At 73.4% G+C, this 57671-nt stretch carries 48 protein-coding genes (2 of these 48 running past the window's edge); 21 read left to right on the top strand and 27 right to left on the bottom strand.

All coding sequences use genetic code 11. The annotated features are described in order from the left end of the window. The 4 genes from AB0A97_RS32960 to AB0A97_RS32975 all read right to left on the bottom strand — a co-directional run. Positions 1 to 140, bottom strand: the 5' end (the start) of a protein-coding gene (locus AB0A97_RS32960; protein ID WP_361156913.1) for a TetR/AcrR family transcriptional regulator. The gene continues 547 nt to the left of window position 1, outside the view; 140 of the gene's 687 nt are visible here — the first part of the coding sequence; it begins with the start codon at positions 138 to 140; its stop codon lies beyond the left edge, outside the window. Beyond that, positions 128 to 934: an enoyl-CoA hydratase family protein gene (locus tag AB0A97_RS32965; protein WP_361156915.1), complete on the bottom strand. Its 807-nt coding sequence runs from the start codon at positions 932 to 934 to the stop codon at positions 128 to 130. Before AB0A97_RS32965 ends, AB0A97_RS32960 begins: the two co-directional genes overlap by 13 nt. Further along, a complete protein-coding gene (locus tag AB0A97_RS32970) occupies positions 931 to 2523 on the bottom strand; it encodes a 4-coumarate--CoA ligase family protein (RefSeq protein WP_361156918.1) in 1593 nt (530 codons plus the stop codon). The genes AB0A97_RS32965 and AB0A97_RS32970 overlap by 4 nt, the downstream gene beginning before the upstream one ends. 162 nt (positions 2524 to 2685) lie before the next feature. Continuing rightward, positions 2686 to 3855 (bottom strand): acyl-CoA dehydrogenase family protein, encoded by a 1170-nt coding sequence (locus AB0A97_RS32975; protein WP_361156920.1) that lies wholly within the window; start codon positions 3853 to 3855, stop codon positions 2686 to 2688. Between the two features lie 205 nt (positions 3856 to 4060). On the opposite strand from AB0A97_RS32975, the gene AB0A97_RS32980 reads away from it, so the two are divergent. Further along, on the top strand, positions 4061 to 5263 hold the full coding sequence (locus AB0A97_RS32980; RefSeq protein WP_361156923.1) for an IS110 family transposase: 1203 nt from the start codon (positions 4061 to 4063) through the stop codon (positions 5261 to 5263). A 112-nt stretch (positions 5264 to 5375) separates the two neighbouring features. Here the strand turns inward: AB0A97_RS32980 and AB0A97_RS32985 are convergent, their stop codons facing one another. From AB0A97_RS32985 to AB0A97_RS33015, 7 genes are all read right to left on the bottom strand, one after another. After that, entirely contained in the window at positions 5376 to 7274 is a 1899-nt protein-coding gene (locus AB0A97_RS32985) for a biotin carboxylase N-terminal domain-containing protein (RefSeq protein ID WP_361156927.1), read from the bottom strand. Between the two features lie 7 nt (positions 7275 to 7281). Further along, entirely contained in the window at positions 7282 to 8880 is a 1599-nt protein-coding gene (locus AB0A97_RS32990; RefSeq protein ID WP_361156930.1) for a carboxyl transferase domain-containing protein, read from the bottom strand. Continuing rightward, positions 8877 to 10583 carry an acyclic terpene utilization AtuA family protein gene (locus AB0A97_RS32995; protein WP_361156932.1) on the bottom strand — a complete coding sequence of 569 codons (1707 nt, stop codon included), beginning with the start codon at positions 10581 to 10583 and terminating at the stop codon, positions 8877 to 8879. Before AB0A97_RS32995 ends, AB0A97_RS32990 begins: the two co-directional genes overlap by 4 nt. Continuing rightward, a complete protein-coding gene (locus AB0A97_RS33000) occupies positions 10580 to 11389 on the bottom strand; it encodes a TIGR03084 family metal-binding protein (protein ID WP_361156935.1) in 810 nt (269 codons plus the stop codon). Before AB0A97_RS33000 ends, AB0A97_RS32995 begins: the two co-directional genes overlap by 4 nt. A gap of 706 nt (positions 11390 to 12095) precedes the next feature. Then, positions 12096 to 12932 (bottom strand): EamA family transporter, encoded by an 837-nt coding sequence (locus tag AB0A97_RS33005; protein ID WP_361157149.1) that lies wholly within the window; start codon positions 12930 to 12932, stop codon positions 12096 to 12098. A 251-nt stretch (positions 12933 to 13183) separates the two neighbouring features. Continuing rightward, positions 13184 to 16159 (bottom strand): FAD-binding and (Fe-S)-binding domain-containing protein, encoded by a 2976-nt coding sequence (locus AB0A97_RS33010; RefSeq protein WP_361156938.1) that lies wholly within the window; start codon positions 16157 to 16159, stop codon positions 13184 to 13186. A 71-nt stretch (positions 16160 to 16230) separates the two neighbouring features. Then, complete coding sequence (locus tag AB0A97_RS33015; RefSeq protein WP_361156941.1) at positions 16231 to 17673, bottom strand: FAD-binding oxidoreductase; 1443 nt, start codon at positions 17671 to 17673, stop codon at positions 16231 to 16233. 73 nt (positions 17674 to 17746) lie between these two features. Here AB0A97_RS33015 and AB0A97_RS33020 point away from each other — a divergent pair, with 73 nt between their 5' ends. Continuing rightward, positions 17747 to 18781 (top strand): YafY family protein, encoded by a 1035-nt coding sequence (locus AB0A97_RS33020; RefSeq protein ID WP_361156943.1) that lies wholly within the window; start codon positions 17747 to 17749, stop codon positions 18779 to 18781. 17 nt (positions 18782 to 18798) lie between these two features. Further along, positions 18799 to 19917 (top strand): phosphoserine transaminase, encoded by a 1119-nt coding sequence (gene serC / locus AB0A97_RS33025; protein ID WP_361156945.1) that lies wholly within the window; start codon positions 18799 to 18801, stop codon positions 19915 to 19917. Between the two features lie 75 nt (positions 19918 to 19992). On the opposite strand, the gene AB0A97_RS33030 is transcribed toward serC, so the two are convergent. Together AB0A97_RS33030 and AB0A97_RS33035 are read right to left on the bottom strand one after the other, a co-directional pair. Then, positions 19993 to 20820, bottom strand: a complete 828-nt coding sequence (locus AB0A97_RS33030; protein ID WP_361156947.1) for an ABC transporter permease — start codon at positions 20818 to 20820, stop codon at positions 19993 to 19995. Further along, positions 20817 to 21824, bottom strand: coding sequence for an ATP-binding cassette domain-containing protein (locus tag AB0A97_RS33035; protein ID WP_361156949.1), 1008 nt, complete (start codon positions 21822 to 21824; stop codon positions 20817 to 20819). Before AB0A97_RS33035 ends, AB0A97_RS33030 begins: the two co-directional genes overlap by 4 nt. Positions 21825 to 21948: 124 nt before the next feature. Here AB0A97_RS33035 and AB0A97_RS33040 point away from each other — a divergent pair, with 124 nt between their 5' ends. Beyond that, positions 21949 to 22719 carry a TetR/AcrR family transcriptional regulator gene (locus AB0A97_RS33040; RefSeq protein WP_361156952.1) on the top strand — a complete coding sequence of 257 codons (771 nt, stop codon included), beginning with the start codon at positions 21949 to 21951 and terminating at the stop codon, positions 22717 to 22719. A 54-nt stretch (positions 22720 to 22773) separates the two neighbouring features. Here the strand turns inward: AB0A97_RS33040 and AB0A97_RS33045 are convergent, their stop codons facing one another. Continuing rightward, a complete protein-coding gene (locus AB0A97_RS33045; RefSeq protein ID WP_361156955.1) occupies positions 22774 to 23790 on the bottom strand; it encodes a hypothetical protein in 1017 nt (338 codons plus the stop codon). A 200-nt stretch (positions 23791 to 23990) separates the two neighbouring features. On the opposite strand from AB0A97_RS33045, the gene AB0A97_RS33050 reads away from it, so the two are divergent. After that, on the top strand, positions 23991 to 24680 hold the full coding sequence (locus AB0A97_RS33050) for a GDSL-type esterase/lipase family protein (protein ID WP_361156957.1): 690 nt from the start codon (positions 23991 to 23993) through the stop codon (positions 24678 to 24680). Positions 24681 to 24769: 89 nt separating this feature from the next. Next, on the top strand, positions 24770 to 25768 hold the full coding sequence (locus AB0A97_RS33055) for an aldo/keto reductase (RefSeq protein ID WP_361156960.1): 999 nt from the start codon (positions 24770 to 24772) through the stop codon (positions 25766 to 25768). A gap of 241 nt (positions 25769 to 26009) precedes the next feature. Here AB0A97_RS33055 and thpR read toward each other — a convergent pair whose 3' ends face one another. From thpR to AB0A97_RS33070, 3 genes are all read right to left on the bottom strand, one after another. Next, entirely contained in the window at positions 26010 to 26576 is a 567-nt protein-coding gene (gene thpR, locus AB0A97_RS33060; protein ID WP_361156962.1) for an RNA 2',3'-cyclic phosphodiesterase, read from the bottom strand. An 84-nt stretch (positions 26577 to 26660) separates the two neighbouring features. After that, positions 26661 to 28067, bottom strand: coding sequence for an MFS transporter (locus AB0A97_RS33065; RefSeq protein WP_361156964.1), 1407 nt, complete (start codon positions 28065 to 28067; stop codon positions 26661 to 26663). 29 nt (positions 28068 to 28096) lie between these two features. Next, a complete protein-coding gene (locus AB0A97_RS33070; protein ID WP_030669441.1) occupies positions 28097 to 28546 on the bottom strand; it encodes a MarR family transcriptional regulator in 450 nt (149 codons plus the stop codon). Positions 28547 to 28676: 130 nt separating this feature from the next. Between AB0A97_RS33070 and AB0A97_RS33075 the strand changes: the two genes are divergently transcribed. Next, positions 28677 to 28865 carry a ribbon-helix-helix protein, CopG family gene (locus tag AB0A97_RS33075; RefSeq protein ID WP_073759267.1) on the top strand — a complete coding sequence of 63 codons (189 nt, stop codon included), beginning with the start codon at positions 28677 to 28679 and terminating at the stop codon, positions 28863 to 28865. 24 nt (positions 28866 to 28889) lie between these two features. Here AB0A97_RS33075 and AB0A97_RS33080 read toward each other — a convergent pair whose 3' ends face one another. Then, entirely contained in the window at positions 28890 to 30359 is a 1470-nt protein-coding gene (locus AB0A97_RS33080) for an NCS2 family permease (protein ID WP_361156968.1), read from the bottom strand. A gap of 285 nt (positions 30360 to 30644) precedes the next feature. Between AB0A97_RS33080 and AB0A97_RS33085 the strand changes: the two genes are divergently transcribed. Together AB0A97_RS33085 and AB0A97_RS33090 are read left to right on the top strand one after the other, a co-directional pair. Then, on the top strand, positions 30645 to 30932 hold the full coding sequence (locus tag AB0A97_RS33085; RefSeq protein WP_361156970.1) for a DUF2530 domain-containing protein: 288 nt from the start codon (positions 30645 to 30647) through the stop codon (positions 30930 to 30932). Between the two features lie 188 nt (positions 30933 to 31120). Beyond that, positions 31121 to 33514 (top strand): HAD-IC family P-type ATPase, encoded by a 2394-nt coding sequence (locus AB0A97_RS33090; RefSeq protein ID WP_361156973.1) that lies wholly within the window; start codon positions 31121 to 31123, stop codon positions 33512 to 33514. Positions 33515 to 33596: 82 nt separating this feature from the next. Here AB0A97_RS33090 and AB0A97_RS33095 read toward each other — a convergent pair whose 3' ends face one another. From AB0A97_RS33095 to AB0A97_RS33105, 3 genes are all read right to left on the bottom strand, one after another. Beyond that, positions 33597 to 36863 (bottom strand): molecular chaperone Hsp90, encoded by a 3267-nt coding sequence (locus tag AB0A97_RS33095; protein WP_361156975.1) that lies wholly within the window; start codon positions 36861 to 36863, stop codon positions 33597 to 33599. A 485-nt stretch (positions 36864 to 37348) separates the two neighbouring features. Further along, positions 37349 to 38266, bottom strand: coding sequence for a DUF3027 domain-containing protein (locus tag AB0A97_RS33100; protein WP_361156977.1), 918 nt, complete (start codon positions 38264 to 38266; stop codon positions 37349 to 37351). Between the two features lie 279 nt (positions 38267 to 38545). Then, a complete protein-coding gene (locus tag AB0A97_RS33105; RefSeq protein ID WP_361157164.1) occupies positions 38546 to 38881 on the bottom strand; it encodes a hypothetical protein in 336 nt (111 codons plus the stop codon). Between AB0A97_RS33105 and AB0A97_RS33110 the strand changes: the two genes are divergently transcribed. Genes AB0A97_RS33110 through AB0A97_RS33125 form a run of 4 tightly spaced genes read left to right on the top strand, consistent with a single transcriptional unit; the run spans position 38841 to position 42450 of the window. Next, on the top strand, positions 38841 to 40232 hold the full coding sequence (locus tag AB0A97_RS33110) for an MFS transporter (RefSeq protein ID WP_361156979.1): 1392 nt from the start codon (positions 38841 to 38843) through the stop codon (positions 40230 to 40232). The two genes, AB0A97_RS33105 and AB0A97_RS33110, sit on opposite strands and share 41 nt — an antisense overlap. A gap of 26 nt (positions 40233 to 40258) precedes the next feature. Then, entirely contained in the window at positions 40259 to 40771 is a 513-nt protein-coding gene (locus AB0A97_RS33115) for a hypothetical protein (RefSeq protein WP_361156982.1), read from the top strand. A 36-nt stretch (positions 40772 to 40807) separates the two neighbouring features. Next, positions 40808 to 41602 carry a futalosine hydrolase gene (locus tag AB0A97_RS33120; RefSeq protein WP_361156985.1) on the top strand — a complete coding sequence of 265 codons (795 nt, stop codon included), beginning with the start codon at positions 40808 to 40810 and terminating at the stop codon, positions 41600 to 41602. Beyond that, positions 41599 to 42450, top strand: a complete 852-nt coding sequence (locus AB0A97_RS33125; protein WP_361156988.1) for a 1,4-dihydroxy-6-naphthoate synthase — start codon at positions 41599 to 41601, stop codon at positions 42448 to 42450. Before AB0A97_RS33120 ends, AB0A97_RS33125 begins: the two co-directional genes overlap by 4 nt. A 22-nt stretch (positions 42451 to 42472) precedes the next feature. On the opposite strand, the gene AB0A97_RS33130 is transcribed toward AB0A97_RS33125, so the two are convergent. Continuing rightward, on the bottom strand, positions 42473 to 42856 hold the full coding sequence (locus tag AB0A97_RS33130) for a cold-shock protein (RefSeq protein WP_031001692.1): 384 nt from the start codon (positions 42854 to 42856) through the stop codon (positions 42473 to 42475). A gap of 223 nt (positions 42857 to 43079) precedes the next feature. On the opposite strand from AB0A97_RS33130, the gene AB0A97_RS33135 reads away from it, so the two are divergent. Then, complete coding sequence (locus tag AB0A97_RS33135) at positions 43080 to 43319, top strand: hypothetical protein (RefSeq protein ID WP_030022254.1); 240 nt, start codon at positions 43080 to 43082, stop codon at positions 43317 to 43319. A 19-nt stretch (positions 43320 to 43338) separates the two neighbouring features. Here AB0A97_RS33135 and AB0A97_RS33140 read toward each other — a convergent pair whose 3' ends face one another. After that, positions 43339 to 44013: a haloacid dehalogenase-like hydrolase gene (locus tag AB0A97_RS33140; protein WP_361156992.1), complete on the bottom strand. Its 675-nt coding sequence runs from the start codon at positions 44011 to 44013 to the stop codon at positions 43339 to 43341. A 104-nt stretch (positions 44014 to 44117) separates the two neighbouring features. Here AB0A97_RS33140 and AB0A97_RS33145 point away from each other — a divergent pair, with 104 nt between their 5' ends. From AB0A97_RS33145 to AB0A97_RS33160, 4 genes are read left to right on the top strand one after another with little or no spacing between them, the layout of a single operon-like run. After that, a complete protein-coding gene (locus AB0A97_RS33145; protein WP_361156994.1) occupies positions 44118 to 45146 on the top strand; it encodes an iron ABC transporter permease in 1029 nt (342 codons plus the stop codon). After that, on the top strand, positions 45143 to 46231 hold the full coding sequence (locus AB0A97_RS33150; RefSeq protein ID WP_361156997.1) for an iron ABC transporter permease: 1089 nt from the start codon (positions 45143 to 45145) through the stop codon (positions 46229 to 46231). The genes AB0A97_RS33145 and AB0A97_RS33150 overlap by 4 nt, the downstream gene beginning before the upstream one ends. Further along, complete coding sequence (locus tag AB0A97_RS33155; RefSeq protein WP_361157000.1) at positions 46228 to 47082, top strand: ABC transporter ATP-binding protein; 855 nt, start codon at positions 46228 to 46230, stop codon at positions 47080 to 47082. Before AB0A97_RS33150 ends, AB0A97_RS33155 begins: the two co-directional genes overlap by 4 nt. Before the next feature lie 31 nt (positions 47083 to 47113). Beyond that, entirely contained in the window at positions 47114 to 48196 is a 1083-nt protein-coding gene (locus AB0A97_RS33160; protein ID WP_361157003.1) for an iron-siderophore ABC transporter substrate-binding protein, read from the top strand. A gap of 87 nt (positions 48197 to 48283) precedes the next feature. On the opposite strand, the gene AB0A97_RS33165 is transcribed toward AB0A97_RS33160, so the two are convergent. After that, complete coding sequence (locus AB0A97_RS33165) at positions 48284 to 49648, bottom strand: hypothetical protein (protein WP_361157005.1); 1365 nt, start codon at positions 49646 to 49648, stop codon at positions 48284 to 48286. A gap of 188 nt (positions 49649 to 49836) precedes the next feature. Here AB0A97_RS33165 and AB0A97_RS33170 point away from each other — a divergent pair, with 188 nt between their 5' ends. Then, positions 49837 to 52470: a helicase-associated domain-containing protein gene (locus tag AB0A97_RS33170; RefSeq protein WP_361157007.1), complete on the top strand. Its 2634-nt coding sequence runs from the start codon at positions 49837 to 49839 to the stop codon at positions 52468 to 52470. Positions 52471 to 52483: 13 nt separating this feature from the next. Here the strand turns inward: AB0A97_RS33170 and AB0A97_RS33175 are convergent, their stop codons facing one another. Then, entirely contained in the window at positions 52484 to 53086 is a 603-nt protein-coding gene (locus AB0A97_RS33175; RefSeq protein ID WP_361157010.1) for a TetR/AcrR family transcriptional regulator C-terminal ligand-binding domain-containing protein, read from the bottom strand. Between the two features lie 112 nt (positions 53087 to 53198). On the opposite strand from AB0A97_RS33175, the gene AB0A97_RS33180 reads away from it, so the two are divergent. Beyond that, a complete protein-coding gene (locus AB0A97_RS33180; RefSeq protein WP_361157012.1) occupies positions 53199 to 54299 on the top strand; it encodes an NADH:flavin oxidoreductase/NADH oxidase in 1101 nt (366 codons plus the stop codon). A gap of 221 nt (positions 54300 to 54520) precedes the next feature. Here the strand turns inward: AB0A97_RS33180 and AB0A97_RS33185 are convergent, their stop codons facing one another. Then, positions 54521 to 54919 (bottom strand): Uma2 family endonuclease, encoded by a 399-nt coding sequence (locus AB0A97_RS33185; protein WP_361157014.1) that lies wholly within the window; start codon positions 54917 to 54919, stop codon positions 54521 to 54523. A gap of 204 nt (positions 54920 to 55123) precedes the next feature. On the opposite strand from AB0A97_RS33185, the gene AB0A97_RS33190 reads away from it, so the two are divergent. After that, positions 55124 to 56767, top strand: coding sequence for a DNA repair helicase XPB (locus tag AB0A97_RS33190; RefSeq protein ID WP_361157017.1), 1644 nt, complete (start codon positions 55124 to 55126; stop codon positions 56765 to 56767). Between the two features lie 24 nt (positions 56768 to 56791). Here the strand turns inward: AB0A97_RS33190 and AB0A97_RS33195 are convergent, their stop codons facing one another. Next, on the bottom strand, positions 56792 to 57671 hold the 3' portion of the coding sequence (locus AB0A97_RS33195; protein WP_361157151.1) for a glycosyltransferase 87 family protein. The gene runs 305 nt beyond the window's last position; only the last 880 of its 1185 coding nucleotides appear in the window; the start codon falls outside the window, past its right edge — the gene reads right to left on this strand; it ends in the stop codon at positions 56792 to 56794.

Below are 57671 nucleotides of genomic sequence, written 5' to 3' on the forward strand. Positions count from 1 at the left end.
GCGACGACGGAGACCGTGCTGCCGCTCCAGCCGCGTTCGGCGAGGCAGGAGACGGCCGCCTCCAGGAGCGCGCGGCGGGTGGCGCGGCTGCGTTCCTGCTGCGGTTCCCTGGGGTTGCGCGCGGGCGTCACCGTGCCCATGACGGTTCCCTGCGCTGGAGGAAGGCGGTCATGCCCTCCCGGGCCTCGTCGGAGGCGAAGAGGCGGGCCGAGGCGGCGGCGAGCGCCGCCGTGTCCCGGTCGAAGACGCGCAGCACCTCCGCGGTGACCAGGGCCTTGGAGGCCGCCAGGCCCTGGGGCGAGCCCTTGCGGAGGCCGGCGAGGACCGGTTCCAGGGCGGCGTCCGGGTCGTCGGCGGCCAGCGTCACCAGGCCGGTACGGGCCGCCTCGGCGGCGTCGAAACGCTCGCCGGTGAGGTAGTAGCGGGCGGCGGCCCGCGGGTCCATACGGGGCAGCAGCGGCATGGAGATGACGGCGGGCGCGAGACCGAGGCGAGCCTCGGTGAAGGCGAAGCTGGCGCCGGGGCCCGCCACGGACAGGTCGCAGGCGCCGAGAAGGCCGAGGCCGCCGGCCCGTACATGGCCGGTGACCTTGGCGACGACCGGCTTGGGGAGTTCGATGACGGTGCGCAGGAGACGGACGAGGCCGAGCGGGCCGGAGGCGGAAGCGCCGGTTCCGGTGGCCGCCTCCTCCGTCGCCTCCGCGAGGTCGGCACCCGCGCAGAACGTCGTCCCCGTGTGCGTGAGCAGCACGGCCCGGGTGTCGTCACTGGCGGCCGCGGCCGCCAGCGCCGCGTGGAGTTCGGTCACCAGGCGCCGGGACAGCGCGTTGCGGTTGTGCGGGGAGTCGAGGGTGAGGGTGGTGACGCCCCGCTCATGGGCGTGCCGCACCAAAGGCGCGGCAGCCGGCGAGGCGTCCGGCGTGGCATCGGTCATGAGGCCGTGGAACTCCTTTCCCTGGCGCGCAGTTCGCGCCGCAGGATCTTGCCGGTGGCGGCGCGTGGCACGGTGTCCGTGAACTCCACCCGCCGTACTTTCTTGTACGGGGCGACCTGTCCGGCAACGTACGTGATGACGTCGTCCTCGGTGAGCCGGGCCCCCTGCTCGCCGTGCCGCCGCACGACGTACGCCTTGGGGATCTCGTTGCCGTCCGCGTCGGTGACGCCGATCACCGCGGCGTCCGCGATGCCCTCGTGGGCGAGCAGCACCGCTTCGAGGTCGGCCGGGGCGACCTGGTAGCCCTTGTACTTGATCAGCTCTTTGACGCGGTCGACGACGTACAGCCAGCCGTCCGCGTCCACCTGCCCGATGTCACCGGTGTGCAGCCAGCCGTCGGCGTCGATCATCGCGTCGGTCTCCGCGGGACGGCCGAGGTAGCCCTTCATGACCTGCGGTCCGCGGATGAGGATCTCACCGCTCTCGCCGGTGCCGAGGTCCTTGTCGGCGTCCAGGCAGCGGATGCGCATCTCGGTGCCGGGCAGCAGCTTGCCGACGGTGCCGGGCGGCGCGTCGGTGGCGTCCAGCGGTACGACATGGGTGCCGGGCGACAGTTCGGTCATGCCGTACGCCTGCATGACGGGGCGGATGCCCAGGCGGCGGGCGCAGGTCTCGGCGAGGCGGGCGTCCAGCGGGGCGGCCGCGCTGACGACGTAGTCGAGCGAGGACAGGTCGTACTGGGTGACGGACGGGTGCTTGGCCAGGGCCAGGACGATGGGCGGAGCCACGTACACCGCGTTGACCCGGTACTTCTCGATCGTGCGCAGGAAGTGTTCGAGGTCGAAGCGGGGCAGCACGACGACGGTGGAGCCGTTGCGCAGCGGGGCGTTCATCAGGGACGTCAGCCCGTAGATGTGGAAGAACGGCAGCACCGCCAGGACGCGGTCGCCCGGGCCGCTGCTGATCAGCCGGTCGAGCTGGGCGAGGTTGGTGGCGATGGAGCGGTGGGTGAGCATGACGCCTTTGGGCGTCCCGGTGGTGCCGGAGGAGTACGGCAGGACGGCCACGTCCCGCGCCGGGTCGACGGGGACGGCGGGTTCGGGCGCGGTGGAGGCGAGCATGTCGCGTACGGAGCGGTGGCCCACGGCGCCGTCGCAGACGAACACCTCGGTGATGCCGCCCGCCTGTTCGGCGGCGCTGCGGGCCGTCTCCAGCAGCGGGGAGACGGTGACGATCCAGTTGGCGCCGGAGTCGCGGAGCTGCTGGGCGAACTCGGCGGAGGTGGCCAGGGGGTGGACGGTGGTGACGGCCGCGCCGCACCGTGAGGCGGCGTAGAAGACGGCCGGGTAGACGATGGTGTTCGGGCTGTGCAGGGCGAGCACGTCACCGGGCCGGACACCGGCGTCGGCCAGCGCGGCGGCGATCCGCCGCATGGCGCCGCCGAGTTCGGCGTAGCTGACCGTGGTGCCGTCCTGGCCGTCGATCAGGGCGGGCAGCGCGGCGTGCTCGGCGGCCGACCGGCCCAGTACCGCTTCGTGGATCGGCAGGTCCACGGGTGCGACATCGGCGTACTGACTGTGAAAGACCATGGCCATCCCCTCAGCAGCGGCGCGCGTCCGGGCCGGTGCGGGTCGCGGGCGGGCGCCTGTCCGTGTGCGTGCAGCATCGCGGTTGCCGGTGCGGTTGTCAGTACGGCGACCGCGATGCCGCGCCCGGCGCCGGGGCGCAGACGGGGGTGCGAAGACAGGCTCTCAGTAGGACTTCGGCAACCCGAGGCTCTGGTGGGAGACGTAGTTGAGGATCATCTCCCGGCTGACCGGCGCGATCCGCGCCACCCGGGCCGCGGTGATCAGCGTGGCCAGACCGTACTCGCGGGTCAGGCCGTTGCCGCCGAGGGTGTGCACCGCCTGGTCCACGGCCCGCACGGCCGCCTCCGCCGCCGCGTACTTGGCCATGTTGGCGGCCTCGCCCGCGCCCAGGTCGTCGCCCGCGTCGTACAGGTGGGTGGCCTTCCGCATCATCAGGCGGGCCAGTTCCAGTTCGATGTGGACCTGGGCGAGGGGGTGGGCGACGGCCTGGTGGGCACCGATGGGCTCCTTCCAGACCTGCCGGGTGCGGGCGTAGTCGACGGCCCGCTCGACCGCGTACCGGCCCATGCCGAGGGCGAACGCGGCGGTCATGATGCGTTCCGGGTTGAGCCCGGCGAAGAGCTGGAGCAGTCCCGCGTCCTCGTCGCCGACCAGAGCGTCCGCGGGCAGCCGGACGTCGTCCAGGGTCAGCTCGAACTGCTTCTCCGGAGCCGCCAGCTCCATGGCGATCAGGCTGCGCCCGAACCCGGGGGTGTCGCGCGGGACGATGAACAGACACGCCTTGAGCTTGCCGGTGCGGGCGTCCTCGGTACGGCCGACGACGAGGGTGGCGTCGGCGATGTCCACACCCGATATGAAGACCTTGCGTCCGTTGAGGACCCAGCCGCCGGTCTCCGGGTCGCGGCGGGCGGTGGTGGTGATGCGGTGCGAGTTGGAGCCGGCGTCCGGCTCGGTGATGCCGAAGGCCATCTTGCGGGAGCCGTCGGCGAGACCGGGCAGCCAGGTCCGCTTCTGCTCCTCGGTGCCGAAGCGGGCGATGACCGTGCCGCAGATGGCCGGTGAGACGACGAGCATCAGCAGCGGGCAGCCGGCCGCGCCCAGCTCCTCCAGCACGATGGAGAGTTCGGTGATGCCGCCGCCACCGCCGCCGTACTCCTCGGGCAGGTTCACGCCCAGGTAGCCGAGCTCGGCGGCCTCGGTCCACAGCTCGTCGGTGTGTTTGCCCTCGGCGACGACACGGGCGAAGTACTCCCGCCCGTAGCGCTTGCCGAGCGCGGCGACGGACGCGCGGAGGGCGCGGTGTTCCTCGGTCTCGATCACGGGGTTGCTCACGGGGACTCCGTAAGTTGTTGGGCGGCCCGGGAGGGCCGGGTGTGGCTTATGGGGACTTGTCTTCAGTGGCTTCGAAGGAGCGGCCGCCCGGCTCTCCGGGGCACCCTGGTCGCTGATTGAGGTGTGCGCTTCGGTCGCTGATAACGGAGTTGACGACGGGGTGTTCCTCGGGCCGACGGCACATCGCGCGGCACGAGGAGGGCGAGTGGGCAAGCGACAGGCTCAGGCCTGGGCGGGCATCGACGCCGGCAAGGGCCACCACTGGGCGGCGGTGGTCGACGAGACCGGCGCGACCCTGTGGTCGAAGAAGATCGACAACGACGAGACGGCGATCCTGACCGTGCTCAGCGAGATCCTGGACCTGGCCGGCGAGGTTCACTGGGCGGTGGACATCTCCGGCACGTCCTCGGCACTGCTGCTGGCTCTGCTCGCAGCCCACGGCCAGCAGGCTGTCCACGTGCCCGGCCGCACGGTCAACCGCATGCCCGGCGCCTACCGGGGCGAGGCCAAGACCGACGCCCGCGACGCTTACGTCATCGCCGAGACCGCCCGCCACCGTCGGGACTTTGCATCCATTGACGTGCCCGCCCAGCTGGCGGCCGACCTCGCGCTGCTGACTGCCCACCGCACGGACCTCGTGGCGGACCGGGTGCGCATGATCAACCGGCTCCGCGACGTGCTGACCGGCGTCTTCCCTGCGCTGGAACGGGCTTTTGACTACTCGTCCCAGAAGGGCGCGCTGGTCCTGCTGACCGGTTACCAGAGCCCGGCCGCAATCCGCCGCCGCGGCCGATCCCGCCTGACGGCCTGGCCGGCCAGCCGCAGCGTGCGCAGCGCCGACGCCATCGCCGCGACCGCACTGGAAGCCGCCCAGGCCCAGCAGACCGCGCTGCCCGGTGAGGACATCGCCGCCCAGATCGTGGCTGACCTGGCGGCACAGATCCTGGCCCTGGACGAACGGCTGAAGCGCATCGACAGGCAGATTCGCGCGATGTTCCACAGCCACCCGCAGGCAGAGATCATCGAGTCCCTGCCCGGCATGGGCCCCATCCTCGGCGCCGAGTTCGTCGTCGCGGCCGGCGACCTGTCGGCTTACGTCGACGCCGGCCATCTGGCCTCGGCGGCCGGGCTCGTGCCGGTCCCGCGCGACTCCGGACGCCGTACCGGCAACCTCCACCGGCCCCAGCGCTATAGCCGCCGCCTGCGACGGGTCTTTTACATGTCCGCGCAGACCAGCATCATCCGCGAAGGACCCAACCGGGACTTCTACCTCAAAAAGCGCGGTGAGGGCTGCAAGCACGTCCAGGCCGTCATCGCCCTGGCCCGCCGTCGGGCCAGTGTTCTCTGGGCACTGCTGCGTGACGGACGCGTCTTCACCCCCGCCCCGCCGGTCACGCAAGCGGCTTGACTTCGTCATTGAGGCTCCTTCGGAGGGGGAGGACGTCACTCGGGGCCGGCCTCGGACCGGCCTGGGAAACGGCTTCCGGACCAGCTTCGGGACCGGCTGAGGAGCCGGTGGCTCACTCGGTGACGACGGCCAGCGGCGTGCCGACCTCGACCTGCTGACCGGCCTTGACGCGCAGGGCGCTCAGCGTGCCGGAGACGGGTGCGGTGATCTTGTGTTCCATCTTCATCGCCTCCAGCCAGAGCAGCGGCGCCCCGGCTTCGACGCGGTCGCCCTCGGCCAGGCCGTCGGCCACCCGGACGACCGTGCCGGGCATCGGGGCGAGCAGCGACCCCGGTTCCGTACGGGCGGTGGGGTCGGGGAAGCGGGGCCGGGCGACGAGGACGCGGGAGCCGACGGCGGAGTCCACGAAGACCTGGTCGCCGTAGCGGCAGACGACGAACTCGCGCCGCAAACCGCCGGCTTCCAGCACGACCCGCCCGGACGCGGCCGACAGGAGCCGTACGCCCGGGAAGTCCTCGGCACACAGCCCGTCGCGGCCCAGCCGGTAGCGGACTTCGTGCTCGCTGCCACCGCAGGCGTACGTCCTGGTCTGCGGCTGCGACGGTACGTTGCGGAACCCGCCGAAGCGGGACCGGCCGTGCGCGTCGGCGAGGGCGGCGGCCAGCGCGCACAGGCCGGTGGCCGTGGCGTCCGGGGCCTCCGTCAGGCCCCCCAGGTTGCGGTCGTAGAACCCGGTGTCCAGGCCCGTGGCGGTGGCGAACTCGGGGTGCCGCAGGGACCGTACGAGCAGGTCGCGGTTGGTGACCGGGCCGTGCACCCGGGTCCGCTCCAGCGCGCCCGCCAGCTTCCGTACGGCCTCGGCGCGGCTCGGTGCCCAGGCGATGACCTTGGCGAGCATCGGGTCGTAGTGCACGCCGATGACGGCGCCGTCGTCCACACCCGCATCGAGCCGGACGCCATCGGGCACGGAGAGACAGTGCAGCGTGCCCGTCTGCGGCTGCCAGTCCGCCGCCGGGTCCTCGGCGTACAGCCGGGCCTCGACGGCGTGGCCGCGCGGCGCGGGCGGCGCGTCCGGCAACGCCTCCCCCTCGGCGACCCGTAGCTGGAGCGCGACGAGATCGACGCCGTACACCGCCTCGGTGACCGGATGCTCGACCTGAAGGCGGGTGTTCATCTCCAGGAAGTGAGCGTGGCCGGCAGCGGAGACGAGGAACTCGACGGTGCCCGCGCCCCGGTATCCGATGGTGCGGGCGGCGTCGGCGGCCGCCGCGTGCAGGGTGGCGCGCAGCTCGTCGGAGAGGCCGGGAGCGGGGGCCTCCTCGATCACCTTCTGGTGGCGGCGCTGAAGGGAGCAGTCCCGCGTGCCGAGCGTCCAGACCGTACCGTGCGCGTCGGCGAGGACCTGCACCTCGACGTGCCGGCCCCCGACGACGTACGGCTCGGCGAACACCTCACCGTCCCCGAAGGCAGCCGCGGCCTCGGCCCGCGCCGCCGCCATCTCCCCCGGCAGCGCGCCGAGTTCCCGTACGACGCGCATGCCGCGCCCACCACCACCAGCCGCCGCCTTGACCAGCAACGGCAAGTCGGCAGCGGTCGCCCGCTCCGGATCGACGGGGGCGAGCAGCGGCACCCCGGCCGCCGCCATCAGTTCCTTGGCGCGCGTCTTGGATGCCATCGCCTCGATGGCGGCGGGCGGCGGACCGACCCAGGTCAGGCCCGCGTCGGCGACGGCGGTGGCGAAGCCGGCGTTCTCGGAGAGGAAGCCGTAGCCGGGGTGGACGGCGTCGGCACCGGCAGCGTGCGCGGCCTTCACGATCAGGTCGCCGCGCAGGTAGGTGTCGGCGGGGGCGTTGCCCGGGAGGCGTACGGCGGCGTCGGCCTCGCGGACGTGCGGCGCGTCGGCGTCCGCGTCGGAGTACACGGCCACCGTGGCGATGCCCAGTTCCCGGCAGGTGCGGAAGACCCGGCGGGCGATCTCGCCACGGTTGGCGACGAGGAGGGAAGAGATCACTGGTTCCTCACATCCGGAAGACGCCGAAGCCGCCGCGCGCGCCTTCGACGGGGGCGGTGTGCAGGGCGGACAGGCACAGGCCGAGGACGGTACGGGTGTCGCGCGGGTCGATGACGCCGTCGTCGTACAGCCGCCCGGACAGGAACATCGGCAGCGACTCGGACTCGATCTGCTGCTCCACCATGGCGCGCAGCCCTGCGTCCGCCTCGTCGTCGTACGGCTGCCCCTTGGCGGCGGCGGAAGCGCGCGCCACGATCGACAGCACCCCCGCCAACTGCTGCGGCCCCATCACGGCGGACTTGGCGCTGGGCCAGGCGAACAGGAAGCGCGGGTCGTAGGCGCGGCCGCACATGCCGTAGTGCCCGGCGCCGTAACTCGCCCCCATGAGCACGGACAGATGCGGCACCCGCGAGTTGCTGACCGCGTTGATCATCATCGCGCCGTGCTTGATGATGCCGCCCTGCTCGTACTCCTTGCCGACCATGTAGCCGGTGGTGTTGTGCAGGAAGACCAGCGGGATGTCACGCTGGTTGGCGAGCTGGATGAACTGCGCGGCCTTCTGGGACTCCGCGCTGAACAGCACGCCCTGCGCGTTGGCGAGGACACCGACCGGGTAGCCGTGCAGTTCGGCCCAGCCGGTGACCAGGCTCGGCCCGTACAGCGGCTTGAACTCGTCGAAGTCCGACCCGTCCACGACGCGCGCGATGACCTCACGCGGATCGAAGGGCGCCTTGAGGTCACCGGGCACGATGCCCAGCAGCTCCTCCTCGTCGTACCTGGGCGGCTCGACGACTCCCGGATCGCCATGCGCCTTGCGCCAGTTCAGCCGGGCGACGACGCGGCGCGCCCGGCGCAGCGCGTCCGGCTCGTCCACGGCGAAGTAGTCCGCGAGCCCGGAGGTACGGGCGTGCATCTCGGCGCCGCCCAGCGACTCGTCGTCGCTCTCCTCACCGGTGGCCATCTTGACCAGCGGCGGCCCGCCGAGGAAGACCTTCGCCCGCTCCTTGACCATGATCACGTGGTCGGACATGCCCGGGATGTACGCGCCGCCCGCCGTGGAGTTGCCGAAGACCACGGCGACCGTGGGAATACCGGCCGCGGACAGCCGGGTGATGTCCTTGAACAGCGCACCCCCCGGAATGAAGATCTCCTTCTGGCTGGGCAGGTCCGCGCCGCCGGACTCCACCAGCGACACGACGGGCAGCCGGTTGGCGAAGGCGATCTCGTTGGCGCGCAGCGCCTTCTTCAGCGTCCAGGGATTGCTGGCCCCGCCCCGTACGGTCGGGTCGTTGGCCGTGACCAGGCACTCCACCCCCTCGATCACCCCGATGCCGGTGACCAGCGACGCACCCACCGGGTAGTCGCTGCCCCAGGCGGCCAGCGGCGACAGCTCCAGGAACGGCGTGTCCGGGTCGAGGAGCAGTTCGATCCGCTCACGGGCGAGCAACTTGCCGCGCTTGCGGTGCCGCTCCACGTACTTCGCACCACCCCCACCGATGGCCTTGGCATGCTCGGCACCGACCTCCGCCAGCCTGCCGAGCATCGCCTCCCGATTCGCCACGTACTCAGGCCCTGACGGGTCCAGCCGGCTGCCGAGCACGGTCACAGCAACACCTCCGGTATCTCCAGGTGGCGGGCGCGCAGCCACTCCCCCACGGCTTTGGCCTGCGGGTCGAAGCGGGCCTGCGCGGCGACGCCCGCACCGAGCAGGCCGTCGATCACGAAGTTCAGGGAGCGCAGGTTGGGCAGCACGTGCCGGGTGACGGGCAGCTCCGCCGCCTCGGGGAGGAGCGCGCGCAGCCGGTCGACGGTCAGCTCGTGCGCCAGCCAGCGCCAGGCCGCCTCCGTACGGGCCCACACCCCGACGTTGGCCGACCCGCCCTTGTCACCACTGCGGGCACCGGCCACCAGCCCGAGGGGAGCGTGGCGCAGACGGCCGTCATGGGCGAGGGGTTCGGGCAGGGCGGGCTCGGCGAGCGGTGTGATCTCGCGGGTCTCCGCCGGTGGCGGCAGTTCGACACGGCTGCCGTCCGGCAGTACGGCCCGGTGCGGTACGTCCTCCGCGGCCACGTACTCCGCCTCGAAGACCCCGTACGGCTCCCCCTTGCCCGGCGGCGCTGTCACATGGAAGCCGGGAATGCTCCCGAGCGCCAGCTCGACAGCCGCCCCGCTCACCACCCGCCCCACCGCGTCCTGCTCCGGGTCCCGCACCACCAGCCGCAGCAGGGCACTCGCCTCCTCCTGGACGGCGGCATCCACATGATCGGTCCGGGCCAACGACCACTCCACGGACGCCGGGCGGCGTTTCGCCGCGTCGAGGGCCGCCTCCATCTGCTCCCGTACGAGCGCGGCCTTGTCCGCGATGTCCAGGCCGGTCAGCACGAACGTGACCGCGTTGCGCCAGCCGCCGAGCCGGGTCAGGCCCACCTTCAGCGTCGGCGGCGGCGCCTCACCGCGCACCCCGTCGATCCGGACCCGGTCCGGCCCGTCCTGCGTGAGTCGCACCGTGTCCAGCCGCGCGGTCACATCCGGCCCCGCGTAGCGCGCGCCGGCCGTCTCGTAGAGCAACTGCGCAGTAACGGTGCCGACGGTCACCGCCCCGCCCGTACCAGCATGTTTGGTGATCACCGAGGACCCGTCAGCGGCGATCTCGGCGACCGGAAACCCGGGCCGGCGCAGGTCGTGGGCGGCGAAAAACGCATAGTTGCCGCCGGTGGCCTGGGTACCGCACTCCAGCACGTGCCCCGCCACGACCGCCCCGGCCAACCGGTCGTGGTCAGCGGGCGTCCACCCGAAATGCGCCGCTGCCGCCCCGCTGACCAGCGCGGCGTCCGTGACCCGGCCGGTCACGACCACATCGGCACCGGCCCGCAGGCACGCGGCGATACCCTCACCGCCCAGATAGGCATGGGCCGTCACCACACCCGCACGCCCGGCGTACCGGGCCATCAGATCGTCCCCCTCCACATGCGCCACCCGGACCGTCACACCGACCCGCGCCGCCAACTCCCGCACGGCACCGGCCAGCCCGGCAGGATTGAGCCCTCCGGCATTGGCGACGATCCGCACCCCACGCTCGACGGCCAGCCCCAGGCCCTCCTCCAACTGCCGCAAAAACGTCTTCGCATAACCACGCGCAGGGTCCTTGAGCCGGTCGCGACCCAGAATCAGCATGGTCAGCTCAGCGAGGTAGTCGCCGGTCAGCACATCCAACGGACCGCCGGTGAGCATCTCCCGTACGGCATCAAAACGATCGCCGTAAAACCCGGAGGCATTGCCCACACGCAGGACTCCCCCTCCACCGGTCACCGGGCACTCCCCCGGCCACCGCGACCGCCCGGCACCCGCCCCTTCCCCGGCGGACCGGCAAACGCCTGGGCGATACCCAGCCAGCGGTCGGCGTCCGCCCCGTCCGCCCGCACATCCACATCGTCACGATGGGCGCGCTGAGTCACCAACAAACAGAAGCCGAGCGCGTCCCCCGTCACCCGCTGAGCCGCACCTTCCGGCCCGTACGCCCAGACACCACCACCGGGAGCCCGCAGCTCGACCCGGAACTCCTCCTCCGGAGCAGGCAACCCATGGGCCGCATAAGCGAAATTCCGCGCCCGCACCCCGATGCGGGCCACATGCCGAAGCCGCGCAGTAGGTTCACGCGACACTCCGAGCGCGTCGGCGACGTCCTGACCGTGCGCCCAGGTCTCCATCAGCCGCCCGGTAGCCACCGAAGCGACGCTCATCGGCGGCCCGTACCACGGCAGTTTCTCCCCCGAGGGCCGCGCGGCCAGCACCTCTTGCAACTCGTCCCGTCCCGCCCGCCAACGGGCCAGCAGGCGCGCGGGCGGCGCCTGCGCCTCCTCCGCCGCACCCTCGTCGACGAAGGTCGCGGGAGCAGCCAGGGCCCTCCGAACGGCGCCCTGAAAGGCCACAGGATCCGTCGCGGACAACAGGGCCTGCCGATCGGTCCAGGCCAGATGCCCGATCTGGTGAGCGACGGTCCACCCCTCGGCCGGGGTCAACAGCGCCCACCCCTCCGGCTCGAGCCCGCCGACCAACACGTCGAGCGCGTCCCCTTCGTCCCTCAGATCGGCCAGTACGGCCTCGGCGTCGGACACGCGGCACTCCCCTCGTCGGCCATCTGCCGTGCGGGCAGGGCACGTTGACTCATGCGGTACGAGTTGCGGAACCGAGCGTGACAGCGCGACCGGAAACAATCAAGCACGCCTGCATGATTTTCTGAACCTGAGACCCGATGGGGGCGCGCGTGGTGCGCGAGCGTTCCGGTGGGAGGCTCGGGGCCACTCCAGCGGGGCCGCTCTCCCCCAGCCTTCGGCCGGGAACCCCCAAGGGCATCCTTCAGCTTCAGCGAATCGGATACGTGGGCCAGCGTGCGGACTGCCTGTGGGGCCCCGGAGGATGTCCCCAGCCCTGGCCGTCCGGCAGCCATCCCTGCCGATCGGGCTGGGCACTCCCACAAGCCCGTTCGCTCATCCCTCGCGCGCAGCGCGGGAGAGCGGCCGGAGGAGAGCAGCAGTGTCGCCCACGCTCACGCGAGCCTCACCACCACGGGGGCGCGCACCAGGGTGATCGAAAACTCCCCCCGACCTCGGCTCGCCAATCCGACCGGAGGGGGTGCGTAGGGGGCCATCCCCGCAGGCAGTCCGGGCACTGGCCCACTGTCCGATGCACCTCAGCTAAAGGATGCCGTGGGGTACCCCCGGCCGAAGGCTGGGGGAGAGTTGGCCCCCTACGCGCCCCGCCCCACAACGCACGCAACGCGAACCGTGCATCAGCACACACCCCGCGCGAAGCGCGAAAACCTCACCCCTTCCCACCACCCCCCGAACTCCGCACGGCACCCACACTCGCCAACACCACCAGCCCGATAGCCACCACCTCGGCCCAGCCCAGCGACTGGTGCAGGACCAGGAAGCCGGCCAGGGCGCCGGCGGCCGGTTCCAGGCTCATCATCACGGCGAAGCCGGAGGCGGGGAGCTTGCGCAGGGCGAGCAGTTCGAGGGTGTACGGCGTGACCGAGGAGAGCAGGGCGACGGCGGCGCCCAGGCCGATGGTGACCGGGTCCAGCAGGGCCGTACCGCCGGTGGAGATGCCGAGCGGCAGGCTCAGCAGCGCTGCCACCGTCATCGCCAGGGCCAGTCCGTCCGCCTGGGGGAAACGCTGTCCGGTGCGGGAGGACAGCAGGATGTACGCGGCCCACAGCGCGCCGGCCGTGAGCGCCAGGCCGGCGCCGAGCGGGTCCAGTCCGTCGAAGCCCTCCCGGCCGAGCAGGGCCACTCCGCCCAGCGCGAGCGCTGCCCACACCAGGCTCGACGCTCGGCGCGAGGTGACCACCGACAGGATCAGGGGGCCCATGAACTCCAGGGTGACGGCGGCGCCCAGCGGGATGCGGTCGATCGCCTCGTAGAAGAGGGAGTTCATGCCGACCAGCGCGACGCCGAAGGCGAGGACCGTGGCCCAGTCGCCCCGCGAGTATCCGCGTAGCCGCGGGCGGCAGGCGATCATCAGGACGAGCGCGGCGACGACCAGCCGGAGGGTGACCACGCCGAGCGCGCCGGCCCGCGGGAAGAGGAGTACCGCGACCGAGGCGCCGAACTGCAACGAGATGATGCCGCCGATGACCAGCGCCACGGACGTCAGGCGCCCGCCCGCCGCCGCGTCCTGTTCGGCGGCCCGGACCTCGGCGGAGGCCGGGACCGCCGCGGGGGCCGGGACCGTGACCGGGACCGGCTCCGGGACCGGAGGTACGGGCGGGAGGCTGCTGGACTCGTGGCGCGACTCGTTCACACGCCCACGCTAAGGCCCGCCTCCCGCGCCGTGAAATGTGATTTCCACCAGGTGTGACGCCTGACGGGCAGGCCGGGCAGACACAGTCCGTACCCTCAGGCCCCTCAGGGCCGCGTCGGGGCCCCCTCGGCCGGCTTGCCGGCCAGCCCTTCCGCCAGCACCTCCGCCAGGTGCCGGGCACGCCGCCCGGCGAGCTGATCGATCTGGGTGCGGCAGGAGAAGCCGTCGGCGAGCACCTCGGCCCCGGGGCCGGCTTCCCGTACGGACGGCAGGAGCTGTTCTTCCGCGCAGGCCACGGACACGTCGTAGTGGCCGCGCTCGAAGCCGAAGTTCCCGGCCAGTCCGCAGCAGCCGCCGCTCAGCGCGCCGTCCAGCCCGGCCCGGGCGCGCAGACGCTGTTCGGCCGCCTCCCCGAGTACGGCGTGTTGGTGGCAGTGGGTCTGGCCGACGGCCGGGCGGTCGACGCGCGGTGGCTCCCAGGAGGGCGCCTGTTCCTCCAGGGTCTGCGCGAAGGTCCGTACGGACGCGGCGACCCGCGCGGCCCGTGGGTCGTCGGAGAGGAGTTCGGGCAGGTCGGTGCGGAGGGCGGCCGCGCAGCTCGGTTCGAGGACGGTCAGCGGGGTGCCGTCCGCCAGCAGCGGGTCGAGGGCGTCCACCGTCCGGCGCATGACCGCGCGCGCCTGGTCGAGCTGGCCGGTCGAGACGTAGGTGAGGCCGCAGCACAGCGACGCCCGGCGGCGGCCCGCCGTAGGCAGGCGGACGTCGAGTCCGGCGGCCTCCAGGACGTGGACGGCGGCACGGCCCACCTCGGGGGCGAGGTAGTTGGTGAAGGTGTCCGGCCACAGCAGAAGCGCCGGCCGTTCCGGGACTGCCGGGGCTTCCGGCGCTTCCGGCGACCCTGCCGACCCCGCCACCCTTCCCGGCCCCTCCGGGGCCATCCGCTTCGCCCACCACCGTACGAACGGTTCACCGGCCAGTTCCGGAATCGCCCGCTGCGGCGCGATCCCGCCGAGGCGTTTGCCCGCCCCGGCCAGCGGTGTCCTGGCCAGGGCGTTGAGCAGCGGCGCGACGGGAGCGGCCGCGCGCAGCCAGCGCGGCAGGCGGCCCATCGAGTAGTGCGCGGCGGGCCGCAGCCGTCCCGCGTAGTGGTGGTGCAGGAACTCGGCCTTGTACGTGGCCATGTCCACGCCCACGGGACAGTCGCTGCGGCAGCCCTTGCAGGACAGGCAGAGGTCCAGCGCGTCCCGTACCTCCCCGGAACGCCAGCCGTCGGTGATCACCTCGCCCGCGAGCATCTCGTGCAGCAGTCGGGCGCGGCCCCGGGTGGAGTGCTGTTCCTCGCCGGTGGCGCGGTACGACGGGCACATGACGGCCGAGGCGGCGGGGGCGCTGTCGCGGCACTTGGCGACGCCGACACAGCGCCGTACGGCCGCCGAGAAGTCCCCGTTGTCGTGCGGGTAGCCGAACTCCACGTCCACCGGCCGCCGCGGCAGCGGCGCGAAGCGCAGGTTCTCGTCCATCCGGTCCGGCCGGACGAGCATGCCGGGGTTCAGGCCGCCCGCCGGGTCCCACAGGTCCTTGAAGCGTTCGAAGAGGCGGACCAGTTCGCCGCCGTACATCTTGGGCAGCAGTTCGGCGCGCGCCTGGCCGTCGCCGTGCTCGCCGGAGAGCGAGCCGCCGTGGGCCACGACCAGGTCGCCCAGGTCGCACGAGAACTCGCGGAACCGGCGGATCCCGGGCGCGCTCAGCAGGTCGAAGTCGATACGGACGTGGATGCAGCCGTCACCGAAGTGCCCGTACGGCGTACCGCGCAGGCCGTGCTGGGCCAGCAGGGCCCGGAAGTCCCGCAGGTAGGCGCCGAGCCGCTCGGGCGGCACCGCGCAGTCCTCCCAGCCGGGCCACGCCTCGGAGCCGTCCGGCATGCGGGTCGCGGTCCCGGCGGCGTCCTCGCGCACCCGCCACAAGGCCCGCTGCCGCACCGGGTCGGTCACCACCGTGTGATCGGTGGTGGCCGCGCCCGCGCCCCGGCACAGTTCCTCGGCCCGGGCGAGCGCCTCGGCGGGCGTCGCGCCGCCCATCTCTACGAACAGCCAGGCCCCGCCCTTGGGCAGCCCCGACGCGTCCCCCACCAGGTCGGCCGCCATGCCTTCGACGGTCAGCGGCCTTCCCCCACTCTCGGCTCCGCTCGACCGGGGGGACCCCGGGAGCAGCGTGTGCGCCGCCTCGGCCGCCGCGCTCTCGTCCGCGTACCCGAGCACCGCCAGCACCTTGGCGGCGGGCGGCCTGACCAGCCCGACGGTGGCCTCGGTCAGCACGCCGAGCGTGCCCTCGCTGCCGGTGAGCGCCCGCGCGAGATCGGTGCCCTTCTCGGGCAGCAGGGCGTCCAGCGCGTAGCCGGAGATGCGGCGCGGGAGTTCGGGGTAGCCGGTGCGCAGCAGCGCCAGATCGCCGTTCACCAGGGCCCGTACGCCGTCCCGCAGCCGCTGCGGGAGCGCGTCCAGTGCCGCCGTGCCCCGCCCGGCGCGCAGTTGCTCGCCCCCGTACGTCAGCACCTCCAGTTCCCGCACGCTGTCGGCGGTGGTGCCCCACGCCACCGAGTGCGAGCCGCAGGAGTTGTTGCCGATCATGCCGCCGAGGGTGCAGCGGCTGTGGGTGGACGGGTCGGGCCCGAAGGTCAGGCCGTGCGCGCCGGCCGCCGCCCGCAGGTCGTCCAGGACCACGCCCGGCTGGACGACCGCCGTACCGGCCTCGGCGTCCAGCGACACGATGCGCCGCAGGTGCCGGGTGAAGTCCAGCACCACACCGACGCCGGTGGCCTGCCCGGCGATGCTCGTCCCGCCGCCGCGCGGCACCACCGGCACACCGTGCTCGCGGCACACCCGCAGGGCGGCGGCGACGTCCTCCGCGTCCCGTGGCGCGACCACCGCCCGCGGCACCCGGCGGTAGTTGGACGCGTCCATCGTCATCAGGGCCCGGTCCCCGGCGGCGAGCGAGACCTCGCCGCGTACGGCGTCCGCCAACTCCCGGGCCAGCTCCCGTGTCCCGTCCGGTGTCCCGCGTGTCTTCGTAAGATCAGCCATGCCCCCAGCCTGCCCACTCGGCCGGGGGCGCGCCCTTCCGTTTTCCTGCCCGGTGTCCGGGTGCCGCCCGGCTACGCGCGGAACAGGTTCTCCGGGTCGTACGCCGCCTTGGCGGCGGTCAGCCGGCGGTACACGTCCTCCTCGTACGCGTCGGCCACCGCGTCACCGTGATCGCCGAACAGGAAGTTGACGCTGCGGCCGACCGCCCTGTGCGCCAGCGTCGCCCGCACCCGCGCGTGCAGGGCCCGTACGGCTGCGACGTCCGTGCCGTCCAGCGGCGACAGCAGACGCAGCAGGTAACGCGCGTCCCGGTGGCCGACGGAGCCACCGCCGGCGGCGAGCGCGCCGCCGAGGTGGTTGAGCTGCACCACGGTCATCATCGGGGCGTCCGGCCCGGTCAGCGCGGTCACCTCGCGCAGTTCCGCCGCGTCCAGGCCGCTGAGCAGGACACTGTCGCCGTCGTAGGCGTGCGGTGTCTCCGGGTCCTGGTGGATGGTGTGCGACGCGGTGTACGGCATGTCGCGCAGCGTGTCGGCCACCCGCGGCCCGACCGCGCGCAGCGGCGCGACCAGCCGCTCCCCCTCGGCCACCGGCCCCGTGTACGCGATCCGGACCTGCGCGAGGTGACGGCCGCGCAGCCGGCCGGGCACCGCCGGGACGTCCGGGTACGCGATCAGGCCGACCGACGAGGTCAGCGCGTCGGGCAGGTCCTCGGTCCAGGCCAGGTACGCGGCCAGCGCCTCGTCCATCAGGTCGGCACCGAAGACCAGTTGACCGCCGTACACCCGCTCCACCGGCACCAGCCCGAACTCCAGGCCGGTCACCACCCCCAGCCCGTGCCCGCCGCCGAGCAGCGCCCGGAACAGGACGGCGTCGCGCTCCGGCGTGACCCAGCGCAGCACGCCGTCCGCGGTGACCACTTCCACCAGCCGCACCCGGTCCGACGCGTAGCCGAATTCCCGGCCCAGGATGCCCAGCCCGCCCCCGAGCGTGTAGCCCACCACCCCCACGCCGGGCGACGACCCGTTCACCGGCGCCAGCCCGTGCGGCGCGGCCTCCTCGATCACATCGGCCCAGAGCGCGCCCGCCCCGGCCCACACGGTGCGCGCCTCGGCGTCGACCCGCACCTCGTCCATCCGGCACATGCTGACCAGCACTCCCCCGTCGGAGGCCGCCGACAGCCCGTGCCCGGTCGACTGCACGGACACCGGCAGCCCGTTGGTCCGGGCGTACCGCACCGCCGCCACGACGTCCGCCGCCGTGTCCGCCCCGACGATCACCGAAGGCCGGTGGACGTGCCCGCTCTGGAACCCGGCCCGCTCCGCTTCGTACCCGTCGTCACCGGGCACCAGGACGACGCCGGTGACGCGGTCGGCCAGCTCGGCGAGGGTGCCGAGGGCACCGTACGGAGCAGGGACTTCGGCGAGGACCGACGCGGTGGCGGCGGCGAAAGCGGCGGAAGCGGCGGACGAACCGGACATGACGGCGGAAGCATCGCTGTGCGTGGTCTTCATGCGGGGACTGTCCCGCCATAACCTGACACCGGCCGTCAGGTTTTCCGTCGCCTTCTCCGGGAGACTGGGCCGCGTGAAATCCGACCGCCTCCTCTCGATCCTCCTGCTCCTCCAGACCCGCGGCCGGGTGCCGGCCGCCGAGCTGGCGACACGGCTGGAGGTGTCCGTACGGACGATCTACCGCGACGTCGAGTCGCTGTCGGCGGCCGGGGTCCCGGTGTACGCGGAGCGGGGGCGGCACGGCGGGATCGCGTTGCTGCCGGGGTTCCGTACGGACGTGACCGGGCTGACCACCGACGAGGCGCGGGCGCTGTTCGTGCTGGCCGCCGAGGGGGCGCACCACGCGCTCGGGCTGGACGACGCGCTCGGCTCCGCGCTGCGCAAGGTCATGGCGGCGCTGCCCGCGCCGCACCGGCCCGCCGCCGAGCTGACCAGCCGCCGCATCCTGGTCGATCCCGGGCGCTGGCTCTCCGGGCCGCGGCCGGCCGTGGACCTGGACACCCTGCACACCGCGGTCTTCGCCGACCGGCGGCTGCGCCTGCGGTACCGGCACAGTGGCGAGACCGACCCGCGTACGTACACCGTCGATCCGTACGGACTCGTCTCCAAGGCCGGGACCTGGTACCTCGTCGCGGACCGGCGGCGGCGCGGACAACTGTTCCGGGCCGACCGGGTGGTCGCGGCCACCGTGCTCGACACGCCCGTGCGGCGCCGCGACGGCGTGGAGCTGGCCGACGCGTGGGAGGCGCTGCGGCAGCAGGTGGAGGCCCGGCAGGCCGGGCTGCGGGTGACGGCCCGGGTGCTCCGGTCCCGCTTGGACCTGTTCGTCCGCGTCATCGGTACGGCGCTGGTGGAGCCGCCGCAGGACACCGGCGGGACGTGGGTGACGGTCGAACTGGCGTTGCAGGAGCTGCGCGCGGTCCGCCAGTTGCTCCAGTTCACCACGTCCCTGGAGGTGCTGGACCCGCCGGAGGCCCGCGCGGAGCTGGCGCGGGCCGCCGCCTCGGTCACCGCCCTGTACGCGGACACCCGGCAGCCGGACACGGGCCGGACGGCGGCACCCGTTCCGTCTCACCCGGTGGACCCTGGTCCTGATCGGGCCCCGTGACGGATTACGCTTCGCCCGTGGCTGATATCCAGATTCCCGCTGACATCAAGCCCGCCGACGGTCGCTTCGGCGCGGGCCCCTCCAAGGTGCGTACGGAGGCGCTCGACGCCCTCGCCGCCACCGGAAGTTCCCTTCTCGGTACGTCCCACCGCCAGGCACCGGTCAAGAACCTGGTCGGCCGGGTCCGCGACGGCGTACGCGAGCTGTTCCGGCTGCCCGAGGGGTACGAGGTCGTCCTCGGCAACGGCGGTTCCACCGCGTTCTGGGACATCGCGACCCACGGCCTGATCGAGAACAAGTCCCAGCACCTGACCTTCGGCGAGTTCTCCTCGAAGTTCGCCAAGGCCGCCGAGCTGGCGCCGTGGCTGGCCGGGCCCACGACGGTCTCCGCCGACCCGGGCAGCCACCCGGAGCCGAAGGCCGAGGAGGGCGTGGACGTCTACGCCCTGACCCACAACGAGACCTCCACCGGTGTCGCCGCCCCGGTCCGGCGCGTGGCGGGCGCGGACGACGGCTCGCTGGTGCTGGTGGACGCCACCTCCGGCGCGGGCGGCCAGCCCGTGGACATCGCGCAGACCGACGTGTACTACTTCGCGCCGCAGAAGTCCTTCGCCTCCGACGGCGGCCTGTGGATCGGCGTCTTCTCGCCCGCCGCCCTGGAGCGCGCCCGCAGCGTCCACGCCTCCGGCCGGCACATCCCGGAGTTCTTCTCGCTGCCGACCGCGATCGACAACTCGCTGAAGAACCAGACGTACAACACCCCGTCGCTGGCCACCCTGTTCCTGCTCAACGAGCAGCTTGAGTGGATCAACGGCCAGGGCGGCCTGGACTGGTCGGTACGGCGCACCGCGACCTCCTCGCGCACGCTGTACGGCTGGGCCGAGGACTCCCCGTACGCGACGCCGTTCGTCACCGACCCGGCCAAGCGCTCGCAGGTCATCGGCACCATCGACTTCGACGACGCGATCGACGCGGCCGCCGTCGCCAAGGCGCTGCGCGCCAACGGCATCGTCGACACCGAGCCGTACCGCAAGCTGGGCCGCAACCAGCTCCGGGTGGCGATGTTCCCTGCGGTCGACCCGGCGGACGTCGAGGCGCTGACCGCCTGCATCGACCACGTCATCGGCAAGCTGTAGGACGTACCGTGGTACGTGTCCGGGCCCCGGCGGTCGCATCCGCCGGGGCCGGACGGCGTTCCGTGGTACGGCCGCTCAGCGGCCGAGGCGCTGGAAGCGGCGGACCGCCAGCGGCAGGAAGACCGCCGTGAGGGCGAGCGGCCAGACCACCGCCATCAGCAGGGCGTGCTGTTCGATCCAGCTCTCCCCCAACGTGCCGGGGTGGCCGAAGAGTTGACGCACGGCGTTCGCCGTGGAGGAGACCGGGTTCCCCATCGCGATCGCGCCCAGCCAGTCCGGCATCATCGACGGCGGCGTGAAGACGCTGGAGATCATGCCGAACGGGAAGGCCAGCGCGAACAGTCCGCCCGCCGCCTCCTGGTCGGGAACCAGCAGGCCCAGCAGTACCCCGACCCAGATGAGCGCGAAGCGCAGGTGCAGCAGCAGGGCGAAGGCGGCCAGGGTGGCGAGCGTGCCGCCGTCCGAGCGCCAGCCGACGACGACGGCGATCGCCGCCAGCACCGCGAGGTCCAGCGCCGCCCCGCACACATCCGCCACGCCCCGGCCACTGACCACCGCCGACCGCGCCATCGGCATCGAACGGAAGCGGTCGGTCACGCCCCGCTCCTTCTCGACCGCGACCAGCATCGCGGTGTTCATGAAGCCGAAGGCCATGGTCATGGCGAACATGCCGGGCATGGCGTAGTCCCGGTAGGAGCCCTCGCCGCCGACGTCCATCGCACTGCCGAAGACGTAGACGAAGAGCAGGACGGAGACGATCGGGAAGCCGAGCTGCCAGGCGATGGTGACGGGCTGCTTGACGAGGTGGGTCAGGTCCCGGCGGACGATGGTCCAGCAGTCGGCGAAGGCCCAGTACAGGCGCCGCTCGGGGGCGGCGGCGCCGGCGGGAACGGGGGCGTTCATGCGACGGCCTCCGTCCGGTGCGCGGGCACGGGGGCGGTCGCCTCCGCCGTACGGTGGCCGGTCAGCCGCAGGAAGACCTCGTCCAGCGTCGGCCGCCGCAGCCCGATGTCCGCCACGTCCAGCCCCGCGTCCTGGAGCGCCCGCGCCACCTCGGTGAGCGCCGCCACGCCGTCCGTCACCGGCGCGCCGACCCGCCGTTCCGCCACGTCCGTGTCCGGCGCGCCGCCGGCCGCGGCCGCCCGGGCCACGATCCGCGCCGCCCGGGGCAGTTCGGCGGCATCGCGCAGCACCACCTGGACGCGGTCGCCGCCGATGCCGCGCTTGAGCCCGTCCGGGGTGTCCTCCGCGACGGTCCGGCCGTGGTCGATGACGGCGATCCGGTCGGCCAGTTGGTCGGCCTCGTCCAGGTACTGCGTGGTCAGCAGAACCGTCGTACCGCCCGCGACCAGGCCCCGTACGGTCTCCCAGACCTCGTTGCGGCTGCGCGGGTCGAGCCCGGTGGTCGGCTCGTCCAGGAACAGCACCTCGGGCGCGAGCAGCACGCTGGACGCCAGGTCCAGGCGCCGCCGCAGGCCGCCGCTGTAGTGCTTGACCTGCCGGCCGGCCGCGTCGGACAGGCCGAAGCGTTCCAGCAGTTCGTCCGCGCGGGCCCGGGCCCGCCGCCCGTCGAGGTGGAAGAGCCGCCCGAACATCTCCAGGTTCTGCCGCCCGGTGAGGATCTCGTCCACCGCGGCGTACTGCCCGGCGAGGCCGATCCGCTTGCGTACGGCGTGCGGCTCGCGCGCCACGTCGTGCCCGGCGACCGCCGCCCGCCCGCCGTCCAGGCGCAGCAGGGTCGCCAGGATGCGTACGGCGGTGGTCTTGCCCGCGCCGTTGGGGCCGAGCAGGCCCTGCACGGTGCCGCGCCGCACGGCGAGGTCGAAGCCGTCGAGCGCCCGTTTGTCCCCGTACCGCTTCGTCAGGCCCTCCGCCAGGACCGCCGCCTCGGATGCCGATGTCGTCATGCGCCTCCCCGTCCTTCCCGGCCCCCGAAATCGGGTACGCCGTACTCAGTTATCGGGTCCACCGTACCCAACAACCGCGTACGGCGTACCCGGTTTTTCCGCGGCCGCTTAGACTGAGCGCACCATGACGACAGAACACAGCGGCAGCGGCGACGCGGCACGCAGCATGGAGCTGCTCTGGGGCACCGCCGGGCGGCCCACCCGCGGCCCCAAGCCCGGCCTGACCCTCGACCGGATCGTCACCGCCGCGATCGCGGTCGCCGACGCCGAGGGGATCGGCGCGGTCTCGATGCGCCGGGTCGCCGCCGACCTGGGCGTCGGCACGATGTCCCTCTACCGCTACGTCCCGGGCAAGGGTGAGCTGCTGGACCTGATGCTCGACAAGATCGCGGCGTTCGGCGCCGACGCGTTCCCCGGCCCCGAGGCCGGCTGGCGGGCCGTCCTGGAGAACGTCGCGCGCCGCGCCTGGCAGCTCCACCTCCGCCACCCCTGGCTGCTCCAGGTCGACCAGACCCGCCCGCTGCTGGGCCCCCACGCGGTGGACGTCCTGGAGCACACGGTCCGCGGGATGTCCGGCCTCTCCCTGCCCGACCCGGAGAAGATGCGGCTGCTGATGATCGTGGAGGGGTACGTCGCGGGCGCGGCACGCACCCGGCTGAACTCGGCGATGGCCGAGAAGCGCACCGGCATGACCGACGAGGAGTGGTGGAAGATCCAGGGCCCTTTCCTCGTCAAGGCGATGGAGAGCGGCCGCTACCCGCACCTCGCCGGGCTCTCCGAGGACACCTTCACCTTCGAGGACGACTGTGCCGACGACGGCGAAGCCCTCTTCGAATGGGGTCTGGGGCGCCTGCTCGACGGCTTCGCCGCGTACATCGGGAAGCGAGACGGCTGACGGCCGAGTGAGCGGCGCCCCGGAGACCGGGCGCGCCCGTTCTCCCCCCGCCGCTCACCTCCGTCGGAACATCCTCCGCAGCACCAGCACCACCACCGTCGCCACCCCGAACGTCGCCGCCGCCAGCAGTACGTTGCGGTTCTTGCCCGCTTCGCCCTGGCCGCCGTCCGCCGTGTCCCCCTTACCGGTGCCGTCGCCGTCGCCCTTACTGCCGGCCCCCTTCGCCGACTCCGGCAGTTGGTCGCCGCTGAGCCCCACCGGCTGCACCCGGCTGCCCTTGCCCTCCGACCCGAACAGCAGCGTCCGCCCGTCGGGAGTGAAGGTCACCGACTCGCCCTGCATCTGCAACGGCACACCCACGCTGCCGATGTCCTTGGGGCGCCCGCCCTCCCACCGGTACATCTCCGCGCCGAAATAACCGCGCAGCAGCAGCCGCGTGCCGTCCGGCGAGAACGCGCCGTCCGTCACCCACTGGTCGATGCCCGCGATCCGGCGGAAGGTGTTCGTCCCGCGCGCCGACAGCCGCTCGGGGCCCTCGTACAGGGCCGCGCCACCGCTCTTCTTCTTGCTGGCGATGTAGACCCGCCCCGTCCTGGGGTGCACCATCATCGCCTCCGCGTCCCGCGGGCCCTCGTCGTACGTGACTGTGAGCTGCGCCGCATCGACGGTCTGGTCGCGCAGCTCCTTCGGCTCGGGGAAGCGGTAGATCCATACGTGCTTCCAGGTGCCGCCGAGGTTGTCGCCGATGTCCCCGACGTAGACGTTGCCGTCCGGCCCGACCGAGATCGCCTCCACGTCGCGGGGGTCGCCGATGCCGCGCAGGGTGACGGTCGCGACGGTGCGGCCGGTCCGGCCGTCCACGGCGTAGACGTACGGCCCGTCGTCGCTGTCGTTGTGGGTCCAGTACACGCCGGGGTGGGCCCGGCTGGCCGCCAGGCCGCTGGACTCGGTGATCCGCTGGTCCTCGATCGTGAACCCCTCGGACCCTCCTCCGTCGTCGGCCGCCGCCGGCCCGGCCGCCGCGCACAGCAGAATTCCCGCGGCCCCGGCCGCGCACAGTAGCGAACGCATGGGCACAGCCTCCCACTTCGGCGGCGCGGCGGTGCGGCCCGCCCTGCCCCGGGGGCCACACCTGTCCGGTACCCGCCCGTCCGGGCGCGGGACGCGGCTCGCCCCGCCCGCCGCCCGGAACGTCCGGCTCCTTATGATCTCCGCATGACCACCCCGACAGCGCACTCCGGCGCGCCCGGGCCGGGCGGCCGGGAGGTCGTATGCGTGTGATGTTCGTCGGTGACTCGATGACGATCGGCCGCGCCGGCGACTTCACCTGGCGCTACCGGATGTGGCAGCACCTCAACCGGACCTACGGCGGCCCCTACCGCATCGTCGGACCGCGTACCGAGCTGTACGACGTGTCCGCCGACGCGGCGGCCTCGCACGCCTACCGCGACCCGGACTTCCCCGAGCGCGCCCGGCGCCACCTCGCCGGCTGGGGCGAGGGCTGGTGCCACATGGTGCCGCTGATCGGCGACGCGGTGCGCAAGCACAAGGCCGACACGCTGCTGGTCTCGCTCGGGCTGATAGACCTCGGCTTCTACACGAACGCGGAGCAGACCGCCGCGAACGTCCACCGCTTCGTCGCCGCGGCACGGGCGGCCGACGCGGGCGTACGGGCCGTGCTGATGCCCGTCATCCCGAACACCCGCGCCCTGTCCGACGCGCCCTTCGCCGCCGAGTGCGAGCGCTTCAACGAGCTGCTGGCCAAGGCCGTCGCGGAGCTGTCCACCCCCGCTTCGCCGCTGCTGCTGGCCTCCCACCCGGACGGCTACGACCTGGACCGGGACACCTACGACGGCACGCACCCCGCCGCGTCGGGCGAGCACCTGCTCGCGGCCGCCTTCGCGGACGCCCTGCACCAGGCGTGGGACGTGGGCGCCCCGTACACGGCTGTGGACGCCTGAGGGCGCGCGGGCCCGCCGTCCGTACGAGGGCACACGGACGCCGCACACTCCTTGATTCGAGCGCACTCCAAGGCGTTGGCTATGGCCCCATGGAGTACACGCAGCTCGGACGCACCGGACTCAAGGTCAGCCGACTCGTCCTCGGCACCATGAACTTCGGCCCCCAGACGGACGAAGCCGACAGCCACGCCATCATGGACGCCGCGCTCGACGCGGGCGTCAACTTCTTCGACACCGCCAACGTCTACGGATGGGGCGAGAACAAGGGCCGCACCGAGGAGATCGTCGGCTCCTGGTTCGCCCAGGGCGGCGGCCGCCGCGACAAGACCGTGCTCGCCACCAAGGTCTACGGCAACATGGGCGGCGACGGCGAGCAGGTCTGGCCCAACCACGACCGCCTCTCCGCGCTGAACATCCGGCGGGCGGTGGACGCCAGCCTCAAGCGGCTGAACACCGACTACATCGACCTCTACCAGTTCCACCACGTGGACCGGCACACGCCGTGGGACGAGATCTGGCAGGCGATCGACGTCCTGGTGCGGCAGGGCAAGATCCTGTACGCCGGGTCCTCCAACCACGCGGGCTGGCACCTGGCGCAGGCCAACGAGGCCGCCGCGCGCCGTGGCTCGCTCGGCCTGGTCAGCGAGCAGTGCCTGTACAACCTCGCGGAGCGCCGCGCCGAGATGGAGGTGATCCCGGCCGCCCAGTCCTACGGACTGGGCGTCATCCCCTGGTCGCCGCTGCACGGCGGGCTGCTCGGCGGCGCCGTACGCAAGGAGCGCGAGGGCGGCGGCGCCCGTACCAACGGGGGCCGCTCGGCCGGCGCGCTGGCGAACTCCGCGATCCGCGCGCAGATCGAGTCCTACGAGGCCCTGCTCGACAAGCACGGGCTGCGGCCCGGCGAGGTCGCGCTGGCCTGGCTGCTCACCCGGCCCGGTGTGACGGGGCCCATCGTCGGGCCGCGGACGGCCGAGCAGCTCGACAGCGCGCTGCGCGCCGTGGAGCTGGAGCTGTCGGCCGAGCTGCTGGACTCGCTGGACGAGATCTTCCCCGGCACCGGGCCGTCGCCGGAGGCGTTCGCCTGGTGAGCCGCCGGTGATCCACCGGCGGTCCGACGCGAGCCCGCCCGGTGATCCATGGCCCGTCCACCTGGCGATCCGCCCGGCGATTCGCCAGGTGGGACGGGTTCGGGAGCGGTGTCCTCGGGGCCGTCCGGCGGGTCAGCGCAGGGCGGCCGCCACGATCACGACGACGAGCAGCACGGCGAACAGGCCGGACATGATCCGGTTACGGGTTTTGGGGTCCACCCTTCGAGCGTAACCGGCCCGCTCACCTACCCAGCGGCCAGGCCGCCACCGTCTCGTACCGGGGCTGCTCGCCCGCCACCCCGGAGACCGGCAGGCGGCTGCGGACGAGCGCCAGCTCCCGCACCGTCCACACGCTGCCCTCGAAGTCCGCCAGGCCGTCGACGAACGGTTCGAGGTCGAGGGCTTCCGCGCGATTGCGCGCGACCGTCAGGTGCGGGGTGTACGCGCGGTGGCCGGACATCTCCAGCCCGGCCCGGCGGGCGGCCGCCGTGGCCGAGTCCGCCAGCTTGCGCAGGGCGGGCAGACCGCCGTCGGCGCCGGCCCACACCACCCGGTCCGCGAAGCGGCCGCCGCCCTTGAGGCCGAGCGGGAACGGCTCGTACCGCCGCGCGGCCCGCGCCAGCCGTTCGCGCAGGTCGGGCAGGGTGGTGTCGGACACCTCGCCGTAGAAGGCGAGGGTGAAGTGCCAGCCGGACCGCCCGGTCCAGCGCAGCCGGTCCGCGTCCGGGAGCGTACGCAACCGGCGTACCCGGGCGTCGAGTTCGTCGACGGCGGCCTCGGGCGGCAGTACGGCGGCGAAGAGTCTCATGCGGTCAGTGTCGCGCACGGGACAGGCGACGGGGCCGGAGCCGCGGCGCGCCCACGTCCCCGGCCCCGCCGCCGTACCGCTGCCTCAGGCCGCCGCGGCCAGCCGCTCCGGCTCGCTGTCCCGCTCCCGCGGCACGAACCGTACGTGCTGGTGGCCGCGGCGCAGGTCTATCCGGACCCGCAGGCCGCCCGCACGGGTCAGCACCAGGCCCACACCGATCGCGGCCAGGGCGGAGACCAGGCCGCCCGCGAGGAAGCCGATCCGGGCGCCGTACGCGTCGGTGACCCAGCCGACCAGCGGCGCGCCCAGCGGCGTACCGCCCATGAAGACCATCATGAACAGGCTCATCACCCGCCCGCGCATCAGCGGATCGGTCGCCATCTGCACGCTGGAGTTGGCCGTGACGTTGATCGTCAGGCCGACGACGCCGATGACGATCAGCAGCGCCCCGAAGACCCAGGCGGTCGGCGAGAGGGCCGCGGCCATCTCCAGGACGCCGAACAGCAGCGCCGCGCCCACCAGCAGCCGCAGCCGCGAGGTGCCGCGCCGGGCCGCGAGCAGGGCGCCCGCCAGCGAACCGACCGCCATCAGGCCGTTGAACCAGGCGTACATGCCGGCGCCGCCGTGGAAGACCTTGTCGGCGAAGGCGGTCAGCCAGATCGGGAAGTTGAAGCCGAAGGTGCCGATGAAGCCGATCAGGACGATCGGCCAGATCAGCTCGGGGTGGCCCGCGACATAGCGCACGCCTTCCCGCAACTGGCCCTTGCCGCGCGGGGCGCGGTCGACCTTGTGCAGCTCGCCGGTGCGCATCAGCAGCAGTCCGGCGAGCGGCGCGAGGAAGGACAGGCCGTTCAGGAGGAAGGCCCAGCCGCTGCCGAGGGAGGTGATCAGCGCACCGGCCACGGCGGGGCCGATGAGCCGGGCGGACTGGAAGTTGGCGGAGTTCAGGCTGACGGCGTTGCGCAGGTCGTCCGGGCCGACCATCTCGACCACGAACGCCTGCCGTGCCGGGTTGTCGACGACGGTGATCAGGCCGAGCACGAAGGCCATCAGGTAGACGTGCCAGACCGTGACGTGCCCGCTGAGGGTCAGTACGGCCAGCACCAGGCCGGTCAGGCCCATCGACGCCTGGGTGACCAGCAGCAGCTTGCGCTTGGAGACCCGGTCGGCGATGACCCCGCCGTACAGCCCGAAGAGCAGCATGGGCAGGAACTGCAGCGCGGTGGTGATGCCGACGGCGGCGGACGAACCGGTGATGCTGACGACCAGCCAGTCCTGGGCGATGCGCTGCATCCAGGTGCCGGTGTTGGAGACGACCTGGCCGGTGGCGAAAAGACGGTAGTTACGGACTCTCAGCGACCGGAACATGCCCCCGCGCGGTTCGGCGGCGGTGCCCTTGGTGCCTGTCGGGGGCGCGGTCGCGGCGTCGGTGGCGGTGGTGTCGTCGGAGTTCGGTGCGGGGGCGGAGTCTGCTCCGGATCCCGTACTCAAAGTGGGTTCGCCTCCTCGGCGCTCGGTCTCTACAACTGGGCGAGCTTCTCCAGCACGGGTGCGGCGGTCCGCAGTGCGGCCCACTCGTCCTCGTCCAGCCCGGAGGCCAGCTCGGCCAGCCACGCGTTGCGTTTGCGGCGGCTCTCTTCGAGCATCGCCTCGGCCTGTTCGGTCTGGGTGACGACCTTCTGACGGCGGTCGTCCGGGTGCGGTTCGAGCCGGACCAGGCCCTTGGCCTCCAGCATCGCGACGATGCGGGTCATCGACGGCGGCTGGACGTGCTCCTTGCGCGCCAGCTCGCCCGGGGTGGCGTGCCCGCACCGGGCGAGGGTGCCGAGCACCGACATCTCGGTGGGGCTGAGCGACTCGTCGACCCGCTGGTGCTTGAGTCGGCGGGACAGCCGCATCACGGCGGACCGCAGCGCGTTCACGGCGTCGGCGTCGGCGGCAGCGTCGTCGCCCAGGGACAGTTCCGGCATGTTCGTTAGCATAACTCATTACCCTCTCTAATGAAAGCCCGTACACCTGCGACCACCCGCCACACCCTTCCGAGTGAGGACGCAGCGGAAAGTGACCCGCCTGACCAGGGCATGAGAGGACCGTGGCGGTATGGGATCGGGAGTGCTCAGCCTGCGCATGGACGGGGAACTGCTGGAGCGCCTTCGGCAGCACGCCGCGAAACGCGGAATGAGCGTCCAGGACTATGTGACCCGGACGCTCATCCGTGAAGACTTCGACGAACGATTCAAGATGTCGGTGGACCGGACGGAGCGGTTCTACGCGGCACCGCCGCTCTGAACCGCACCGCCCACGCGGCGCGCGCTAGTGCACGCCCAGGACCTGCTCGATCGGATCGAGCAGGAAGTAGACGAGGAAGGCCACTCCCACGGCGTTCAGCAACCACGGGATCTCCTTGAAGCGGCCGGTCGCCGTCCGCAGCAGGATGAAGGCCAGCACGCCCATGCCGATGCCGTTGGTGATGCTGTACGTGAACGGCATCGAGATGATCGTCAGGAACGCCGGAACGGCGATCGTGAAGTCGCTCCAGTCGATGTCCCGCACGTTGGCCGACATGATCAGGAAGCCGACGACCAGCAGCGCGGGCGTCGCGGCCTGCGACGGGACGACCGTCGCCAGCGGCGTGAAGACCAGCGCCAGCAGGAAGAGCCCGCCGGTCACCACGTTCGCCAACCCCGTACGGGCCCCCTCGCCGACGCCCGCCGTGGACTCCACGAAGCAGGTGTTGGCGGACGCCGAGCCGACGCCGCCCGCCGCGACCGCGATGCCGTCCACCATCAGGATGCGGCCCATGCCGGGCAGGTTGCCGTCCTGGTCGGTCAGCCCGGCCTCCTCGCCGACGCCGATGATCGTGCCCATCGCGTCGAAGAAGCCGGACAGCAGCACGGTGAAGACGAAGAGGCAGCCGGTCAGCAGGCCGACCTCCTTGAAGCCGCCGAACAGGCTGATCTGTCCGACCAGGCCGAAGTCCGGCGCGCCGACGATGCCGTCCGGCACGTTCGGGACCGCCAGGCCCCAGCTCGCGTCCGGGATCTCCGCGATCGCGTTGACGACGATCGCGACGACCGCCATCACGACCATGCCGATCAGGATCGCGCCCTTGGTCTTCCGTACGGTCAGCAGGAACATCAGCGCCAGGCCGACCACGAAGACCAGCACCGGCCAGCCCTGGAGCTGGCCGCCCTGGCCCAGTGCCAGCGGCACGGTGGTGTGCGCGGCGTCCGGGTTGCGGCTGACGAAGCCCGCGTCGACCAGGCCGACCAGCGAGATGAACAGGCCGATGCCGATCGCGATGGCGCGCCGCAGCCCGTTCGGAATGGCGTCCATGACGCGCTGCCGCAGACCGGAGGCGACCAGGATCATCAGCACCAGACCGGCGAGCACGACCATGCCCATCGCGTCCGGCCAGCTCATCTTGGGGGCGAGCTGGAGCGAGACGACGGCGTTGATGCCGAGGCCGGCGGCGACGGCGATCGGCACATTGCCGATGACGCCCATCAGGAGCGTGGACAGGCCGGCCATCAGCGCGGTGGCGGTGACGAGCTGACCGTTGTCCAGTTGGTGCCCGAACTTGTCCTGGCCGGCGCCGAGGATGATCGGGTTCAGCACGACGATGTACGCCATGGCGAAGAAGGTGGCGAGACCGCCGCGCAGCTCACGGGAGACCGTGGACCCCCGCTGGGAGATCTTGAAGAACCGGTCGAGACCGTTCTTGGGCTGCTGCGGACCTGGGCTCTGGACGGCGTCGACCGGCGTGGTGGCCGAGGGGGACATGCGCGGACCTCAGTCGTACGGGCCTGGGAGGGCGTGGGGGCCCCGGATCGGGCCCAGAACACAAACAAGCCGGATCAGATTGGAGGATTCGACGAATCAAACCAGTCAGAACCGGATAGGTTCAGTATGAATAAACAAGGCGGTGATCGCTATCTCCGCGCGTAGACCCTTGCGGGACAGGGCCGGCCGCCGCCCGGGACCCGGCCCGCGGCACCGCCCCGCCCGCCACCCTGCCATGACCGGCCTTGTACCGGCCCTGTCGGTGGCTGCCCGTAAGCTGGCCCCATGTGGAAGAAGTCCGAACTGCGCGAGGCCCCGGAGCCTCTTGAGGGCCCCGTCGTCGGCACGATCACCGGCGGCACCATCATCTGGTTCGTGCTCTTCCTGGCCCAGCTCCCCTTCTACGGCTGGTTCGCCGACCACGACCGCACCTGGTGGGTCTGGACCTGTCTGGCCGGCGGCGGTCTCGGCATCCTCGGCATCTGGTACGTCCGCAAGCGCGACGCCGCCATCAAGCGCGCGGCGGCCGCCGCGGCCCCGGGCTCCGAGCGGGCGGCGGCGGACGCGCGCTGATCCGCCGGCGCACGCCGGGCCGCCGTCCCGGCACGGTGGAGCAGTCGTCCCGCCCCGCGGACATTTTCACCCCGTAGTGGACGCATCCCGACCCCCCACGGTTGACGCGCGCCCCTCCAACAACTCGCACCACCTTCCTGTGCGCATCCAGCGGGTGAATCGCCCGTTCCGCCCGTAACGTCGAAGGCATGACTCAGCGGGCGAAGACCGAAGCCGGAGGCCGCGCGCAGGCCACCGAACCGGCCCACCGCGGCCTGAGCGCCGCCGAGGTCGCCGAGCGGGTGGCCAGAGGCGAGGTCAACGACGTCCCCGTACGGTCCTCGCGCTCCACCGCCGACATCGTCCGCTCGAACGTCTTCACCCGCTTCAACGCCATCATCGGCGTACTGTTCGTGATCATCCTGATCGTCGGCCCGATCCAGGACGGCCTGTTCGGCTTCGTCATCGTCGCCAACACCGGCATCGGCATCATCCAGGAGCTGCGCGCCAAGAAGACCCTGGACAGCCTCGCCGTCATAGGCGAGTCCAAACCGACCGTACGGCGCGACGGCACGGCCGCCGAGATCCCCACCTCCGAGGTCGTCCTCGGCGACGTCATCGAACTCGGCCCCGGCGACAAGGTGATCGTCGACGGCGAGGTCCTGGAGAGCGACGGCCTGGAGATCGACGAGTCGCTGCTGACCGGCGAGGCCGACCCGGTGGTCAAGCAGCCCGGCGAGAAGGTGATGTCCGGCAGCTTCGTGGTCGCCGGCGGCGGCGCGTTCACCGCCACGAAGGTCGGGCGCGAGGCGTACGCCGCCCAGCTCGCCGAAGAGGCGTCCCGCTTCACCCTCGTCCACTCCGAGCTGCGCACCGGCATCAGCCAGATCCTCAAGTACGTGACGTGGATGATGGTGCCGACCGCCGTCGGCCTGATCCTCAGCCACCTGTTCACGCTCAACATGGCGGGCGACGAGGCCGTACGCCGCATGGTCGCCGGCATCGTCCCGATGATCCCCGAGGGCCTGGTCCTGCTCACCTCGGTCGCCTTCGCCATCGGCGTCGTCCGGCTCGGCCGCAAGAAGTGCCTGGTCCAGGAGCTGCCCGCCATCGAGGGCCTGGCCCGCGTCGACGTGGTCTGCCTGGACAAGACCGGCACGCTGACCGAGGGCGGCATGGACGTCAGCGACCTGCGCCCGCTCGGCGGTGCGGACGAGGACCACTGCCGGCAGATCCTCGGCGCCCTCGGCGCGTCCGACCCGCGCCCCAACGCCTCCCTCCAGGCGATCATCGACGCGTACCCGGCCCGCGACGGCCGGCGCGCCACCGACGCGCTGCCCTTCTCCTCCGCCCGCAAGTACAGCGGCGCGGCCCTCGAAGGCCCGGACGGCGAGCACACCACGTGGCTGCTCGGCGCCCCCGACGTCCTCCTGCCCTCCGGCGACGACACGCTCCCGGAGGTCGACGACCTCAACGCCCAGGGCCTGCGCGTCCTCCTGCTGGCCCGCGCCGAACGCGGCCTGCACGACGCCGGTGTCGCCGACCAGGTACGCCCCACCGCCCTCGTCGTCCTCGAACAGCGGCTGCGCCCCGACGCGATGGACACCCTGCGCTACTTCGCGGACCAGGGCGTCCAGGCCAAGGTCATCTCCGGCGACAACGCGGTCTCCGTGGGCGCCGTCGCCGGGAAACTCGGCATGCCCGGCGCCGATTCGCCCGTCGACGCGCGCAAGCTCCCCGCCGACCCGGACGACATGGGCAAGGCCCTGGAGGACGGCGCGGTGTTCGGCCGCGTCACGCCGCAGCAGAAGCGCGACATGGTCAAAGCGCTCCAGAAGCGCGGCCGCACCGTCGCCATGACCGGCGACGGCGTCAACGACGTCCTCGCCCTGAAGGACGCGGACATCGGCGTCTCCATGGGCGCGGGCAGCGAGGCCACCAAGGCCGTCGCGCAGATCGTGCTGCTGAACAACAGCTTCGCGACGCTGCCGTCCGTCGTCGCCGAGGGCCGCCGGGTGATCGGCAACATCACCCGCGTAGCCACCCTCTTCCTGACGAAGACCGTCTACTCGGTGCTGCTCGCGATCCTCGTGGCCTGCTGCCAGATCCCGTACCCCTACCTGCCGCGGCACCTCACCCTGCTGTCCACCCTCACCATCGGCGTCCCCGCCTTCTTCCTCGCCCTCGCCCCCAACAAGGAGCGCGCCAAACCGCACTTCGTACGGCGGGTGATGCGCTACGCGATCCCCTCCGGCCTGATCATCGGCCTCGCCGCCTTCGCCACGTACCTCCTGGCCCGCAGCCACTACAGCGGCCCGGACGCCCTCCCCGCCGAGACCAGCGCCGCCACCCTGACCCTCTTCCTCAGCGCCATGTGGGTCCTGGCGATCATCGCCCGCCCGTACACGTGGTGGCGTGTCGGCCTCGTCCTGGCGATGGGCCTCGGCTTCCTGATCGTGCTCGTCGTCCCCTGGCTCCAGAACTTCTTCGACCTCAAACTCGTCGGCACGACGATGCCGTGGGCCGCCGTGGGCATCGCCGCCGCGGCCGCGATCCTGCTCGAAGTCGCCTGGCGGTTCATCGGCCGACGCTTCCCGGCGTAGTCGGCTCCGCGCTTTCCGGCCACGCGGAACGGGGCGGGCCGACCGCGTCACCGCGGCCCGCCCGCCCCGCCCCGGAACGGCCTCAGTCGAACCAGCGGGCCTCCGCCAGCTCCTCCGCGCGGTCCGGGTCCTCCAGGAGCGCCGCCGCCTCGAAGCGGCGGGGCCACTGGCCGGCGGCCCAGGCGAGCCCCGCGGCGACCCCCTCCAGGGTCGCCGCGTGCAGCGTGCCGTCCGGCGTCCAGCGCCAGTCGAGTTCGGTGCCGCCCTCGACGGTCAGCTCCTCGTGCTCGACGTACGACTGCGGCGTGTCCGGGCCCAGCAGCGTACGGACCGGCTCCGGGACCTCGTGCCGGCTGCCCTCCGAGACCACCGGCGCCGCGAAGACCTCGCTCAGCCGCCGCACCTGGAACAGTTCCGCCAGCTCAGCGGCGCGCGCCGGACGGACCGGCAGCAGGGGCAGCCCGGCGGCCAGCGGCATCAGGTCCGGCGCGTCCGCGACCACGGCCTCCGCCGCGTCCACGATGCGCACCTCGCCGTCCACGACGGCCCGCACCTCCTCCGGCAACGTCACCTGATCGGGGTCCAGGTCCGCCAGCATCCCGTACAGCGCGTGCAACTGCGCGGAGCCCACCTCGTGCTCCGGGTCCGCGAGGCGGCCCAGCAGCTCGGCGGCGCCGCCCGGCTCCTCCAGGAGCGCCGCCACGGAGGTCCGCACCCCGAGGGCGCGCAGCACCTGCGCGTCCACCTCGCCCGCGTCGGCCGACTCGTACAGCCCCGCCAGCAGCGGATCGCCGCCCGCGGCCCGCAGACCGGCCGGCCGGCGGCCGTCCAGCACCGGGTGCCCGCGCAGCCACCACGCCGTGTACGGGCGGACCGAATCGGTCGTACCGTCCGGCAGCAGCACCCGTACGGGCGCGGTCAGCGCGTCCCGCAGCGGCGGCCGCGACAGCATCGCCAGCGCCTGCGGCCACGCGTCGTCGTCCACCAGATCCAGGTCCCGTACGGCCACCAGCTCCGTCGCGACCGGCGGCACCGGCGTCTCCGGCAGCCCGTCGAGGACGTCCTCGCACCACACGTCCACGGCGTCCAGCACACCGGCGTCGTCCGGCTCGGTGAAGTCGCCGTCGCGCGGCTCCAGCTCGTCCGGGTCCAGCACCACGTCCTGCGCCCGTACGAGGGCGAAGCCCGCCAGCACGCCCACGGCGGTCAGCGGCTGCTCGCCCCAGCGCTCCGCGAACCCGGCGTCGACCGCGGCGAGTTCACCCTCCCGGATGACCCGCTCGAAATCACTCCCGGGCAGTACCAGTTCACCCGCCGGTGCCGGCTCACCGTCCTCGTCCGGCAGCGCGAGCGCGGCCAGCCACGGCTCGTCACCGGGCGCCAGATGCGCATCGCGCACCAGCCCCAGCACGGCCTCGGCCAGCTCCTCTCCCCCCAGCCCGGCCGGCTCCCCGTCGAAACCGAAGGCGTAGTCGTCCTCCGCCGCGTCCAGGGAACCCGCGACGGCCGCCCGCACCTGCGGCGTCGTCAGCACGGCACGCGGCGCCGCCGGGGTGGCGCCCAGCTTCTCCAGCAGCGGATGCACGGCCTCCGGATGTGCGACCTTCAGCCCCAGCCGGGCCAGCGTCGCATGCCGCTCCGCGGCGTCACCGCCGTCGCCGTCCGGCAACGGAAGCAGCACCTGCCGCGGCCCGATCGTGGTCCGCGCGGCCTGCCCGTCCTCACCGGCAGGCCCGGCCAGCGGCACCGGCAGCCCGCTCAGCCGCTCCGGGTCCGTACCGGCCAGCGAGTCGTACAGCCGCCACCACCACGCCGGCGACCGCTCCACGCCCGCCAGCCGGTCCACGACCTCGCCGAGCGGCACCCGCGCCACCCCCAGCGCACGCAGCTCGGACCGCCGCTCCAGCCCCGCCGGCAGCAGGCTCGGGAACAGCTCCGCCAGCACCCGCACGGTGTCCGCGCCGGCCCCCTCGACCAGCTCGGCGTCCACCGGCCGCAGCACGTACGCGTCCTCCTCGCCCCGCGCACCGCCCCAGCCGCCGCCCTCACCCGGAGCCAGCTCGTCAGGCCCCGCCGACTGCGGCACCGTCTCCAGCGACAGTTCCGCGCCCGTGGCAGGTGCCGCCGCGCTCGGCAGGAACCGCACCCGCGGCAACAGCTCCAGCACCTGCCGCCGCAGCTCGTTGTCCAGCTCCCCCTTGCCCAACGGCCCCGGTACGAGATCGATCGTCCCCGCCGACACCGGCTGCCAGCCGGCCAGCAACGACGCGTACGCCTCGGCGGCGCGCCGCACGAGATGATCGGTCAGCGCCCCGGGCGCCACATGCCGCCGCGTCGGCTCCAGCGGGAACGAAGCGATCAGCAGTCCCGGCAGGCCCTGCGGCTCGTCGGTCGGCGTCGGCGCGTGCACGACCGGCGCGGTCGCCGGGCGCACCGGCGCGCCCTCCTCGTCCACCGGCACCGCCCACGTCACCGCCCAGTGCGGACGCAGCCGTTCCTCCACCGGACGGTCCGCCAGCAGCTCGGGCTCCAGCGCACCGCTCTCACTCACGACCCGCCAGCGCGAGACGCCCCGCTCACTGTCCTCGATGACGACGTACGCGCCCTCCTGGCGCCGCCTCATCTCCCGTACGCCGTCCGGAGTCTCCACGACGACCTCGGCCAGCCCCGGCAGCGTCAGCAGCAACGCCGCGTCGATCCCGGCCAGCAGGCGCACCGTCAGCTCGTGCGCGGCACCGTCACGCAGCGGCAGCACGACGGACGTGTCGTACCCCTGCGGAGCGGAGCCCTCCGCGGGCAGCGGCAGACGCAGCAGCGGTACGTGGCCGTCCCGGCGCCGCAGCTCACCACCGAGCCCCGGACTGTGCGCCGCCACCTGGCTGGCCAGCTCCCTGGCCTCGGCCAGCGACCAGCGGACACCGCCGGTACGGCCGACCAGCGCGGGCTCGTCACTGACCGCGAGCACCGCCGAGAACCCGACACCGAACCGGCCGACGGAGACCGCCGCCGCGGTCTCCCGCTTCGCGGACGCGCGCAGCGTGGCCAGCGATTCGACGCCGGTGGCGTCGATGGGGGCGCCGGTGTTGGAGGCGACCAGCACGGCGGGTTCGCCGCCCTGGGCCGGGTGCAGGGTCAGGCGCAGCCGCCCGGTCACCCCGGCGCGGCCCGCGGCGTCCGAGGCGTTCTGCGCCAGCTCCACGGCGAGCCGGTCACGGTACCCGCCGAGCGCGAGGTCCTCCTCGGCGTTCGCATCCTCCCGGAACCGGGCCGGCGAGGCCGCCCAGGCATCGAGCACCCCCCGCCGCAGCCGAGCCGTCCCGAACGGATCTGCCTCTGCCGCTTCGCTCACGTTCTCTCCCGTTCCTCCGATGCCGAACTCCACTTTCTACCCGGTGAGAGGCGAAGGTGGGGCATGGGGGTGGGATGTGCCCTGGTGGGGGCGCGCCGTGCGCAACGGACTTCTCACGAACCCCGGCACACCTGGCCCGGTGCGCGATGGGCCCGGCCGTCGAACGGCTATCCCAAGCGATCGGCCTGGGCACTCACGCGAGCCTCACCACCAGGTGGGCGCGCACCAGGGTGATCGGAAACTTCCCCCCACCGATACCTCGGCTCGCCAATCCGACCGGAGGGGCGTGCAGGGGGCCATCCCCGCAGGCAGTCCGGACACTGGCCCACATATCCGATGCACCTCAGCTAAAGGATGCCGTGGGGGTCCCCCGGCCGAAGGCTGGGGGAGAGTTGGCCCCTGCGCGCCCCCGCCCCCACAACGAACGCAACGCGAGCCACACGTCAGCACAACCCCCCGCGCGAAGCGCCCCCACCAACACCAGGTCAGCTGTGACCGAACTCCTCGGCCGGCCCCGAGTCCTCCACAGACCCCCCCGTCCGGTCAGGACGCAACGTGAACGGATCCACAACGGTCTCGTCAATAACGGGAGGCGCCGGCCGCGGAGGCCTCGGCATGACGGCAGCCTCAGAATGCCCCCCACACCCGTACCCGAGCGACACGACATGCCCATCCGCAGGCCCGAACTCGTTACCGCAGATACCGAACGCCTGACGGAGCGAGCCGGCCAGAGGCACCAGGAAGCCGCAGGAGACACAGTTGGCGGGGGCGGCCTGGGCCATGGCGGTCTTGGGGCCGTACTCCTCTTCCCAGCGGTCCGCCGCAGCGTGCAGACCGTAGCGGGAGAGAACCCGGGAGCGCCCCATGCCCAGCTCGTCGGCGACGGCGGCGATGCTGCCGCGGGCGGTCGACGCGGGCTGGGCCGCGGGCGACCCGGGCTCGACATCGGCGTCCTCGGCGTCCGCCAGCTCGGTGACGCCAGGTGAGACCTCGGTGCCACCCGCCCCCGCGACCTCCGCGGCCCCCTGGGAACCCAGGCCGGGCTCCAGCCGGAGATCCTCGGCCTCGGTGGGGAGCAGGTCGCCGGGCCCCATGTCGCCGGGGCGCAGCCGCTCGCTCCAGGGCACCCATTCGGGGGCCAGCAGCGCGTCGGGGCCGGGCAGCAGGACGCTCTCGTCGAGGGTGACGTGCTTGGCCCGGGACGCGCGGGCGACGGTGACGGCCCAGCGCCAGCCCCGGTAGCCGGGCTCCTTGCATTCGAACAGGTGCGTGACGACGCGGTCTCCGTCGGCGACGACGTCGACGTGCTCGCCGACCGTGCCGGGCGCCGCGGCCTCCTCGGCCGCTACGCGGGCAAGGTCGACCGCCTCGGCGCACAGGCGGTCAGGGGTACGGCTTCGCATCGCAGCACTCACAAGAATCGATTCTCTCTTCCACGCCGTCTCACGAGTGCGCCAGCCGGAGCTGTCCTGTCCTTGTCCGGACGACCGGCGTGCCGGGGCGGGCGGAGCGGACCTGGGGACCGCGTCGACGTCCGCGCCCGGTCATCTCGGTCGAGCGCACCTCTTACGACCCATTCTGCGGGATCGCGGCAAGGCGCGCGGCCAAGAACGACCGCCGGTGGCGCGCTACACACGCTACCCCTTCAACGGTGCACGACCCCTCGCCGGGAGCGGCAAATGTCACCGGCAGCGTCCGGCGGCCGGGCGGTGCGGCGCGACAGGGCCCGGAAAGAGCCATGTCCCGGGCGAGTTGGGGCAGTATTGCTGCGTGGCTGGCGGACGGGCGTCGAGGAAGTCGAGGCTGCCGCGGATGTCGCGGGCGTCGCGGATCTCCAGGTCGGGGACGGCGAGGGCGGCCCGGACCCCGCGGATCGCCAAGGCTTCGCGGATCTCCACCGGCCCGCGTGTCTCCAGGAGCGCGCGGGTCTCGACGGCGTCCACGCGGCCGGGCCGGGAGGGCGGCGGGGCGGGCCGGGTGTGCCGTGCCGCCGGGCGGGCGCTGCGTCGTCCGTTCACGGCGACCGGGCGTGGCATACGGCGTGCCACCCACGCGCACGGCGCGGGCGAGTCGGGTCTCGGCAAGCTGATCGAGTTGCACGCGGTGAATTCGGCCGGTGACATGTTGATCACGGTGGCGCTGGCCTCGACGGTGTTCTTCTCGGTGCCGACGGACCAGGCGCGCGGCCGGGTGGCGCTGTACCTGGCGGTGACGATGGCGCCGTTCGCGCTGCTCGCGCCGGTGATCGGGCCGCTGCTGGACCGGGTGCCGCACGGCCGCCGGGCGGCGATGGCCGGGGCGATGCTGGCCCGCGCGCTGCTGGCGCTGACCATGTCGGGCGCGGTGGCGGGCGGCGGCCTGGAGCTGTATCCGGCGGCGTTGGGCGTATTGGTGTCTTCGAAGGCGTACGGGGTGGTGCGGAGCGCCGTCGTGCCGCGCCTGCTGCCGCCCCGTATCTCGTTGGTGAAGGCCAATTCGCGGGTGACGCTCGCGGGGCTGCTGGCGACGGGCGCGGCGGCGCCGCTGGGGGGCGCGCTGCATCTGATCGGGCCGAGCTGGCCGCTGTACGGGGCGTTCACGGTGTTCGTGGCGGGCACGCTCCTGTCCTTCTCGCTGCCGCACAAGGTGGACTCGGCGAAGGGCGAGGGGCGGGCCCGGCTGGCGTCCGGCGAGGACGGCGCGGGACTCGGGAAGGCGGCGGGCGAGCTGCCGGGGAAGGCGGCGGGCGAGCGCCCGGGGAAGGCGCTGGCGGGCGGGCGGCGCCCGGGACTCCGCACGGTCGGGCCGTCCGTGCTGCACGGCCTCCACGCGAACTGTGCCCTGCGGTCGCTGTCCGGCCTGCTGACGTTCTTCCTGGCGTTCCTGCTGCGCGAGCACCCGCTCGGCGGGCTGGGGCCGCAGGTGTCGCTGGGTCTGGTGGCGGTGGCGGCGGGGGCGGGCAACGCGCTGGGGACGGCGGTCGGCGCGTGGCTGCGGGCCAGGGCGCCGGAGCTGATCATCGCGGTGGTGCTGGGGCTGGCGCTGGCCGTGGCGGTGACCGCTGCGGTCTTCTACGCACTGCTGGCGATCGTGGTGGTGACGGCCGCGGCGGCGACGGCGGGGTTCTGCCAGGCGCTGGGGAAGCTGTCGCTGGACGCGGTGATCCAGCGGGACGTGCCGGAATCGGTCCGTACGTCGGCGTTCGCCCGTTCCGAGACCGCGCTCCAGCTTTCCTGGGTGGTCGGCGGCGCGGTCGGGATCGGGCTGCCGCTGAACGGTACGGTGGGCCTGGCGGTGGCCGCGGCGCTCGTCGCGACGGGCGTGGCACTGGCCGTGCGCGGCCTGCTGGGCGCGGCGCGGCACGGCGCGCCCCACCCTCGTGTGGCGTGACCGGGGCCGACCGATAGCCTGCCCGCATGACCGCGTTCTCTTCTTGGGGTACTGGCCGCCGCGCCGCTGCCGCCCTCGGTGCCGTGTCCCTGGGGCTCGTCACCCTCTCCGCCTGTGAGAAGCCGACTCCGCTCGCCACGGTGACCGCCGGCAAGGACACCGTGACCGCCGAGGCCGCCTGCTACGACGACGGCAAGGTGCTCGGCGATCTGGCCGCCAGCGACAAGAAGGCGCAGGCCGAGTTCACCAAGTGCCTGACCACCGAGCCGAAGAAGACGCTCACCGTGCACCCGGGCGAGAAGCTGCGCCTCGGTGTCGAGCCGGACGTGGCGGAGGACGGCTGGATCGCGCTGTCCAACAACAGCCCCATCACCAACGTCAGCAAGCAGACGTACCAGGTCGTCGGCAGCGCGGACCAGCTTTTCGTCAACCAGCAGACCCGCAGTCTGGCCGATTCCACCGTGGTGTCCGTCGTGGCCACCAAGGGCGGCAAGTACACGGGCGTGTGGAACGTCAAGCTCAAGCGCGCGGAATCCTGAGTCCGCTGAGGTACGCGTGAGGCTGGTGGTGGTGAGGTGACCGTGCCGCGTGTCCTGGTCGTCACCGCCGTCGCGGCCGAGCGCGACGCGGTGGTCGCGGGCGTGGCCGGTGACGGCGGCGCGGAGATCGTCGCGCTGCCCGCGGGCGGCTGCGTACTGCACCGGGTACGGACGGCCGCGCCGTCCGCGCACGAGCGGGCCGGCGCGGTCCTCGACGTGCTCGCGGCCGGGGTCGGCCCGGCCGCCGCTGCCGCCGGTACGGCCACCGCGCTGACCGCCGGAATCTGTGCCGGAGCCGGTTACGACCTGGTCATCTCCGCCGGGATCGGAGGCGGTTTCGGGCCCGGTCCGGACGCGGTCGGCCCCGGCGCCGCGGTCGGTTCCGCGGTCGTCGCGGACGCGATCGTCGCCGCCGACCTGGGTGCCGAGACCCCGGACGGCTTCCTTCCGGTGACCGAGCTCGGCTTCGGCACCGTCGTCCACACCCCGCCGCCGGCCCTCGTACAAGCCCTCGCCGCGGCCACCGGCGCCGCGTGCGGCACGGTGCTCACCGCGTCGACCGTGACCGGCAGCGCGGAGCACGCCGCGCGCCTCGCCGCGCGCCACCCGCGCGCCCTCGTCGAGGCGATGGAGGGCTTCGGAGTCGCCGAGGCCGCCGCCGCGCAGGGCCTGCCGGTGCTCGAAATCCGTACGGTCTCCAACCCCGTCGGCCCGCGCGACCGCGCCGCGTGGCGCATCGGGGAGGCGCTCGGCGCGCTCTCCGCCGCCTGCGCCGCGCTCCCCCGCGTTCTGACGGCGGCCGGGGCCCCCACCTCCTGGAGGACGCCATGAGCGACGCGCTCAAGATCGCCTATTCGCCGTGCCCGAACGACACCTTCGTCTTCCACGCGTGGGCGCACGGCAAGGTCCCCGGCGCCCCCGCGCTGGACGTCACCTTCGCCGACATCGACATCACCAACGGCATGGCGGAACGCGGCGAGCTGGACATCCTGAAGGTGTCGTACGCGGTGCTGCCGTGGGTGCTGGAGGAGTACGCGCTGCTGCCGTGCGGCGGTGCCCTGGGGCGCGGCTGCGGCCCGCTGGTGCTCACCAAGGAGCCGGGCGAGGCCAAGGACCTGGCGGGCAAGACGGTGGCGGTGCCCAGCGAGCGGTCGACGGCGTACCTGCTGTTCCGGCTGTGGGCGGCGGAAGAGGTGCCGGGCGGCGTCGGCGCGGTCGAGGTGCTGCCGTTCGACGAGATCATGCCGGCCGTACGGGACGGCCGGGTGGACGCCGGGCTGGTCATCCACGAGGCCCGCTTCACGTACCGGAACTACGGCCTGAGCTGCCTCGCCGACATGGGCGAGCACTGGGAGCGCACGACCGGGCTGCCGATCCCGCTGGGCGCGATCATCGCCAAGCGCTCGCTGGGCGCCGAGCGGCTGCGCGAGCTGGCCGCGGCGGCCCGCGAATCGGTACGGATGGCCTGGGACGACACCGAGGCGTCCCGCGCGTACGTGCTGGAACACGCGCAGGAGATGGACCCGGCCGTCGCCGACCAGCACATCGGCCTGTACGTGAACGAGTTCACCGCCGACCTCGGCGAGAACGGCTACGCGGCCGTGCGCGGGCTGCTCACGCGCGCCGCGGCCGAGGGGCTCGTACCGCCCCTCGGCCGCGATGCGCTCAGCTTCGGCTGACCGGGCCGCGCCCGGCCGGCCGTCAGACGTCCAGTTGGTCGGCGACCGCCCGGAGCATGCCGGCGATCTTCGAGCCGTGCGCCTTGTCGGGGTAGCGGCCGCGCTCCAACTGCTGGGTGACGCTCTCCAGGAGCGTGGTGAGGTCCTGCACGATCGACGCCAGCTCGTCCGGCTTGCGGCGCTGGGCCGCCGCCACCGACGGCGCGGGGTCGAGGATCGTCACCGAAAGCGCCTGGTCACCGCGCTGGCCGGCCACTACGCCGAACTCGACGCGCTGGCCCGGCTTGAGTGCGTCCACGCCGTCGGGCAGCACCGACGAGTGCACGAAGACGTCACCGCCGTCGTCGCGGGAGAGAAAGCCGAAGCCCTTCTCGCTGTTGAACCACTTGACCTTGCCGGTAGGCACGTCTGTCCTCGTCCTCGTACTCGTCGGAAAACCACTGGGGTCCGGATTGCGCGTTTTCTGCGTCAACTGTGTTTTTTGCGTCTTCTGCGGGAAAAACAGCTCTGGATAGCAGTGCAGCGGGCCACCGGACCCGCCACCCCCCAAGGCTAATGGTCCGGTGCCCGGTGACAAGACGTCGCCGGGTGGTTCCTCCGCGCTTCTGGCCCGGACTTACCCTGGTCATGTGTCTGACGAAACTCCCCAGGCCGGGGATCTGCTGGTCCGGATCGGCGCGATTGTTTTCCTGATTGGCGCGGTGGCCACTCTCGCCACCGTGACCCCGTTGTTCGTGGGGGCCGATCCGCTGCCGTCCGTCTTCTACTGGGTCTGCATGCTGATGGGCGCCGGGTTCCTCATCGCCGGGGCCGGAGTGCTGCGTTCCGTCGCGGCGCAGCGCCGGCAGGCGAAGTCCTCCACGGCGTAGACGCGGGCGCCTCGCGTCGTCACGCGCTGCGCCGCGCCCGCTCCGCCACGTACTCCTCCAGCCAGGCCGGGAAGCCGGTCAGGTCGCCGAGGAGGACGTTGGCGCCGGCCGCGCGCAGCTCGTCCGCGTCGCACGGTCCGGTGGCCACGGCGACGGACACCGCGTCGGCGGTCCGCGCACCGCGTACGTCGCCGGTGTGGTCGCCGACGTAGACGGACGCGCCGTGCGCGCGCAGCGCCTCCGCCTTGGCCTCGGCCCACAGCGAGCCGATGACGGCGTCCGCGCCGATGTCCAGGTGCGCCAGGTGCAGCTTGGCGTTGGGCTCGTACTTCGCGGTGACCACGATCGCCCGCCCGCCGTGGCGCTGGACGGCGGCCACCGCCTCGCGGGCGCCCGGCATGGCGAGCGTCCCGGTGATCGCGTGGGCCGGGTACAGCTCGCGGTACAGGTCGCTGACCTCCGCGACCCGCTCCTCGGGGAACCACCGGCGGATCTCCTGCTCCAGCGGCGGCCCGAGCCGGGTGATCGCCGCGTCCGCGTCGACGTACGTCCCCGTCGCGGCGGACAGCGCCTGGTAGGCCGCCTTGATGCCGGGGCGGGAGTCGATCAGCGTCATGTCCAGGTCGAAGCCGACCGTGAGCTGCTGCGAGGCCGTGGCGACCGTGGGACCGGGTACCGGGTTGTGCGAAGCCATGGTGGCCATTGTGGCCGATGACCGTGGTGGTCCGGGCCTACACTGGCCCCGCCTGGCTCCGCCCCGCCCGCGCGCACCCCGCGACGCCCCCGCGAAGGGAACCGATGCCGGTCGTCCGGTCCCGCAGTCCCAGAGCCCCTTTGCCGAGACGTCGCGTCGGCCTGACGGCGGCGGCGGTGCTCGCCCTGCTGCTGGCGGTCTTCCTCTCCCTCGCGGTCGGCAGCCGCCAGCTGGCCCCGTCCGAGGTGTTCGACGCGCTGCTGCACGGCGGGGACGGCGACGCCGCGCAGGTGGTGCGCTTCCTGCGGCTGCCCCGCACGCTGATCGGCCTGATGGTGGGCGCCGCGCTCGCCCTGGCGGGCACGGCCATGCAGGGCATCACCCGTAATCCCATCGCCGACCCGGGGGTCCTCGGCATCAGCCAGGGGGCCTCGGTGGGCGTGGTCCTGGCGCTGTCCTTCCTGGGCGTGCACACCCTCGGCGGATACGTCTGGTTCGCCTTCGCGGGCGCCGGGGCCGCCTCGGTCGCCGTGTACGCGATCGCGGCCGCCGGGCGGGGCGGCGCGACGCCGGTGAAGCTGGCGCTGTCCGGCGCGGCGGTCAACGCGCTGCTCGTCGCGGTGACGATGGCGGTGCTGACGACGAAGGCCGCGGCGCTGGACGAGTTCCGGTTCTGGCAGGTCGGCTCGTTGACCGGCCGGGACAGCGAGGTCGCCGCGCAGATCTGGCCGTTCCTGCTGGCGGGCGCGGTGCTCGTGCTGTCCGCCGCGCGCGGCCTGGACGCCCTGGCGCTCGGCGACGACGTGGCCGAGGGGCTCGGGCAGCACGTCGCCGCGGTACGCGTCGTGGCCGGGCTCGGCGCGACCGTGCTGACCGGCGCGGGCGTCGCGGCGGCCGGACCGATCGCCTTCGTCGGCCTGGCCGTACCGCACCTCGCCCGCGCGGCGGTGGGCGGCGGCCACCGCCGGCTGCTGCCGATGGCGGCGCTGCTCGGCCCGGTCGTCGTGCTGGTCTCGGACACCGTCGGACGGGTGCTGTTCCCGCCGTCCGAGGTGCCGGCGGGCGTCATGACGGCGCTGATCGGCGTCCCGTTCCTGGTCGCCCTCGTACGGCGGAAGGCGGTGCCCGCGTGACGGCACCGGCCACCGGCCCCGGCGCGGCGGTACGGCACGGCCGGGCGCGGCCCGCCGGCTACGGCCTCGTGCGGGCCGGGCGCGGCTCCTTCCTCGTGCACCGGCGGGCGGCGGCCGTCGCCGGGGTGCTCGCCGTGCTGCTCGCCGCCGTCTGCCTGGCGTACCTGTGCGTCGGCGAGTCCTTCGTGGCCCCCGGCGAGGCGCTGAAGGCCGTCTTCGGGCAGCCGTCGTCCGCCGGGCTGGTCGTCGGGACGCTGCGGCTGCCCCGGATGGTGGTCGGGCTGCTGACCGGCGCGGCCTTCGGGGTGGCGGGCGCGCTGATCCAGACCGTGGCCCGCAACCCGCTCGCCAGCCCCGATGTCATCGGCATCACCCAGGGCGCGAGCGCGCTGACGGTGGGCGCCATGACGTACGGCGTCACCTCGTACGCCGTCCTGCCCTACCTGTCGGTCGCCGGCGGGGTCCTCGCCGCCGCCCTCGGCTACGTCTTCGCCTGGCGCGGCGGCCTGCACGCCACCCGCTTCGTCCTGATCGGCATCGGTTTCGCCGTCGCGCTGCGCTCGGTCACCCAGTTGTTCCTCACCAAGGGCGACTACACCGCGGCCCAGCAGGCGCAGGTGTGGCTGACCGGCTCCCTCAACGGGCGCGGCTGGGCCGAGGCCGCGCCGCTCGGCTGGGCGCTGACGGCGCTGCTGCCCGCCGTCCTGTGGGCGGCCCGCGCCCAGCGCACCGTCACGACGGACGACGACACCGCGACCGCCCTCGGCGTACGGCTGAACCGCACCCGTCTCGGCCTGGCCGCGCTCGGCGTGGTGCTGGCGTCGATGGCGACCGGCGCGGCCGGGCCGGTCGACTTCGTGGCGCTGCTCGCCCCGCAGACCGCCCGCCGCCTGACCCGTACGGCACAGCTCCCGCTGCTGTGCTCGGCGCTGTTCGGCGCGGTCGTCGTCGTGTCGGGCGACCTGCTGGCCCGCAAGCTCCTCGCACCGACCGAACTGCCGGTGGGGGTGCTGACCGCGGCCGTCGGCGCCCCGTACCTGATCCGTCTGATCATCCGCAGCCGGGCCGTGGGAGGACGCGCGTGACCGAGGGCAGCAAGGACGCGGCTGTCGCCGTCAGCCGTCTCACGGCGCGGGACCTGACGCTCGCCTACGAGGACCGCACCGTCGTCGAGGGGCTCGACCTCGACATCCCGCACGGCGCGGTCACCGTCGTCGTCGGCCCCAACGCATGCGGCAAGTCCACGCTGCTGCGGGCGCTCGGCCGGCTGCTGAGACCGCGCCGGGGCGCGGTCCTGCTGGACGGTACGGACCTGGCCCGCCTTCCCACCAGGAAGATCGCCCGGTCGGTGGGGCTGCTGCCGCAGTCCCCGGTGGCACCCGAGGCGATCACCGTCGCCGACCTGGTCTCGCGGGGCCGCCAGCCGCACCAGCACTGGTGGCAGCAGTGGTCCGAGGCGGACGAACAGGCCGTCACCGAGGCCATGGACCGTACGGACGTGGCGCAACTGGCCGACCGGGCGGTGGACGAACTGTCCGGCGGGCAGCGGCAGCGCGTGTGGATCGCGATGGCACTCGCGCAGCAGACCGACCTGCTGCTCCTGGACGAGCCGACGACCTACCTCGACATCGCGCACCAGGTCGAGGTGCTGGACCTGATCCGGCAGCTCAACCACGACCGGGGACGCACCGTCGTCGCCGTCCTGCACGACCTCAACCAGGCCGCGCGCTACGCCGACCACCTCGTGGCGATGAAGCAAGGGCGCATCGTCGCACAGGGGCGGCCGTCGGCGGTCGTCACGGCGCGACTGGTGCGCGAGGTGTTCGGGCTGGAGTCGGTGGTGGTACCGGATCCGGTGACGGGCTCGCCCCTGGTGGTTCCGGGGCGGCCTTGGCAGGCTCCGGGGACGGCCGACGCCGCGCCCGGGTCCGAGTGACCGCGCCGCTCCCCAGCCGAAAGGGCTTGTCATGCCGCTCTCCGCAGTTCCCCGCCGAGCCCGGCGGGCCGGACGACGCCGTGCCGCGCTCGCCGTGACCTCCGCCCTGGCCGCTTCCGTGGCGCTGTCCGCCTGCGGTGCGGGCGGGTCGTCCGGATCATCCGGTACGGGCGGTTCCGGTGGCTCCGGCTCTTCGGCCAGGGCGGCCGACTGCCCCGCCCAGCCCGCCACCACCTGGGCGCGGCCCGCTTCCGGCGCGGGACGGCACACGGTGCGTACGGCGCAGGGCGAGGTGGAGGTGCCCGACGCGCCGCGGCGGGTGGTGGTGCTGGACACCGCGGAACTGGACTCCGCGATCACCCTCGGGGTCCGGCCGGTCGGCGCCACCCGCTCCGACGTGGCGGGCGGCTTCCTGAATTACCTGCCGAAGGACAAGCTCGCGGGCATCGAGGACGTCGGCAAGATCGGCGCGCCCAACCTGGAGGCGGTCGCCGCCCTCAAGCCCGACCTGATCCTCACCAGCAAGGTCCGCGACGGCGGGCGGTACGCGCAGCTCAAGGCCATCGCGCCCACGGTCATGACGGAGACCACCGGCTATCCCTGGAAGCAGAACTTCGCCACCCACGCCGACGCGCTGGGCAAGATTCCCGAGGCGAAACGGGCGGTCGCCGCGTACGAGGCCCACGCCCGGCGGGTCACCGCGGCGCTCGGCGGGGCCGCGGCCGCGCAGCGCACCACGACCAACGTCGTCCGCTTCGTCGAGGGCGCCGACACCCGCATCTACGGCTGCCGCAGCTACATCGGCACGATCCTGAACGACGTCGGCACCGGCCCGACCAGCGTGGTGCAGGACGCGCCGGACGGCATGATGATCGAGGTCAGCGCGGAGCAGATGAACCGGGCCGACGCCGACGCGGTCTTCTACTCGGCGTACGGCAGCCCGGAGAAGTCCAAGGAGACGCGGGTCACCGGCGGCGCGCTGTGGAAGAACATGAAGGCGGCCAGGAACGGCCGGACCTTCCGCGTCGACGACGAACTGTGGATCCAGGGCATCGGCTACACGGCGGCCGACAAGATCCTGTCCCAGCTTCAGGAGAAGCTGACGCAGAAATAGCGGGAGCAGGCGGTCGGCGCAGCAGGGGGACGGTGGCGGCGGCCGGGCGGGACGGATCTCGTACGGTCCGCCCGCCCCGGCGACCGCTCAGCGCGGTTGCCGCCGCATCCGCCACACCAGGAACAGGGCCGAGGCGACGGCCGCGACCCGGACCACCACCGGCAGCACCCCGGTCAGCTCGTGCCCCAGTTGCCCGTCGGCGATCGGCTCGCCCCACCGCCCGTCCACACGGCCCCACAGCCACACCACCAGCCCGCCGACGATCACCCCCGGCACCCCGAGCGCCGCGAACCTCGCCTCGCCGCGCGGCAGCCGCCGGGAGGTGTACGCGAGCGCCCAGCCGCCCGCGAGCGCCAGCCAGGACCCCAGCACCGCGCCCGCGACCAGCAGCAGCACGGCCAGCAGCAGGACCGGGCTGAGCGGCGGCCGCGCGGCCCGGACGTACTCCGCCGGCTCGGGCTCCTCGGCGTACGGCTCCGGCGCGGCCGGCTCCGACGCGGCCGGCTGCCGGCGCCACGCGAGGACGCGCGGCAGTACCCGGGCCAACACGCCGGTGCGCGGCGCCTCGGCCGCCTCCTCGCCGTGCTCGCCGCCCGCCTCCGCGTCGGCGTCCTCCGCGTCGTCCGCCTCCCGCTCGCCCTTCTCCAGGGACAGCGGGCCGTCCTCCCGCTCGCCCGGCGGGCGTTCGCGGATCTCGGGGATCTCGATGCCGCCGACGAAGCCGGGCACCGTCTCACCGGGCTCGTACGACCCGTACGGACCGAGCGGGCCGTCCTCCACGCGCCACCAGTCGGGCTCGTCGGCGCCCTCACCGAAGGCGACGGTGCTGTCGCCCAGCTCGTCGAAGCCGGCGAGGTGCGGCGGGGAGGCGGTCGGCGGCGGCTCCGGTTCCCGGGCGCGGGAGGAGCGGCGCTTGCCGTCGCGCGGCGCGGGGACCTTTCCGGCCAGGCCGCGCAGCCCTTCACCGAGGCCGGACAGGCCCGGCAGGCCACCGCCCCTGGCCGGACCGCCGTTCCGGGCCGGGTCACCGCTCCGGGCCGGGCCGGCGTCCTGAGGCCCGGGGGCCGCCGTACCGCCCGCCTCGCCGGGTACGCCCGGGCCCCCGCCCGTGTTTCCGCCCGCACCGCCGCCCGCACCGCCCGTGCCGAAGCGGCGCGCGGCCCCGCCCAGCTTGTCGCGCAGGCCCGGCCGCGCCAGTGGTTCCGCAGCGGCCTGCGGCGTCAGCGGAGCGGGCGCGCCGCCGCCCGCCGCCGTCACCACCGCCTCGGGCGTACCGAGCCGGGCCAGCACACGTCTCACGCCGGGCACGGTGTCCGGCTTCGCCGCGTCCACCTGCGCCCGCAGCTCGGCCACCAGGCGCATCCGCGCCCCGGAGGACAGCCCGCGCTGCTGGGCCAGATCACCGACCCGGCTCAGATAGTCAAAGACCAGCTGGTCGCTCTCGATCCCCACGAAATCCCCTGTGGCACAGCCCGGTTCCTCCCGAGACCGTACCCCCGATCGCCCCTCCTACGGCGGCGGCGGCGCCGACCGGCCCTCGCGGTGCACGGACCCGGCCGGCCGTCGCCCGTATCCGGCGGCCGCCGTCCGGCACGGCGCTGCACCCGCCAACGTCACACGCCCCCGCTACCGTGTAGCGGATGAGTGAAACACCCCGCACGCTCGCCGAAGAGCTCCGCACCCGCCCCGACAGCGGGCTCGCCGACCTGCTGCGGGCCCGCCCCGACCTCCTCAACCCGGTCCCCGGCGATCTCACCCAGCTCGCCACCCGGGCCGGCACCCGCGCCTCGGTCGTCCGCGCCGTGGAGCGCCTGGACCGCTTCGCGCTGCAGACCGCCGAGGCACTGGCGGTGGCGCCGGACCCCTGCCCGTTCGAGACGCTGCTCGGGCTGATGGCGGGAGACCCGGCAGACACGGAAGCGGCAGACCTCACCTCCGACAACACCCCCGACATCACCGCCGCCGTCACCGCGGAACTGCCCCGCGCCCTGCGCACCCTGCGCGACCAGGCGCTGGTCTGGGGCGGCGACGACCGGCTGCGCCTCGTCCGTACGGCCCGCGAACTGCTCGCGCCCGGTCCCGCGCACCCCTCCCCCACCGGCCTGGGGCCGACCGTCGCCGAAGCCACGTCCGGTATGTCGCCCGGCCGCCTCCAGGAGATCCTGGCCGCCGCGGGGCTGGCCGCGACCCATGACCCGGTGACCGCCGTCGCCGCCCTGACCGGGCTGTTCGAGGACCGTACGCGGATGGCCGCGCTGCTCGACGGGGCGCCCGGCGAGGCACGCGACGTACTGGACCGGCTGGTCTGGGGCCCGCCGTACGGTGCCGTCACCGACCGGCCCGCCGCGCACCTCCAGTGGCTGCTGGACCGTGGCCTGCTGCTGCCCGCCGGTCCGCGCAACGTCGTCCTCCCCCGCGAGGCCGCGCTCCACCTGCGCGCGGGGCGCGCGCACCGCGTTCCCGAGCCGCTGCCGCCCGCCCTCGCGCCCACCACCGAACGCGACCCACAGCTTGTGGACAGCGCCGCCGCCGGCCAGGCGTTCACCGCGCTGGCCACCGTCGAGGAACTGCTCAAGGAGTGGGACCTCGGCGGCCCCGGTGTCCTCCGCGCCGGCGGCCTGTCGGTCCGCGACCTCAAGCGCACCGCCGCCGCCCTGGACGTCACCGAACAGACCGCCGCGTTCTGGCTGGAACTCGCCTACGCCGCCGGGCTGCTGGCGTCCGACGGCGAAGCGGACGAACGGTACGCGCCCACCCCGGCCGCCGAGGACTGGCGCCGGCTGCCGGCCGAGGAACGCTGGGCGCGGCTGGCCACGGCCTGGCTCGCGGCGACCCGTACGGCCGGACTGGTCGGCACCCCCGACCCGAAGGGCCGCGCCCTGTCCGCGCTCGGCCCGAACCTCGACCGTTCCGCGGCCCCCGAGGTACGCCGCCGGACGCTCACCCTGCTCGCGTCCCTGGCCCCCGGCACGTCCGTACCGGCCGAAGCCGTACTGGACCGGCTCCGCTGGGAACGCCCGCTGCGCGGCGCGGGCCGGACGGCGGCGGTCTCCGCCGCGAACAGCGGCACCAAGGCGGCCGCCCGCCGCCCCGACCCGGCCACCGCCACCACTTCCCCCTCGGCCACCGCCTCCGACGCCAACGCCGCCCGTAACGCGGGCGCTTCCCCGGCCCCGGCCGCCACCGACGACCTGCGCTCCCGTATCGCCCGGTGGACGCTCGCCGAAGCCGAACTCCTCGGCATCACCGGCCGCGGCGCCCTCGCCACCCACACCCGGGTCCTCCTGGAAGCCGGCACCGAGGCCGCGCCCACCGGCGCGGAGGACCCCGCCACGCGCGCCGCCGCGTTCCTCGCCCCGCTCCTCCCCGAACCCCTCGACCACGTCCTCCTCCAGGCCGACCTGACCGCTGTCGCCCCCGGCCCCCTCGAACGCCCCCTCGCCGACGCGCTCGGCGTGCTCGCCGACATCGAGTCCAAGGGCGGCGCCACCGTCTACCGCTTCACCCCGGCCTCCGTACGCCGTGCCCTGGACGCCGGCCGCTCCGCCGCCGAGCTCCGGTCCTTCCTCACCGCGCACTCCCGCACCCCGGTGCCGCAACCGCTCGCCTACCTCATCGACGACGTGGCCCGGCGCCACGGCCGGCTCCGCATCGGCGCGGCCTCCGCCTACGTACGCTGCGACGACGACGCGCTCCTGACGGAGATCCTCGCCGACCGCCGCGCCGTCGCCCTGCGCCTGCGCCGGCTCGCCCCGACCGTGCTGGCCTCGGCCACCGCGCCCGAACAGCTCCTGGAGGGTCTGCGCGCGATGGGCTACGCCCCCGCCGCCGAGTCCGCCGAGGGCGACGTCCTCATCGCCCGCCCGGACGCCTACCGCACCCCGCAGCGCGCCGCGCCCACCCCGGTCCCGGAGGGCCCGCCCGCGCCGGACACCACCCTCCTCGAAGCGGCCGTCCGCGCCATCCGCGCCGGCGACCTGGCGGCGACCGCCGAGCGCAAGCCGGCGAGCGCCCCCACCCCGGCCCCCGGCGCCCTGCCGCGCACCGCCTCCGCCGAGACCCTCGCCACGATGCAGGCGGCCGTCCTGACCAACGCCACCCTCTGGATCGGCTACGTCAACGCCGACGGCGCCGCCAGCCAGCGCGTCATCGCCCCCGTCCGCGTCGAAGGCGGCTTCGTCACCGCCTACGACCACACCGCCGACGAGGTCCGCACCTTCCCCCTCCACCGCATCACGGGCGTCGCGGAACTGGCGGACGAGACGGCTTCGTGAGGCCCGGCCGGCCTCACAGGGCCGGTCGGTCCACCGACGACTGCCGGTCCGCCAGCAGGCGGGACACCAGGGAGCGGGCCCATTCCGGGGTCGGCGGCTGCCCGGTGAAGACGGCCCGGTAGTAGAGCGGCGCCAGCACGGCGTCCGTGGCGCTTTCGAGGGACGGTGGCTGGTTGCCCCGGGCCCGCTCCCGGTCCAGTACGGCTTCGAGCGCCTGCCCGCGTTCGCCGCTGCACGCCCTGGCGCCCTGTCCTCCCGCGGCACCGACGGTGGCGCGCACCAGGGCGAGGGTGTCCGGGTCGCCGAGGTCCTTGGCGAGGTCGGACGCGTACCGCTCCAGGTCCCCGCGCAGGCTGCCGGTGTCCGGCACCACGAGGTCGCCGGAGAAACGGCTGGTCGCGACGTCCGCGAGCAGGTCACCGACGGAGCCCCAGCGGCGGTAGACCGTGGTGGCGTGCACGCCCGCGCGGGCGGCCACCACCGGAATGGTCAGCGGATCCGTGCTCTCGTCGGCGAGCAGTTCCCTGACGGCCCGGTGGACGGCCGCCCGTACTCGGGCACTCCGGCCGCCGGGTCGGCTGCCGGTGGGGGGCGAGGGAGGAGTCGTCAGCGGCATGACACCAGTATCGCACCGATCATTGCGTTATTAACGCAGCAATCACTGCTCTAGTGGTACGTTGGAACAGCAAACGCAACGATCACTGCGAGGGGCTCGTACGCCTCAGGAAGTGAGTTCCGCTGTGTCCAGCCGAGAGCCCGCAGGGCCCGAGACGCGCCCGCTGAAGCTGCGTGACATCACGATTCCCAACCGGGTCTGGATGTCCCCGATGGCCCAGTACTCCGCGGGGCCGGACGGCAGGCCGACCGACTGGCACCTCGTGCACTACGGGGCGCGCGCGACCGGAGGAGTCGGCCTGGTCATGGTCGAGGCCACGGCCGTGGGGCCGCACCACCGGACCACCGCGGCAGACCTCGGGATCTGGAACGAGGACCAGGCCGCCGCGCACCGGCGCCTGACCTCGTTCATCGCCGAACGCGGCGCGGTTCCCGCGATCCAGCTACTGGCCGCGGGACGGAAGAGCTCGCACCAGGTGCCGTGGGAAGGCAAGGGACAGAACGGCGCGGTGAGCGTGGCCGACGGCGGCTGGGAGACGATCGGGCCGACGGTGACCCCGTTCGGCGACCTGAGCGTTCCCCGGGAAGCCGGCCAGGCCGACATCGACGAGACCGTCGAGGCGTTCGCCCGGGCTGCCCGGCTGTCCCACCAGGCGGGCTACCAAGCCGTCGAGATCCACGCCGCGCACGGGTACCTCCTGCACCAGTTCCTGTCCCCCCTGGCCAATCACCGGACGGACGAGTACGGCGGGAGCCTGCAGAACCGGATGCGCCTCCCGCTGCGCGTGACGCGCGCCGTCCGCGAAGCCTTCCCGGCGCAGCAGCCCGTGTTCGTGCGCATCACCGCAACGGACTGGGTCGCCGGCGGTATCACCGTCGACGAGGCGTCGGCCTTCGCCAAGGAACTGGCGGCCGTGGGCATCGACCTCCTGGACATCTCGTCCGGCGGAGCGGTACGGGACCGGGAGGCCCGCACGCCGGCGAGGGACGGAGTCCACATCGCATACGCCGAAACGCTCAAGAAAGCCTCGGGCCTCGCGGTCGCCCCGGTCGGACCGGTCGGCGACCTCGCAGACATCGCCGAACTCCTGGCCGCCGGCCGAGCGGACGCGGCACTGATAGGACGCGCACTGCTCCGCGACCCCTACCTCGCCCTACGCGACCGCCCCGACAACAAGACGGCCTGGCCGCGCCAGTACCAGCGCGCGCTGTGAGGCAGGCATCCCGGCACCCGGCCCCGGGAGCACCGGCAGCCTGCCCCCGGGCAACGTCACCGCGGGTGCCTGGACAGCCCGGCGGCCGACGGCCGGCAACCGCGCCGACGAGGTCCGCACCTTCCCCCTCCACCGCATCACGGGCGTGGCGGAACTGGCGGACGAGACGGCTTCGTGAGGGGGCGGCCACGGCTCCAGGAAGCGCCCGCTCCCTGAACCCGTCAGCGCCGCTGACGCGCCAGAGCTCCCGGGTCCACCTCGACGGGAAGCGGCTTTTCGATCAGCGTCGTCCGCCCGGCCTCGGCCACGGCCCGCTCCACATAACGGCCGTTCTCCAGCTCGCAGACGACCAGGGTGGGCACGGGCTCCAGCTCCAGCCGCCACAGGTGCTCGATACCGGCCTCGGCGTAATACGACGGCTTGAGCAGCCGGTCGGTGCGGCGCCCGGACGACGACGGCGAAACGATCTCGGCCACGAGCAGCACGGCCTCGGCGTCGAAATGCGTCGGGTCCTGAGCGGCAGCGGCGGCGGCATCCACCACGGCGATGTCCGGGATGAAGAGGCCGTCGGGCAGGACCACGTTGACCGCCCCCAGCACCTCGACCGGAGCCGTCGACATCAGTGTGACACCGGCCACTGACATCGCGCCGCCGGCTCGGCACCGCCCCGCTCGCTCCGCCCCGCTGCGGTGCCGCGTCCCCGCAGCGACCCCGATGTGACCGCCCGCCCATGAGGCACACTGGACGTTTGGCCGTACGGACGGCCGGGTGCCGCGGTCGGGCTGGGGAACGGCCGGGTGCAGGTGACGCGAAAGGCGAGGCGCGTGAACGGACCTCTCATCGTCCAGAGCGACAAGACGCTGCTGCTGGAAGTCGACCACGAGCAGGCGGAGGCGTGCCGCCGGGCCATCGCGCCGTTCGCCGAGCTGGAGCGGGCGCCCGAGCACATGCACACGTACCGGGTGACGCCGCTCGGGCTGTGGAACGCGCGGGCCGCCGGGCACGACGCCGAGCAGGTCGTGGACGCGCTGGTCGGGTTCTCGCGCTACCCGGTGCCGCACGCGCTGCTGGTGGACATCGCCGAGACGATGTCGCGGTACGGGCGGCTGACGCTGAGCAAGCACCCGACGCACGGACTGGTGCTCACCAGCACCGACCGGCCGGTGCTGGAAGAGGTCCTGCGGTCGAAGAAGATGCAGCCGCTGGTGGGGGCCCGGCTGGACCCGGACACGGTGGTGGTGCACCCGTCGGAGCGCGGGCAGATCAAGCAGACGCTGCTCAAGCTGGGCTGGCCGGCCGAGGACCTGGCCGGGTACGTGGACGGCGAGGCGCACCCGATCGAGCTGGACGAGGCCGGCTGGTCGCTGCGGCCCTACCAGGAGCAGGCCGTCGAGGGCTTCTGGCACGGCGGGTCGGGTGTCGTCGTCCTGCCGTGCGGCGCCGGAAAGACGCTGGTGGGGGCCGGTGCGATGGCACGGGCCAAGGCGACCACGCTGATCCTGGTCACCAACACCGTCTCGGCGCGGCAGTGGAAGCACGAGCTGGTGAAGCGGACCTCGCTGACCGAGGACGAGGTCGGCGAGTACAGCGGCACGAAGAAGGAGATCCGGCCGGTCACCATCGCCACGTACCAGGTACTGACGACCAAGCGGAAGGGCGTCTACCCGCACCTGGAACTGTTCGACTCCCGGGACTGGGGCCTGATCGTCTACGACGAGGTGCACCTGCTGCCGGCGCCGGTCTTCAAGTTCACGGCGGACCTCCAGGCCCGCCGGCGGCTGGGGCTGACCGCGACGCTGGTGCGGGAGGACGGGCGCGAGTCGGACGTCTTCTCGCTGATCGGCCCGAAGCGTTTCGACGCGCCGTGGAAGGAGATCGAGGCGCAGGGGTACATCGCGCCGGCGGACTGTGTCGAGGTGCGGGTCAGCCTGACCGAATCGGAGCGGCTGGCGTACGCGACGGCCGAGCCGGAGGAGAAGTACCGGTACTGCGCGACGACGGCCAGCAAGCAGAGTGTGACCGAGTCGCTGGTCCGGCGGCACCAGGGCGAGCAGACCCTGGTGATCGGGCAGTACATCGACCAGCTCGACGAGCTGGGTGAGCACCTGGACGCGCCGGTGATCAAGGGGGAGACGACCAACGCGCAGCGCGAGAAGCTCTTCGACGCGTTCCGGGAGGGGGAGATCTCCGTGCTGGTCGTCTCCAAGGTCGCGAACTTCTCGATCGACCTGCCGGAGGCGACGGTCGCCATCCAGGTGTCGGGCACGTTCGGGTCCCGGCAGGAGGAGGCGCAGCGGCTGGGGCGGGTGCTGCGGCCCAAGGCGGACGGGCACGAGGCGCGGTTCTACTCGGTGGTCGCCCGCGACACCGTGGACCAGGACTTCGCGGCGCACCGGCAGCGCTTCCTGGCGGAGCAGGGGTACGCGTACCGGATCGTGGACGCGACGGAGCTGCTCGCCGACGACTGAGCGGGGACCGGCCCCAGCCCGGTCTCAGCGTTCGGGGACGCGGGTGCTCAGCTCGCGGGACGGGCGGGCGGTGCGCGGCAGCGGGAAGGGGCGGCGGGCCAGAACGGCCGGCGGGGCGGCCGGGGTTCGGCGGCTCCACCAGGCCACCGCCGCCAGCAGCGCCAGCCCCAGGACCGGGTACGGGGCCGCCAGCGGCTGCTGCCACCAGGAGAGGTGCAGATCGAGGTCGCCCTGGTGCGGGAGTACCCACATCGTGCGGGCCGTGAAGAGGACCGCCACGGCGACCAGCAGCACGCGGCGCCACCGTACGCCGCGGACGTGCGCCCCGAGGGTGACCAGCAGCGGTACGCACCACACCCAGTGGTGGGACCAGCTGATCGGCGAGACGAGCAGGGCCGTGACCGCGGTGCACAGCACGCCCCAGGAGTCCAGGCCGCGCCGCACGTACACCCGGCGGGCGACGAGGAGTCCGGCCATGCCGGTCAGCAGCGCCGCGCCCGCCCACAGCAGGCCCGGTTCCTCGGCGTGCAGACAGCGGGCCAGCAGGCCCTGCAAGGACTGGTTGTCGACGATCCACGCCTTGCCGACCCGGCCGGTCTCGAACATCCGCTGTGTCCAGAACTCCACACTGGCGTCCGGCAGGACGAGCACGCCGAGCAGGACGGAGCAGACGAAACCGGCCAGGGCGGTGCAGGCGGCCCGTACCCGGCCGGTGATCAGCAGATAGACGGCGAACACCGCCGGGGTGAGCTTGACACCCGTGGCGACGCCGACCGCGAAGCCCTTCAGGCGGGCGCCGTCCGGGCGGGCCAGGTCCCACAGGACGAGGCAGGTCAGAGCGATGTTGATCTGTCCGAAGACGAGCGTCTGGAAGAACGGTTCGAGCCAGACGGCGACCGCGGTG

Origin of the sequence: Streptomyces sp. NPDC045470, from assembly GCF_040646595.1 — a bacterium.
Lineage (GTDB): Bacteria > Actinomycetota > Actinomycetes > Streptomycetales > Streptomycetaceae > Streptomyces.

Bases quoted from the DNA above. Each gene is read 5' to 3' on its own strand.
- thpR (WP_361156962.1), bottom strand. From the start codon at position 26,576: ATGAGACTCTTCGCCGCCGTACTGCCGCCCGAGGCCGCCGTCGACGAA.
- AB0A97_RS33170 (WP_361157007.1), top strand. From the start codon at position 49,837: ATGAGTGAAACACCCCGCACGCTCGCCGAAGAGCTCCGCACCCGCCCC.
- AB0A97_RS33010 (WP_361156938.1), bottom strand. From the start codon at position 16,159: ATGGCTGATCTTACGAAGACACGCGGGACACCGGACGGGACACGGGAG.
- AB0A97_RS33050 (WP_361156957.1), top strand. From the start codon at position 23,991: ATGCGTGTGATGTTCGTCGGTGACTCGATGACGATCGGCCGCGCCGGC.
- AB0A97_RS33030 (WP_361156947.1), bottom strand. From the start codon at position 20,820: ATGAACGCCCCCGTTCCCGCCGGCGCCGCCGCCCCCGAGCGGCGCCTG.
- AB0A97_RS33045 (WP_361156955.1), bottom strand. From the start codon at position 23,790: ATGCGTTCGCTACTGTGCGCGGCCGGGGCCGCGGGAATTCTGCTGTGC.
- AB0A97_RS33100 (WP_361156977.1), bottom strand. From the start codon at position 38,266: ATGCGAAGCCGTACCCCTGACCGCCTGTGCGCCGAGGCGGTCGACCTT.
- AB0A97_RS32970 (WP_361156918.1), bottom strand. From the start codon at position 2,523: ATGGTCTTTCACAGTCAGTACGCCGATGTCGCACCCGTGGACCTGCCG.
- AB0A97_RS33125 (WP_361156988.1), top strand. From the start codon at position 41,599: ATGAGCGACGCGCTCAAGATCGCCTATTCGCCGTGCCCGAACGACACC.
- AB0A97_RS33145 (WP_361156994.1), top strand. From the start codon at position 44,118: ATGCCGGTCGTCCGGTCCCGCAGTCCCAGAGCCCCTTTGCCGAGACGT.
- AB0A97_RS33175 (WP_361157010.1), bottom strand. From the start codon at position 53,086: ATGCCGCTGACGACTCCTCCCTCGCCCCCCACCGGCAGCCGACCCGGC.
- AB0A97_RS33040 (WP_361156952.1), top strand. From the start codon at position 21,949: ATGACGACAGAACACAGCGGCAGCGGCGACGCGGCACGCAGCATGGAG.
- AB0A97_RS33115 (WP_361156982.1), top strand. From the start codon at position 40,259: ATGACCGCGTTCTCTTCTTGGGGTACTGGCCGCCGCGCCGCTGCCGCC.
- AB0A97_RS33085 (WP_361156970.1), top strand. From the start codon at position 30,645: ATGTGGAAGAAGTCCGAACTGCGCGAGGCCCCGGAGCCTCTTGAGGGC.
- AB0A97_RS33035 (WP_361156949.1), bottom strand. From the start codon at position 21,824: ATGACGACATCGGCATCCGAGGCGGCGGTCCTGGCGGAGGGCCTGACG.
- AB0A97_RS33185 (WP_361157014.1), bottom strand. From the start codon at position 54,919: ATGTCGACGGCTCCGGTCGAGGTGCTGGGGGCGGTCAACGTGGTCCTG.
- AB0A97_RS33075 (WP_073759267.1), top strand. From the start codon at position 28,677: ATGGGATCGGGAGTGCTCAGCCTGCGCATGGACGGGGAACTGCTGGAG.
- AB0A97_RS33015 (WP_361156941.1), bottom strand. From the start codon at position 17,673: ATGAAGACCACGCACAGCGATGCTTCCGCCGTCATGTCCGGTTCGTCC.
- AB0A97_RS33140 (WP_361156992.1), bottom strand. From the start codon at position 44,013: ATGGCTTCGCACAACCCGGTACCCGGTCCCACGGTCGCCACGGCCTCG.
- AB0A97_RS33070 (WP_030669441.1), bottom strand. From the start codon at position 28,546: ATGCCGGAACTGTCCCTGGGCGACGACGCTGCCGCCGACGCCGACGCC.
- AB0A97_RS33055 (WP_361156960.1), top strand. From the start codon at position 24,770: ATGGAGTACACGCAGCTCGGACGCACCGGACTCAAGGTCAGCCGACTC.
- AB0A97_RS33160 (WP_361157003.1), top strand. From the start codon at position 47,114: ATGCCGCTCTCCGCAGTTCCCCGCCGAGCCCGGCGGGCCGGACGACGC.
- AB0A97_RS33090 (WP_361156973.1), top strand. From the start codon at position 31,121: ATGACTCAGCGGGCGAAGACCGAAGCCGGAGGCCGCGCGCAGGCCACC.
- AB0A97_RS33080 (WP_361156968.1), bottom strand. From the start codon at position 30,359: ATGTCCCCCTCGGCCACCACGCCGGTCGACGCCGTCCAGAGCCCAGGT.
- AB0A97_RS32965 (WP_361156915.1), bottom strand. From the start codon at position 934: ATGACCGATGCCACGCCGGACGCCTCGCCGGCTGCCGCGCCTTTGGTG.